The following is a 57,671-nucleotide window of genomic DNA, read 5'->3' on the forward strand; positions in this document are numbered from 1 at the left end:
GGCCTCGGCGGGGGTGATCCGGGCCCGGCGGGCGCGCAGGAAACGCCCCAGCTCGGTACCCCCGCTCTGCTGCTCACGTGTCATGTCTTCGAGTGTGCGAGCGCCGGTGACCTGGGCGGTAGGGGCGTGGGGGGCCCTGTCACGCCCCGGAACACGGCGCCCCGGCACAGCACGGTCTGCCACGCGGTGCGCCGGCGCGGCAGGCTGGTTCGTGCGCTCGCGTCCGACCGGATGTGCGCCGGTTCCGGCGGGGCGCGCCCGCCGCAGGCCGGCGGCCGCGCTGCTCAGCTTCTTCGTGATGTCTTCGTCATCGCCCCTTCGCCCCTCGCCTGAACCGGGCGGAGTACGCCGACCGCGTCGGACCCGACCACCACGCGACCCGCGTGCTCCCCTACCTACGCCTTCTCTGCCCACGCCCCGCTGCCCACGCCCCCTCAGTCGCCCAGGAGAACCCCTTGCTCGGACTCGAACTCGTCGTCGTCCTCGGCCTGGCGGTGCTCCTGGGCAACGCCGTGGGCGACCGCTTCCGCATCGCCCCGCCCGTCGTCCTGCTGGTCATCGGCGCGCTGCTCGGCTTCGTCCCCGCACTGCGCGAGGTCCACCTGCCGCCGGAAGCGGTCCTGCTGCTGTTCCTCCCCGTGCTCCTGTACTGGGAGAGCCTGACCACGTCCCTGCGGGAGATCCGCCAGAACCTGCGCGGCATCGTGCTGCTGAGCACCACGCTGGTCATCGCCACGGCCGGCGCGGTCGCGACCGTGGCACACGCGCTGGGCCTGGGCTGGGGCCCCGCGTGGGTCCTGGGCGCGGCCGTCGCACCCACCGACGCGACGGCGGTCGGGGTGCTGGCTAAGGCGTTGCCGCGCCGCAACGTGACCCTGCTGCGCGCCGAGAGCCTCGTCAACGACGGTACGGCGCTGGTGGTGTTCGGGCTGGCCGTGGGGATCACGGTCGGCGAGGAGCACCTGAGCGTCCCCCACGTCGGCGGCCTGTTCCTCCTCGCCTACGGCGGCGGGGCGGCGGCCGGAGCGCTGACGGCCTGGGTCGGCATCAAGGTCCGCCGCGTCTTCGACGACCCGCTCCTGGGCAACATCGCCACCCTCCTCACCCCCTTCACCGCCTATCTCCTGGCCGAACTGATCGAAGCCTCGGGCGTGCTGGCAGTGGTCGTGGCGGGCCTGATCATGAGCCAGGCGGGGCCCCGCCTGGTGCAGGCCGCCACCCGCCGCCAGGCGGAGGCGGTCTGGTCGCTGGCCACCTTCGTCCTCAACGGCGCCCTGTTCGTCCTCGTCGGCCTCCAGGCGCAGGCCGCCGGACGCAGCCTGTCCGGTACGGACCTCACCCACGCCCTGATCGCCGTGGCCGCCGTCTCCGGGGTGGTCGTCGCGGCCCGCTTCGCCTTCCTCTTCACCGTGCCGTACCTGATCCGGCTCCTCGACCGCCGCCCGCAGCAACGCCTGCGCCGCATGAACTACCGCCACCGCGTGGTCAGTGCGCTGTGCGGCTTCCGGGGCGCTGTCTCACTCGCCGTGGCCCTGTCGGTGCCGACCGCCCTCGACTCGGGCGCGCCCTTCCCCGACCGCGACACGATCATCTTCGTCACGTCCGGCGTCATCGTCATCACGCTGGTGGTGCAGGGCCTGCTCCTGCCCGGGGTGGTGCGCTGGGCCCGCCTGCCGCACGACACCTCGGTCGAGGAGGAGCGCTTCCTCGCCGAGACCTCCGCCACCGAGGAGGCCCTCAAGGCGCTCCCCGAACTCGCCGACGACCTCAAGACCGACCCTGAGGTCACCGAGCGCCTGCGGCAGGAGTACGAGACCCACCTCCTCGTGGTCCGCGCCGGCGAGGCCGATGCCTCCGACGAGGCGGCCGTCCTCCGCCACGACCGGCACTACACCGCCCTGCGCCTCGCCCTGCTCACCCACAAACGCGCCACGGTCCTCCGTCTCCGCGACGAGCACCGGATCGACGACACCGTCCTGCGCCAGGTCCAGCGACGGCTCGACATCGAAGAGGTACGACTGTCCCGGCGCGACACGGCCGAGTGACGAGCCCCTGACCGCTGCTAGGCGCTCTGGTCGGCCACCGGCAGCTGGGCCCGTGCCGTCGGCTGCGGCCGGTCCATGTCGAGGAGCACCAGCACGTCGTACGCGAGGGCGCCCGGTTCCGCGTAGTAGAAGATCACCCGGTGGCCGCCGGTGCCGTCGAGGTCCAGGGCCTGGAAGCCGAGCGTGAAGACGCCGAACTCCGGGTGGTGGAAGGTCTTGTCGCCGGTGGTGTGGCCCTGGATGTCGTACTGCTCCCACAGCCGGGCGAAGTCCGGGCTCCTGTCGCGCAGTTCGTCGATGAGCGGGGTGAGGCCCGGGGCGTCGGGGTCGGTGCCGGCCAGCGCGCGCAGCCGGGCGACGCAGCCACGGATCTGGTTCTCCCAGTCGTCCCGGTACAGGGCGCGGGCGGCGGGGTGCAGGGCCAGCCACCGTACGACGTTGCGCTGCGCGGGAGGGGTGTCGGCCATGCCGGGCAGGAGGCGCAGGCCGGCGGGGGTGGCGGCGAGCAGCTCGTAGGTACGGCTGACGACGTGGGCGGGGTTGGGGCGCAGAGACTGGAGGAGCAGTGCGACGCCCGGGTCCACGGCCGGACGCCGACCGGCGGGACCCGGCTCCCCGGCCGCGCCGCCGGTGCCGGTGCCTCGGGCCGCGAGGATGGCCAGGCCGCGCAGATACTCGCGCTCCGCCTCGTCCAGACGCAACGCGGAGGCGAGCGCCTCGACGACGGGTGCACTGGGTCGGCGCTCCTTGCCGCGTTCGAGCCGGGTGTAGTAGTCGATGCTCACCCCGGCCAGGGTGGCGATCTCCTCACGGCGCAACCCTGGCGTACGGCGCACTCCGGTGCCGACGGGCAGGCCGACGTCGGCGGGCGTCACCCGGGTGCGGCGGGCCCGCAGGAAGCTGCCCAGCTCACTGCTGTCACCCCTGCCGCCGGTCTGCTGCGTGTGCTCCATCTCCCCAGTGTCCCCCGGGCACCGCCCGCGGGGGTGTGCCACGCCCCGGAACGCCTCGCCGCGCTCCGACGCCCGCGACGCCCGAGCGGGGCCGCGACCGGCCGGCTACGAAGATTTTGCGCACTCGCGGGGAGCGCATGAACCGCCTCCCACGACCCGCGTGATGTCATGCACACGCCTACCATCCCCCCAGGTGGGCGTCAACTCGACCAGGAGTCACGCATGTTGTGGAACCCCCTCCGTCGTGCCGGTGTCACGCTGGCGGCCGGCGCCGCCGTGCTCACCGCCGCCGCCCCCGCGAACGCCGCGAGCTACTCCGCCTTCGCCTTCTCCCGGAGCGGCGGTCAGCCCGCCGTCTACGACTTCATCAACTCGGCCACCACGTCCCTCGACATGACGATGTACGAGCTGGAGGACACCACGGCCGTCGACGACCTCATAGCCCTGGAGAACAAGGGCGTCACCGTGCGGGTGGTCCTGGACCGCCAGCACCAGTCCGCCAACGGCTCGGCCTACAGCGCCCTGACGGGCGCGGGCGTGGGAGTGGTGTGGTCGTCGTCCGCCTTCGTCTACACGCACCAGAAGACCATCACGGTGGACGGCACCAAGTCGCTGATCCTCACCGGCAACCTGACCTCCCAGTACTACGCGACCGGCCGTGACTACGGCGTGTTCGACGACGACAGCCGCGATGTCGCCTCGATCGAGAAGGTGTTCGACGCCGACTACGCCGGCACCTCGATCACGCCCACCGACGGCGACCACCTCCTCTGGTCCCCGACCGACTCCCGCGACCGCCTGCTGTCCGTGATCAACAGCGCCACCAAGACACTCGACGTCGAGGAGCTGGAGTTCAGCGACAGCGCGGTGGTCGACGCCATCGCGGCGAGAGCGAAGGCGGGCGTGACCGTACGGGTGGTCCTGGAGAGCCCCTCCGGCTACGCCGACGAGGTGTCCGAGATCGAGGCGGCCGGCGGGACCGTCGTCGGATACTCCGACCCCGACGGCTTCTACATCCACGCCAAGGCCATGGTCGCCGACTACGGCCTGTCCACCCAGGAGGTGGAGGCGGGTTCCATGAACATCAGCAGCAACTCCCTCTCCAACAACCGGGAGTTGGGCATCGTTCTCACGGGCACCGGGGTGGCCCAGTCCGTGGCCACGACCATCGAGACCACCTTCGCCGGCGACTACACGGGCGGCACCGCCGCCTAGCCCGCCGCGGATCCGGCCGCTGCCGACCGTCCCGACCGGGACCTCATCAGCGGCTGGATCCGCGTGCCGAAGGCGTCGAGTCCTTCCAGGAAGTCGTCGAAGACCAGCATGATCCCCTTCGTGCCGGGAACACCGGCGATCTCGTCGAGCATCCTCGCGACGGTCTCGTAGGAGCCGACGAGCGTGCCCATGTTGAAGTTCACGGCGCCCTCGGGCAGCACGATGGTGCGAGCGGTGGAGGAGTCGTCGGCGGTCGTGTCCGTGGCCGACTCCCCCGCCATGTACGCCAGCGCCGAGAGGTCGGCGTTGTCGTGGTAGTCCTGCCACTTCGCGCGGGCGGCCTCGTCGGTCTCGTCCGCGATGACCATGAAGAGGGACAGGGCACCCACGTCACGGCCGGTCTCCCGGGCCGCGTCCACCAGCGTGGCCGTGGTGTCCGCGAAGGCCAGCGGGGTGTTCACGCCACTGCCCAGGATGAAGTTGTAGTCGGCGTGCTCGGCGGCGAACCGCATTCCGGTGCTGCTCTGCCCGGCGGCGACGATGTCGATGTGTCCGTTCGCCGGCCGCGGGGACAGCACGCAGTCGTCCATCTCGTAGAACTCGCCCTTGAAGTCGCTGACGCCCTCGCTCCACAGCTCCTTCATCACGGTGACGTACTCGACGGCACGCGCGTAGCGGTTGCCGAAGTGCGCGTCCCCGGGCCACACGCCCATCTGCGCGTACTCGCCGGGCGCCCAGCCGGTGACGATGTTGACGCCGAACCGGCCGGGGGCGATGGAGTCGACCGTGACCGCCATGCGCGCGACGATCGCGGGCGGCAGGGCGAGGATCGGGGTGGAGGCGTACAGCTTGATCCGCTCCGTCACGGCGGCCAGGCCGGCCATCAGCGTGAACGACTCCAGGCAGTGGTCCCAGAACTCCGTCTCGCCGCCGAAGCCCTTGAGCTTGATCATCGACAGGGCGAAGTCGAGTCCGTGCTCCTCGGCCTTCTGCACGACGGCCTTGTTCAGCTCGAAGGTCGGCATGTACTGCGGAGAGCTCTTCGATATCAGCCAGCCGTTGTTGCCGATGGGGATGAAGACACCGATGTCCATGCCGCTCCTCATGATCGAAAGCCTGCCCGTGCGACGGCACGGTACACGGACAAAATTTCAACAACTCGCCCTGTTTTCCGATCCGTTGACGCATGTGAGTGACGGGAAGCCGCTGGTGAGAATCCGTGAAACAGGTTTCGGACGAAAACGTGGACGATAGGTTCCCTGCATGAACGCACGGCTCGCCCTCCTCAGCTCGGTAGCCCCCGGTGCCACGGAGAGCGAGATCTTCCGGCTGGCACTCCAGCACGCGGTGGGAGAGCTGGGCGCATTCGGCGCAGCCATGCACCTGCGTGGCCCGATGTCCGCGTTGCGCCTGGTCTCGTCCGTCGGACTCCCGACCGCCCTCACCCGCTCCTGGGAGATCGTCGACCAGGAGGGACCACTGGCCCCGGCCCGCGCCCTCCATCGGGGCAGTGGCGTATGGACACCCCTGGGTTCCCCCGGGTCCGACGCCGATGCGGCATGGCCCGGCACGGGTCTCGCCGCCCTGCCGGTGTTCGGCGGGAAGCGCAGCATCGGCGCGCTGACCGTCCTGGCGGGCGAGCACGGTGAGCCCACCCCGGAGCAGTGGGGCTTCCTGCGAGCCGTCGTCACCTGGACCGAGGAGCGCATGGCCCAGGCACCGCCGCCGTCCGGTCCCTCCCAGACGGAGCCGAGCGGTGACCGTGACCGTCTGCGGCAGGCCCTGAAGGAGGTCAGCGTCGGCTCGTGGGACTGGAACATCCAGACCGGCGACCTGATCTGGGACGAGGCCGCCCTGGAGCTCTACGGCACCAGGCCGGAGGACTACACCGGCAAGATCGAGAACTGGATGAGGATCGTCCACCCCGACGACCTGGCCCCGACCCTGGACGCGGCGGGACAGGCGATCCGCGACCACGGCGTCTACGAGGCCGAGTACCGCGTACGGCGCCTGGACGGCACGTACGGCTGGACGCTGGCCCGCGGCAGGGCGACGTACGACGAGCACGGCGAACCCCTCAGGATGATCGGCGTGGGATGGGAGAGCAACGAGTCCCGTTCCGCCCGTGACGCGCTCAGCCGGGCCCTGCGCCACATGAGCGACGGTTTCCTGGCCGTGGACTACGAGTGGCGCATCACCTTCGCCAACCTGGAAGCGGAACGCACGCTGGGCTTCTCCGAGGAGGAGCTGTTCGGGCGCATCCTGTGGGAGCTGCCCTCCGCACGGCAGGTCCCCGGACTGGAGAGCCGCTGCCGCAACGCCGCGGCCGAGGCGAGGTCCGCCGGCTTCGACGTGCACATGCCGGACTCCGGGCGCCGCTACCACCTGCGGCTGGTCCCGGGGCCCGACGGCCACACCCTCTACCTGACCGACGTCACCGAGAAGCGGCGCCTCGCGGAGGAGCGCCAGGCGGCCGAGCGCGCCGCGTCCCAGCGCGCGGCCCGGATCGCGGAACTGACCACGGCGCTCGCCAAGGCGACGACCTCGCGGGACGTGGTGGACGCGGTCGCCCGACGGGTGCTGCCGCCGTTCGCCGCGGCCGGCCTCCTGGTGCAGGCCATCGAGGGCGACCGCCTCCACCACGTCGGAGCCGTCGGCTACCCGGACGACTTCCTCGAAGGCGTCGACCGTCACGCGTGGACGCCGCACAACCCGGCCTGGGAGGCGATCCAGGCCGACACGCCCCTGTTCCTGTCCTCCCCGCAGGAGTTCGCCGCGCGCTGGCCCGAGCTGGCCGGCCTGCTCGACGGCGACAAGCAGGCGTGGGCCTTCCTGCCGCTGACCGCATCCGGACACACGTTCGGGGTGTGCGTGATCTCCTTCGACCGCCCGCGCCGCCTCACCGACGAGGAACGCGCGCTGCTGACCACGATCAGCGCCCTGGTGGCACAGTCCCTGGAACGGGCCCGGCTCTACGACGCCGAGCACACCCGTTCCCGCGAACTCCAGCGCAGCCTGCTTCCCCGGGACCTGCCCGACCTGCCCGCGTGCACGGCCGCCGCGCGCTATCTCCCGGCCGGGCAGGGCGCGGACGTGGGCGGCGACTGGTACGACATCATCCCGTTGTCCAGCGGGCAGGTCGCCCTCGTCGTCGGTGACGTCATGGGCCACGGTCTGCCGGAGGCGGCCACCATGGGCCGGCTGCGCACCGCCGTGCACACCCTGGCCGACCTCGAGCTACCGCCCGGCGAGATCATGGGCCACCTCAACGACATCGTCGTCGGCATGGGCGAGGCGTCGTACGCCACCTGCCTGTACGCCCTCTACGACTCCACCACCCGGGTCTGTTCCCTCGCCCGGGCCGGACATCCACCGCCCGCCCTGGTCCACCCCGACGGCACCGTGCACTTCCCGGAGCCGGACGCGGATCCGCCCCTGGGCGCGGCGGAGCCGCCGTTCGAGACGGTCGAGCTGGAGGTGCCCGAGGGCAGTCTGCTCGTGCTGTACACCGACGGCCTGGTCGAGTCGTCGAAGCGGGAGATCGACGAGGGCATGGCGGAGCTGGCCCGGCTCCTGAGCACGGCGCACGAGGACGGGACCGCCGTAGACCTTGAACGCCTGTGCGACAGGCTGACGGCCGGGCTGCTGCCCACCGAGCAGCAGGCGGCCGACGACGCGGCCTTCCTCGTCGCCCGTCTGCACTCGCTGCCCGCCGACCGGATGGCCTCCTGGCCGCTGCCCGAGGACCCGAAAGCCGCGGGCCAGGCCCGCCGTCATGTCCGTGAGCAACTGGCCGCCTGGGGCCTGGACGACCTGACCCCCACCGCGGAGCTCCTGGTCAGCGAGCTCGTCGGCAACGTCGTACGCCATGCCAGGGGCCCTGTCCGCCTCCGTCTGCTGCACGGCGCCGAGTTGATCTGCGAGGTCTACGACGGCAGCCAGACGATGCCCCGCATCCGCCGCGCGACGGAAACCGACGAGGGAGGCCGCGGCCTCCAGCTGATCACGGCACTCTCCGGCCGCTGGGGCGCCCGCTACACCCCGGCGGGCAAGTGCATCTGGACCGAACAGCCCCTGCCCGGCCCCGGGGACCACACGGCCGACGCTTCGGAACTGGTGTTCCTGAACGCGCCCGACTTCGACGAGGACTGGGACGCGCTGCTCTGAGAGCAGCGCGTCCATTCGGCCCAGCAGCGCGGGCAGGGACGAGAGGGGCGTCCCTGGGGTCGCGGTGGCGGCCATACCGGCCGCCCCTCCCGAAAGGTCAGCACGCATGGGGATACGCACCACGCTCGTCGGCACAGCGGCGCTCGTCATGGCCACCGGACCGCTGACGGGCGTCGCACACGCTCAAACCGACCTGGACTGCCGCGACTTCGTCCATTAGGAAGACGCGCAGGCGGTGTACGACCGCGACATCAGCGACCCCAACCGGCTCGACGAGGACCAGGGACCCGACGACGGCATCGCCTGTGAGGTCCTGCCCCGCAGAGGAACCACCGGCCTGACGGCGGCCACACCGCTTCCGACACTCGGCGTCCAGGGCGGCGCCGGCGGCAGCACGGGACCGGCCGACCTCGAGCGGGCGCTGGGCGTGGCCCTGGCCCTCGGCGCGCTCGGTCTCACGGTGGGTTATGCGGTACGGCGGCGGCGCCGTGGCCTCCGTGGTTCGTGAAGGAGTCACGGCTGGGCGGTGTCCTCTGCTCCACCGGCCCGGCGGGACACGTGGGGCTCGTGATGCAATGAGCCACCACAGAGCCGATCGCGGGGTGGAGTAGGGCGTGTTGAGCAACGGTGGGCCCGGTGCGGGGAGTTTTGAGGCGCTGGAGGAGGGGGATCCGCAGGTCGTCGGCGGGTATCGGCTGGTGGCGCGGCTCGGGTCCGGTGGGATGGGGCGCGTCTATCTCTCGCACACGCCGGGCGGACGGGCCGTCGCGGTCAAGGTGATCCGCCCGGAGCTGGCCGAGAGCGCCGAGTTCCGCAAGCGGTTCCGGGCCGAGGTCGCCGCGGCGAGCCGGGTGCACGGGCTCTACACGGCACCCGTGGTGGACAGCGACACCGAGGGATCCGTGCCGTGGTGCGCGACGGCCTATGTGCCGGGACCGTCCCTCTCCGAAGCCGTGCGCGACCACGGACCGCTGCCCGTCGACACCGTGCTGCGGCTGATCGCCGGCGTCGCGGAGGCACTGCAGGCGGTGCACCGCGAGGGCATCGTGCACCGCGACCTCAAACCGTCGAACGTCCTGCTCGCCGCCGACGGCCCGCGCGTCATCGACTTCGGTGTCGCACGCGCCGCCGACACCACGTCGGTGACGCAGAGCGGCATGGCCATCGGCACGGTCGCCTACATGGCGCCGGAGCAGGCACTCGGCGGGGAGGCCGCCGCCTCGGCCGACGTGTTCGCCCTGGGGCAGATCGCCGTGTTCGCGGCAACGGGCGACGCCGCCTTCGGGAGCGGCGACTCTCACGCGGTGCTCTACCGGGTCGTCCACGAGGAGCCCGACCTCGGCCGAGTGCCGGAAGAGATACGGGACTTGGCGGCTCACTGTCTGCGCAAGCCCGCCGCCGAACGGCCCTCCGTCGAGGAGGTCATACGCTCCGTCCAGACGATCCAGGCACATCGCGGTGACACCGCACGGTTCAACTCCGGGGCATGGCTGCCGGGCGAACTGGCCGCGGGCATCGCGGCCAGGACCGAGGGCGCCGATCAGGCCCGGGCGGGGACCCCCACGGGCCCGCAGGCCTCCGGCGGCTTCGGCCCCGCCCCGGCCCACTCCCCCACCCCGCCGTCCCATGCCGCGCTGCCCGGACCGTTCGTGATGGGGCACGGGGCCACACCGGGTGCGTACGGTTCCCCGCCCTGGCCACAGCCGCAGCGGCCCGCCGCCGTCCAGACGTCCTCAGTGGACACGGACGGCAAGAGCCGCCGGGCCCGGCCCTGGATACTGTCGGCGGCCGCCGTCGTACTCGTCGCCGGTGGGGCGGGCACCGCGCTGCTGCTCGCCCCGGGGGACAGCGACGGGCGGACTCAGGACGTGGCGGCGTCGCAGTCGGCCAAGGCCACGGCCACGACCGCCGAGGCGTCGCCGTCGACGTCCGCCAGCGCCTCGAAGAAGGCGAAGCCCACCAAGTCCGCCGTGCCGCCCAGCCCTTCGGCTCCGGCGGCCTCCACACCGACCGCGACCTCGGCACCCCCGACCGCCGCGTCCAGCGCGCCCGCGTCCCCGACGGCCCCGGTCCCGGTGACCTACGCCGGAATCCGGATGACCAAGAGCCACGACCTGTATCTGGCGGACACCCCGGTGCGGGCCAAGGCCGACACCGGGACCTCCGACGAGGATCTGACGTACGCCGTCTACGACTCGGGCGCGGTCCTCGCCCCCGGCACCGAATCCGGCAGCTCCCTCGCCCTGCTGCCGGCGGGCCGGCAGGGGAGCCTCGACGCGTGCAAGGCGGCGACCGGCTACAAGACCTACGTCTGGGTCAAGGACCTGACCGTCGGTCAGCAGATGTGTGTCATCAGCGGGACGGGACACGTGGGGCTCGTGACGTATCGGGGCTCGTCCGGGACGACGTATGCCGACCTGGACGTGAAGGTGTGGCGCAACGCGGCCTGACCGCAAGGGACTTCGGAGACCTACGGGTCGATCAATCCCGCCCGGATCGCGTACCGGGTCAGTTCCAGGCGGTCCCGCATGCCCAGTTTGTGCAGCAGGTTCGCGCGATGGCGCTCGACCGTCTTGGCGCTGATGAAGAGGAGCTCGGCGATCTCCTTCGAGGTGTGGCCCTCGGCGACGAGCTTGAGGATCTCCTCCTCGCGCTCGGTGACGGCCCGCGCGGGCAGGCCGTCGCCGCGGTGGAGGCGGTCGAGGTAGGAGCGGACGAGGGCCCGTTCCGCGCCCGGGTAGACGAACGGCTCGTCGCGCATCGCCGCCCGGCAGGCCTCGACGAGGTCGCGGTCGGCGACGGACTTGAGGACGTAGCCGCTGGCCCCGGCCTTGAGGGCCTCGAAGAAGTACTGCTCGTTGTCGTACATCGTCAGGATCAGGATGCGCAGACCGGGCAGCCGGCGGGAGAGCTCGCGGGCCGCCTGGAGGCCGGTCATACGGGGCATGGCGATGTCCAGGACCGCCAGATCCACCTCACACGCGCGTGCCAGCTCGACCGCCTCCGCACCGTCGCCGGCCTCGGCCACGACCGTGAGGTCCGGCTCGCCCTCCAGGATGAGGCGGACTCCGCGCCGTACGAGTGTGTGGTCGTCGGCGAGCAGGACGCGGGCCGGATCCGGCATCAGCGGGCTCCTGCCGAGACCGGTATGCGCAGGCGTATGTCCGTACCCCGGTCGGGCCCTGGCCCCACCGAGAGCACCCCTCCGACCAGCAGCGCCCTTTCGTGCATGCCCTGCGTCCCGGCTCCCTCCGGGGCCCCGCCGAGCCCCTTGCCGTTGTCGCGTACGAGGAGTTCGACGCCGTCGCCGACCAGCCTCAGCCGGACCTCCGCCCGGTCCGCGCCGGCATGCCGTGCGGTGTTGGTGAGGCCCTCCTGGGCCACCCGGTAGACCACGAGTTCCGACTCCTCGGTCAGGGGCGGCAGCCCGCCGCGGACGTCGTGCCGCACGGTCAGTCCGTGCGTGCTGAACTCGGCCGCGAGGGACCGCAGCGCGCTGGGCAGCCCGAGCTCCTCCAGGACGCCGGGGCGCAGGCGGCGGGCGATACGGCGGATCTCGTCGAGGCCCGCGCGGGTGGCCTCCTGCGCCTGGCCCACCTCCTCGCGCAGCTCCTCCGGCGCCCGGTCGGCGACCCGCTTGAGCTGGAGCAGCACGGCGGTCAGGGTCTGGCCGACCTCGTCGTGGAGTTCGCGCGCGATGCGCCGGCGTTCGCGCTCCTGCGCGGAGAGGGCGCGGGCCGCGCCGGCGGCGCGCTCGGCCTCCAGCCGGTCGAGCATCGTGTTGTACGTCGTGATCAGCTCGGCGGTCTCCGTGGGGCCGGCGACGGGGGTACGCGCTCCGGGACGCAGCAGATCCGCGGTGGCCATGTCCCGGCCCAGCCGCTGCAGCGGGGCGAGCCCGATCCGCAGGACCACGGCGTTGGCGGCGAGCAGTAGCGCGAGGCCCACGACGACGACCAGCGCCTCGGCCGGCAGGACGGGGGTCGACACGGTGACCGGGCCCAGCAGCAGCGCGGCGGCGACGACCAGGCCGACGGCGTTGAGCGAGAAGATCCGCCAGAACAGCGACATGATTCTGTCTGCGCTCCTGTCGGTCCTCGTGTGCGTATGCGTCGGTGTGTGCGTACGCGTCGATACCACCTTCGCCGCCCGCCTCCGGCTCCGTATATCCGTCACGACACCCATGTCGCCACCGTACGGGCCGATGGCACGATCACCACGAGCCATCACCACGAGCCATCACCACGCGAACCCATCACCACACGAACAAGGGGAAGAAACGTGTCTGCTCCACGCCTGAGGGCGACGCCGCTGCCCGGCATCGGGGTCCAGTACGACCTCGTGACCCGGGAGGACCGCCATCTGTCCGTGGTGGCGCACCGCGACGGCGCCCGGACGGTCAGCGTGTACCAGGCCGACGACCCCGACTCCTGCGCCCAGTCGCTGCGCCTGACCGGCTCCGAGGCGGGCACCCTGATCGACGCGCTGAAGCCGTCCCACCACAGCCCGAGCCTGCTGTACACCACGGACCTGGGGCTGGTCGCCGAGCGCATCGAGGTGGCCGCGGCCTCGCGCTGGAACGGGCGGGTGCTGGGCGACACCCGGATGCGGACGGAGACGGGCGCGTCAGTGGTGGCCGTGCTGCGGCGGGCCGAGGCGATTCCGTCGCCGACGCCGGACTTCCGGCTGGCGGGCGGTGACACGCTCATCGTCGTCGGCACCCGTGAGGGCGTCGACGCGGCCGCGTCGATACTCGGACGGGAGTGAACCGGTGCACTCCGCGGTCCTGTTGATCGAGTTCGGTTCCATCATCCTCGGCCTCGGCCTGCTCGGGCGGTTCGCCGCCCGGTTCCGGCTGTCGCCCATCCCGCTGTACCTGCTGGCCGGTCTGGCCTTCGGCGAGGGCGGGTTGCTGCCGCTCGGCGCGAGCGGGGAGTTCGTCGCGACGGGTGCCGAGATCGGCGTCATCCTGCTGCTGTTGATGCTCGGCCTGGAGTACTCGGCCGGCGATCTGGTCACCAACCTCAAGGCCCACTACCCGTCCGGGCTGGTCGACTGCGCGCTGAACGCCGTGCCGGGTGCGGCGGCCGCGCTGCTGCTGGGCTGGGGCCCGGTGGCCGCGGTGGTCCTGGCCGGCGTCACCTGGATCTCGTCGTCCGGCGTCATCGCGAAGGTCCTCGGCGACCTCGGCCGGGTCGGCAACCGGGAGACCCCGGTGATCCTCAGCGTGCTCGTCCTGGAGGACCTGGCGATGGCGGTGTACCTGCCCATCGTCACCGCGCTGGTCGCCGGGGCCGGGCTGCTGGCCGGGAGCGTGACGCTGGCGATCGCGCTGGGGGCGGCGGGACTGGTGCTGTTCGTGGCGGTGCGCTACGGCCGGGTGATCTCCCGGTTCGTGTCGAGCGACGACCCCGAGAAGCTGCTCCTCGTCGTCCTGGGCCTGACGATCCTGGTCGCGGGCGTGGCACAGCAGCTCCAGGTGTCGGCGGCGGTGGGCGCGTTCCTGGTGGGCATCGCGCTGTCCGGAGAGGTGGCGGAGGGGGCCCACACGCTCCTGAGCCCGCTGCGGGACCTGTTCGCGGCGGTCTTCTTCGTCTTCTTCGGCCTGCACACCGACCCGGCGAGCATCCCGCCGGTCCTCCTCCCCGCCCTCGCCCTGGCCGTCGTCACCGCCGGGACGAAGATCGCCACGGGGTACTGGGCGGCACAGCGGGCCGGCGTCTCCGTCAAGGGCCGCTGGCGCGCGGGCGGCGCGCTGGTGGCCCGCGGCGAGTTCTCGATCGTCATCGCCGGTCTGGCGGTGAGCGCCGGCATCGAGCCCTCCCTCGGCCCCCTGGCCACGGCCTACGTCCTCATCCTGGTCGTCCTCGGCCCCCTCACCGCCCGCTACACGGAACCGCTGGCGTCCAGGTGGGCGGCCCGCCGCGCTCCCGCACGGACGGCGGAGCCGAGGGTGCCGGTGGGCGGCGACTGAGCCACCGGCTTCTCCTCGCCCCCGCCGCCCCTGGGGGCTGCGCCCCAGACCCCGCTGTCGGCCTGAACTGCCTCGTCCTCAAACGCCGGACGGGCTGAAGTGCACTGACCGGCGCTGAAAAGTCCGCCCCACCGAGCCGCCCACCTCTCGACCTACCGAGTCGGGTGGTGGGTGGGCAGAGGCCGGGTGGCCCACTCGTCACCCCTCACTCCCCGTACGGGCTCCACCCCTGCCGCCGCAGTACCCCCGACACGTCCGGCGCCTCGTAGTGCTCCCCCTTGAGGACCTTGCCGTCCTCGCGGCGGGCGACCCGGCCGTCGGGGCCCAGCTTGGTCATGTTGGAGCGGTGGATCTCGGCGATCACCGCGTCGAGGTCGATGCCGTGGACGAGGGCCGTGCCGTACGCCACGTACACGACATCGGCCAGTTCGTGTGCGAGTTGGTCGAGGGGGCCGCCGACGGAGACCTCGGCGACCTCCGCGGCCTCCTCCGCGAGCAACTTCCCCCGCTGGGCGGCGAGTTCCGGGGAGACCTCGGTGGGCGTGCTGCGGGCGTCCAGCCCGACAGCGAGATGGAAGGCACGGACGAGGTCGGCGGGCGAAGAGCTCATGGATCCGACCCTAGCGACGGCCACTGACACCCCACCCTGTGACCCCGGCCCTGGTCAGCACCGCGTCCCGCCTGGCAGGATCACGCGCATGTCCATGCTGTTCCCCCGTATCGGCAGGCGCCGGGCCCTGCAGGGCGCGGCCGCCGGCTTCGTCGTCTTCGGGCTGCTGCTGTGGTGGCTGCTGCCCCTGGGCGAGGAGCCACCGAGCGGGTCGATCACGTTCAGCACGGGAACGCGTGCCGGCGTCTACCAGAAGTACGGCGAGCTCCTGCGCAACGAGCTCGCGAAGGACATGCCGGACCTGAAGGTGAAGCTGCAGACCAGTGCCGGGTCGCAGGCGAACGTCGCGGGCGTGGCGACCGGGGAGGCCGACTTCACGATCGCCGCGGCGGACGCGGTGGAGACGTACCAGCACGACGACGGCCCCGGCGCCGGGCAGCTGCGCGGTGTCGCCCGCCTCTACGACGACTATGTGCAGCTCGTCGTCCCGACGGACTCGGACATCGAGTCCGTCAAGGACCTGAAGGGCAAGCGGGTCTCCATCGGGCTGCCCAACTCGGGAGTGCGGCTGATCGCCGACCGGGTGCTCACGGCGGAGGGCATCGACCCGGACAAGGACATCACGCCCCGGGCCGAGGGCATCGACACCGGACCCAAACTGCTGGGGCACGGCCTCGACGCGTTCTTCTGGTCGGGCGGAGTGCCGACGGACGGACTGAAGCAGCTCGCGGAGAGCTCCGGCTTCCGGTTCGTCCCGATCCCGGCGAGCCTCGTCGCCAAGCTGCACGCGGAGGGCGCCGCCACCGGCTACTACCGCGCCACCAACATGCCGGCGTCGGCCTACCCGACCGTCCAGAACGGGAAGACCGTCCCGACGATGGCCGTGTCCAACCTCCTGGTGACGCGCGAGGACATGGACCCCCGGCTCACGGAGTGGATCACCCGCACCGTGATCAAGAGCCGGGACGGCATCGGCCGCCACGTCCACTCCGCCCAGCTGGTCGACCTGCGCACCGCGATCTACACCGACCCCCTGACCCTGCACGCCGGCGCCCGGCGCTACTACCGCTCGGTCAAGCCGTAGGACGGGCAAGGCGAAAGACCGGGCAAGCCGAAGGACAGGTCAGGCCGAAGGACAGGTCAGACCGTAGACCGGCTACGGGGCACGGTCACCGTCACCTTCAACCCGTGCGGTTCGTGATGGCCGTACGAGATCGACCCACCGCCCGCCGCGAGGAGGGTCCGCGAGATGGACAGGCCGAGGCCGGAGCCCTTGATGTTCTGGTGGCGGCCGCTGCGCCAGAAGCGGTCGCCGATGCGGGCGAGTTCCTCGTCGGTCAGGCCGGGACCCCGGTCGGTGACCACGACGGTCGAGGTGGCGCCGTCGGGGGCGACCGTGACCTCGACGGTCTCGTCCCTCGGCGTGAACTTCACCGCGTTGTCGATCACCGCGTCCAGCGCGCTGGACAGGGTGACCGGGTCGGCCCAGGCGGTGGTGGGCGGGCAGTCGCCCACCAGCCGTACCCCCTTGGCCTCGGCGGTCGGCGTCCAGGCCGCGACGCGCTCGGCGGTCAGCGCGCCGATGTCGGTGATCCTCAGGTCGGCCTCGGTGTGCTCGGCCAGGGCTAGGTCGAGCAGGTCGTCGAGGACCTGGGCCAGGCGTTTGCCCTCGGTCTGCACCGAGGCGATCTCCTTGTTTCCCTCCGGGAGTTCGAAGCCGAGCAGTTCGATCCGCAGCAGCAGCGCCGCGAGCGGGTTGCGCAGCTGGTGCGAGGCGTCGGCGACGAAGGCGCGCTGCTGCTCCAGGACGTCTTCGACGTTGTCCGCCATCTCGTTGAACGACCGGGCCAGGCGCTGGAGTTCCGGCGGCCCGCCGGCGGCCGCGACCCGGGACTTGAGGGCTCCGCTCGCGATCGAGTGGGTGGTGGCGTCGAGGACGCGTACGGGCCTGAGCACCCAGCCGGTCAGCCGCAGCGCGGCGCCGACGGCCAGCAGCATGGCGGCCAGTTCGCCCGCGGCGATGACCAGCCAGCCGTGCAGGATCCGCGAACGCATCTGTCCCGTGGGCGAGTCGGTGACGACGACCGCGACCACGTCACCGTCCCGGATCACCGGTGAGGCGACGACCAGGCGGTTGCGCTGCCAGGGCCACACCTGCTTCGGGTCCTGACTGCGACGGCTGAGCAGCGCCTCGTCGAACGCGTCACGCACCTCCCCCTTCTGGGGGAGGAAGAAGGAGCGCGGTGCCTTGGCCATGTGGATATCACTGCCGTAGAAGACACCCACACGAATGCCGTAGACCTTGTAGTAGCTGGCGAGTTCGCTCTCCAGCGTCGCCAGGCGCTCGTTGTTCGACGAGTCGTCGGTGACGAACTGGGCGAGAGCCGCGAAGTGCGCCGTGTCGTCGATCCGGTCGACGACCACCTTCTGCTGCTGGGCCGAGGCCACGCCGACGGCCAGCGGGATGCCCAACGCGAGCAGGACGGCCGCCATCAGGACGATGAGCAGCGGGAGCAGACGTGTGCGCACCCGGCCCCGCTAGGCGGCCGGGGCGACGAGCCGGTAGCCCACGCCTCGTACGGTCTCGATGAGCGCCGGCATGCGCAGCTTGGCGCGCAGGGACGCGACGTGCACCTCCAGGGTCCGCCCGGTCCCCTCCCAACTGGTCCGCCACACCTCGCTGATGATCTGCTCCCGGCGGAAGACCACACCGGGACGCTGGGCCAGCAGGGCGAGGAGGTCGAACTCCTTGCGGGTCAGCTGGACGACCGCACCGTCCACGCTGACCTGACGGGTGGGCAGCTCGATGCGCACGGGGCCGAGGAGCAGCGCGGTGTCGCCGCCACCCGGGACGTCCTCGTGGGCGGTGCGCCGGCTGACGGCGTGGATGCGGGCGAGGAGCTCACCGGTGTCGTACGGCTTCACGACGTAGTCGTCGGCGCCGAGGTTGAGGCCGTGGATGCGCGAGCGGACGTCGGCGCGTGCGGTGACCATGATGACCGGGGTGCTGGTGCGCTTGCGGATCTTGCCGCAGACCTCGTAGCCGTCCTGGTCGGGCAGGCCGAGGTCGAGGAGCACCACCCCGAAGCCGTCGCCCTCGGGGACGAGCGCCTGGAGGGCCTCCTCGCCGCTGCGGGCGTGCGTGACGTCGAAACCGTGCCGGGCGAGGACCGCGGACAGGGCGGCGGCCACATGGTTGTCGTCCTCGACGAGGAGAAGTCTCATCCGGGCCCCCTTCGGTTCATCGGACGTACGATCAGGATGTGTAAACAAATCGCGTGCACGCGCGCGCGTGCACGAGTTGAAGTCACGCTGATGGAAGAGGACGGCGTCAAGAGGGTTCCGGTTGCGCGAGGCTACCGTTATCCGGCCGATACGCGCGCTGGTGACAACTGCTACGACACGTGTCCGATTGCTATCGGATCGTGATGCTCAGATTCCCCTCAGATGTAATGACGCTGGTCGCATGGGGTTACTAAGGTCCTCGCAACCGACGAGGACGGAGCCAGAGAGCGATGACCGAAGTATCGGTGACCAAGGAAGATGTGGTCCCAACCGGCGAGCTGGTCGTCCTGAAGAGCGTCAACAAGCACTTCGGCGCGTTGCACGTGCTCCAGGACATCGATCTGACGATCGCCCGCGGCGAGGTCGTCGTGGTCATCGGACCCTCCGGGTCCGGAAAGTCCACCCTGTGCCGCGCCATCAACCGCCTGGAGACGATCGACGACGGCGCGATCTCCATCGACGGCAAGCCGCTGCCCCAGGAGGGCAAGGAACTCGCCCGGCTGCGCGCCGACGTCGGCATGGTGTTCCAGTCCTTCAACCTGTTCGCGCACAAGACCGTGCTCGAGAACGTGATGCTGGGCCAGATCAAGGTCCGCAAGATCGACAAGAAGAAGGCCGAGGAGAACGCACGCGCTCTGCTCGACCGGGTCGGCGTCGCCACCCAGGCGGACAAGTACCCCGCGCAGCTGTCCGGCGGACAGCAGCAGCGTGTCGCCATCGCACGGGCGCTGGCCATGGACCCCAAGGTCATGCTGTTCGACGAGCCCACGTCGGCACTCGACCCGGAGATGATCAACGAGGTGCTGGAGGTCATGCAGCAGCTCGCCCGCGACGGCATGACCATGATCGTCGTCACCCATGAGATGGGTTTCGCACGATCGGCCGCAAACCGCGTGGTGTTCATGGCGGACGGCCGGATCGTCGAGGAGGCTGCGCCCGAACAGTTCTTCAGCAACCCGCGCAGCGACCGTGCCAAGGACTTCCTGTCGAAGATCCTGCACCACTGACGGCCCACCTCGCGCACCCGACGCCCTGCGTCACCCCGCTTTGACGGCTCGCATCTCTTCACCACACAAAGGATGTTCACCATGAAGCTCCGCAAGGTCACCGCCGCCTCGGCCGCTGTCCTCGCGCTCGCCCTGTCCGCGACCGCGTGCGGCGGCGACGACGGCAACGACTCCGACTCGGGCGCCAGCGGCGGCAGCAAGATCAAGATCGGCATCAAGTACGACCAGCCCGGTCTCGGCCTGAAGGAGCCCGACGGTTCCTTCTCCGGCTTCGACGTGGACGTGGCGACATACGTGGCCAAGCAGCTCGGCTACGACGCCAACCAGATCGAGTGGGTCGAGACCAAGAGCGCCGACCGTGAGAACGCGCTCGCCCGCGGCGACGTGAAGTTCATCGCGGCCACCTACTCGATCAACGACGAGCGCAAGGCGAAGGTCGACTTCGCCGGACCCTACCTGCTGGCCCACCAGGACCTGCTGGTCAAGTCGGACTCCGACATCACCAAGGCCACGGACCTCAACGGCAAGAAGCTGTGTTCCGTGACCGGCTCCACCTCGGCGCAGAACGTCAAGAACGACATCGCCCCGAAGGCCCAGCTGAAGGAACTGAGCGGCTACTCGGAGTGCGTCGCCGCCCTGCAGAGCGGTGCCGTCGACGCGCTGACCACGGACGACTCGATCCTCGCGGGCTTCGCCGCGCAGGACAAGTACAAGGGTCAGTTCAAGCTCGCCGGCCTCAAGCTGAGCAACGAGAACTACGGCGTCGGCGTGAAGAAGGGCGACACGGCGACCGTGAACAAGATCAACGACGCCCTCGAGAAGATGGTCAGCGACGGTGCCTGGCAGAAGGCGGTCGACGCGAACTTCGGTCCGGCGGACTACAAGAACGAGCCCGCCCCGAAGATCGGCGTCATCGTCAAGTAGCGCAGTGATCCACCGGCGTGCCGTCGCCCACAGCGATCGTGGCGGCGGCGCGTCGCGCTATCCACGTACGCCACCCACCCGGAAGCGCGGGAGATCGTGTTCGACTTTCTTTCAGACTATGACGACCCAAGCCTGTTGGGTGCCTTCTGGATGACGGTGAAGCTCACCGTCTTCTCCGGCGTCGGCTCCCTGGTCTGGGGCACCCTCCTGGCCGCGATGCGGGTCAGCCCGGTCCCGCTCATGCGCGGGTTCGGAGCGGCCTACGTGAACATCGTCCGGAACATCCCTCTGACCGTCATCATCGTCTTCAGCTCGCTCGGCCTCGCCGACATCTTCGGCATGACGATGGGCGCGCCCGACGACTTCGACCTCCAGGGCTTCCGCCTCGCGATTCTCGGCCTGGTCGGCTACACCGCGGCCTTCGTCTGCGAGGCGATCCGTTCCGGCATCAACACGGTGCCGCTCGGACAGGCCGAGGCGGCCCGCGCCATCGGGCTGAACTTCAGCCAGACCCTGCGGCTCATCGTCCTGCCACAGGCCTTCCGTTCGGTCATCGGCCCGCTGGCCAACGTACTGATCGCCCTGACCAAGAACACGACCGTGGCGGCGGCGATCGGCGTGGCCGAGGCCGCCACCCTGATGAAGACAATGATCGAGAACGAAGCCCAGACACTGCTCATCGGCGCGGTCTTCGCCTTCGGATTCGTGGTACTGACCCTGCCCACCGGCCTCATCCTCGGCTGGCTGAGCAAGCGACTGGCGGTGAAGCGATGAGCTCCGTTCTCTACGACACTCCGGGCCCCCGCGCCAAACGGCGCAACGTCCTCCTCTCGGTGGTCTTCTTCGTCCTGCTCGCCCTCTTCCTGTGGTGGATCTGGCGGACCATGGACGACAAGGGCCAGCTGAAGTGGGCCCTGTGGGAGCCGTTCACCACCGAGCAGGCCTGGACGACCTATCTGCTGCCGGGCCTCGGCGACACACTGAAGGCCGCGGCGATCGCCATGGTGATCGCCCTTCCGCTGGGCGCCGTCTTCGGCATCGCGCGCCTCTCGGACCACCGCTGGGTGCGGGGCGTGGCCGGCACGGTGGTCGAGTTCTTCCGGTCGATCCCGGTGCTGCTGCTGATGCTGTTCGCCAACGAGTTCTACGTCCGCTCCTCGGACATCTCCAGCGAGCAGCGACCCCTGTACGCCGTCGTCACCGGCCTGGTGCTCTACAACGCCTCGGTGCTGGCCGAGGTCGTGAAGGCGGGCATCCTGGCCCTGCCCAGGGGGCAGACGGAGGCGGCCTACGCGGTCGGCCTGCGCAAGGGCCAGACGATGTCCAGCATCCTGCTTCCGCAGGCGGTCACCGCGATGCTGCCGGCCATCGTCAGCCAGCTCGTCGTCATCGTGAAGGACACCGCCCTGGGCGGCGTGATGCTGAACTTCACCGAGCTGCTCAACTCGCGCAGCACACTGGCGGCCAACTACGCCAACGTCATCCCCAGCTTCATCGTGGTGGCGATCATCTACATCGTGCTCAACTTCATCCTCACCAGCTTCGCGAGCTGGCTGGAGGGCAGGCTGCGGCGCAGCAAGAAGAGCACGGGCGCGGTCCTCAGTGCCGAGGACATGGAGGAGCTCAACCCGGCGGCGGTGGGCGGCACCTTCGGGACGGGTGGCGAGGGCGGCGGCCCGAGCGGCTTCACCTTCACCGACAAGCCACCCCGATGATCTGATGCACAGTCAAGTGGCTTGAACGGCACGGAGGCAGTGGCATGATCGCCACTGCCTCCGTCACTTGACGCAAGCACCGGCAATGGGTTGCATACGTTCTGTGATCGTGCACCCTGCTCCAATCTCCTGTTCACCCACGTCCCTCGGGACGCCTCCGCGGGCAGGGGGCGCCGCGCCGTGGACCCGGTGATCATCGTCGGAGCGGGGCCCGTCGGGCTCACGCTCGCCCTCGCGCTGGCGCGTCAGGACGTGCCGTCCGTGGTCCTCGACGAGGGGCCGGGCAAGGACGATGCGCGCCTCGCCCGCACCGTGGTGCTGCGCGAGGACACCGCCGCTCTCGTAGGTCGGCTGACCGGGATGCCGCTCGCCGAGCTGGGTGTCCGCTGGGCCGGATGGCGGTCGTTGCGCCGCAAGCAGGTGATGCGTGAGGTCACGTTCGACGCCCCCGACACCGGCCCCGCCCCCCTTCACCTCGCCCAGCACGTACTGACCGGCGCCCTGCGCGCCGCCCTCACCGAGGAGCGGCTCGTCAAGATCGCCCCGGACAGCCGCCTGGACACCGTCGAGCAGGAGCCCGCCGGCGTCACCGCCCACACCCGCGGCCCCAAGGGCACGTGGTGGCGCGGCAGTTACCTGGTCGGCTGCGACGGCCCACGCTCGACGGTGCGCAAACTCCAGGACATCCGCTTCCCGGGCCGCACGGCGGTGGAACGCCACGCCGTCGCCGCCCTGCGCGCGGAACTTCCGTGGGAGGGCGAGGCGTTGCTCCATCGGATGCCGCCGTGGCGGACGTCCGGACCATCGGCCGGCGAGATCACCGGCCGCCCCCTGCCGGACGGCGTGTGGCGCCTCGACTGGCTGCTGCCCCCGGGCAAGGACCTGGTCACGCCCGAGCTGCTGGTGGCCCGCGTCCGGGAGACCCTCGCCGGCTGGAGCGGCGGCCCGACACCGCCGTACGAACTCCTCGACACCGGAGTCCACACGGTGCACCATCGGCTGGCCCGCCGCTGGCGTGCCGGTCGGGTCTTCCTCGCCGGGGACGCGGCGCACCTGCTCGGCGCGCTCGGCACCCAGGGGCTCGACGAGGGGCTCCGGGACGCCGACAACCTCGCCTGGAAGCTGGCGCTGGCCTGGCACCACGGTCCGCACGAGGCGCTGCTCGACAGCTATCAGGCGGAGCGGCGCGCGGTCGTCGCCGGGCGGCTGCGCGCCGCCGACCAGGCGCTGCCGCTGCTGCGCGGCGGCGCGGGCCTGCGCGCGGTCGTCCCCGGCTCGGCCCGCGGCCACGACGCACTGCTCACGGACGGTCACTTGGGGCGCGGGCCGCTCGGTGCGCCGGGGGCGTACGCCGACTCGCCGCTCGCACCCCGGCACCTCGAGGGAGAGGCCCCCGTCGACACCCCGCCCGGGACCTCGGTCGCCGATGTGCGGGTCACGGCGGAGGACGGCTCGTTCGTATGGCTGCGGGAGCGCCTCGGACGCGGCGCGCTGCTCGTCGTCCTGGTCGCGCCGGGCACGGGCGTGTGGGAGCGCAAGCACTGGGTGACCGCCGGGATCATGCCCCGGCTGGCGGCCGCGGTGACCGCGCTGCCGCACCCCGCCGAGCTGCTGGTCGCCGAGGAGTACCCGGGCGCGGCCCCGCACACGGTCCTTCTGGTACGGCCCGACGGTCACCTGGTGACGGCGCTGAGCGGGGTGCGCCCGGCCGACCTGTACTCGGCGGCCGAGTCGGTGCTGGGCGGCCCGCCGGCCAAGGCGGAGGCAGAGGCGGGAGCGGGGGCCGCCTCCCGATGATCTGTGCGCTCGCTGTCACTGTGCGTCCACATAGTGACAGCGAGTTGACCGGCCTGCCCGGCCGTGGTGTACTCCGCATCGTGACCGACACCTGTGTGCGCCTGTGGCGGAGGGTCCATCTGGACCTCGTCCGCTATCCAGGCTGCGTGTGTCGCAAGTCCTGCTGAATTCGCATCTTCCTCCACCCCGCGCGCGCCGCTTTCTGTGCCGCTGCGTGCTCCCACGCGAACACTCTTCAGGACGGTACCCGTGTCTGCTTCTCCCGCTGTCTCCCCGGCCGTCGCACCGCCCACCCAGGCGGACCTCCTCGACTTCGTACGACGGACAGCCGCCGACGCCGAGTTGATCGCCTCGCTCCCGCTCGACCCGGAGGGCCGCACCTGGGTGCGTCTGGAGGGGCCCGGCGGCAGCGAAGCCTGGCTGATCGGGTGGCCGCCCGGCACGGGCACCGGCTGGCACGACCACGCCGAGTCGGTCGGCGCCTTCCTCGCCGCGACCGGTGAGCTCAAGGAGAACTCGCTGGCCGCGCGGCTGCCCGCCGACGGCTGGAAGACGCTGGAACTGGAGGACGGCGTGGACCGGGAGCGCCGGCTGCCGGCCGGCAAGGGCCGCTCCTTCGGCCGCCACCACGTCCACGAGGTCCTCAACGAGTCCACCGAGCACCACGCGATCTCCGTCCACGCCTACTACCCGCCCCTGCCGCAGATCCGCCGCTACAGCCGCACCGGGCAGATCCTGCGCCTGGAGCAGGTGGAGCGGCCGGAGGACTGGCAGTGAGCGAGGCCACTGAACTGCCTCTCAGCATCGACGAGTTGCTGGAGCGGGTGCGCGGGGACTACGAGCGGATCGAGCCCCTGGAGGCGTACGACGCCGCCGGGGCCGGTGAGGCGCTGCTGGTCGACATCCGGTACTCGGCCCTGCGGGAGCGGGACGGGCTGATCCCCGGCGCCCTCGTCGTCGAACGCAACGAACTGGAGTGGCGCGTCGACCCGCAGGGCAGCCATCGCGTCCCCGAGGCCACGCACCACGACCTGCGCGTGGTGGTCATCTGCAACGAGGGCTACGCCTCCAGCCTGGCGGCGGCGTCCCTGCACCGGCTGGGGCTGCACCGGGCCACGGACCTGGTGGGCGGGTTCCAGGCGTGGAAGGCGGCGGGGCTGCCGGTCGCGGCATAGGAGCCGCGGGTCAGAATCTGTCCTGCGGGCAGTGGAGCGGGGCCACGTCCGCGCTGCCCTGGGTGACCAGACGTATCCGGGTGTTGGCGATCTTGTCGGTGTCCTCGTCGCGCAGCAGGGCGATGGTGTTGGTGACCGCCAACTTGCCGGTTTCCGCGGCGGAGTCGGAGACACATCGACGGCGCCGCCTCCGCCTCGGGACTGGTTCCGCCCCGTTCAGAACCCCTCGTCCCCGAGGAACTCCGTGTCCTCGCCCTCCTCCTCGAGGGCCTGCCGGACCACGCGCAGGGCCATGCCCTCGGGGTAGCCCTTGCGGGCGAGCATGCCCGCGAGGCGGCGCAGCCGTTTATCGCGGTCGAGGCCACGGGTCGAGCGCAGCTTGCGGGCGACGAGCTCACGAGCGGTCGCCTCCTCCTGTTCGGAGTCGAGCTGCGAGACGGCCTCGTCGATCAGTGTGGAGTCGACGCCCTTGGTCCGCAGCTCCCGGGCGAGTGCGCGCCGGGCCAGTCCCCGGCCGTGGTGGCGGGACTCCACCCAGGCGTCCGCGAACGCGCCGTCGTTGATCAGTCCGACCTCTTCGAACCGTGACAGCACCTCTTCGGCGGCCTCGTCCGGGATCTCCCGCTTGCGCAGCGCGTCCGCGAGCTGCTTCCGCGTGCGCGGGGTCCCGGTGAGCAGGCGCAGACAGATCGCCCGCGCCTGCTCGACCGGGTCCGCCGGGGACTCCCCCTTCTCGGCCCTCGACAAGGAGGGGGCGCCTCCGTCCTCACCGGGCGGCTCCCCGAAGCCGCGTCGACGGCGCCCACGTCCGCCCTGTGAGCCGCCCTCGCCACGTGCCCCGCGGCCGCCACGGCGCCGGCCGCCGCCGGACACACCCTCGCCGGGGTGTGTTCCGGCCGCGTCGTCACCGTGGTGCGAGCTGCCGTCCCGCCAACCGTCGCCGTCCTGGGCGAAGCCCCCGTCGCCTTGCCCGGGCTCACGCGGAGCGTCCGGGTAGGTGTGCTCGGCCCAGTCGGTTCGCCGTGTCATCGATCAGCTCTTGGCCGCCGCGGCCTTGGGCTTCGCCGCCTTGGCCGCCGCCGGCACCGTCTTCGCGGCGTCGTCCGCGGTGGCGGAGACCGCGGCGTCCGCGCCCGGCTCGGCGGTCGGCTCCTGCGGCCGTACGCCGACGCCCAGCTTCTCCAGGATCTTCTTCTCGATCTCGTTGGCCAGGTCGGGGTTGTCCTTCAGGAAGTTGCGCGCGTTCTCCTTGCCCTGGCCGAGCTGGTCGCCCTCGTACGTGTACCAGGCGCCGGCCTTGCGGACGAAGCCGTGCTCCACGCCCATGTCGATCAGGCCGCCCTCGCGGCTGATGCCGTGGCCGTAGAGGATGTCGAACTCGGCCTGCTTGAAGGGCGGCGCGACCTTGTTCTTGACGACCTTGACGCGGGTGCGGTTGCCGACCGCGTCGGTGCCGTCCTTCAGCGTCTCGATGCGACGGATGTCGAGCCGCACCGAGGCGTAGAACTTCAGCGCCCGGCCACCGGTCGTGGTCTCCGGGGAGCCGAACATCACGCCGATCTTCTCGCGGAGCTGGTTGATGAAGATCGCGGTGGTCTTGGACTGGTTGAGCGCGCTGGTGATCTTCCGCAGGGCCTGGCTCATCAGACGGGCCTGCAGACCGACGTGGCTGTCGCCCATCTCGCCCTCGATCTCCGCACGCGGGACGAGCGCGGCGACGGAGTCGATGACGATCAGGTCGAGGGCACCGGAACGGACCAGCATGTCCACGATCTCCAGGGCCTGCTCGCCGTTGTCCGGCTGGGACAGGATCAGGTTGTCGATGTCGACGCCGAGCTTCTTCGCGTACTCGGGGTCGAGGGCGTGCTCCGCGTCGACGAAGGCCACCTGGCCGCCCGCCTTCTGCGCGTTCGCCACCGCGTGCAGCGTCAGGGTCGTCTTGCCGGAGGACTCCGGGCCGTACACCTCCACCACGCGGCCGCGCGGCAGGCCGCCGACGCCGAGGGCGACGTCGAGTGCGGTCGACCCGGTGGGGATGACCTCGATGGGCTCGTTCGGCCGCTCGCCGAGGCGCATCACCGCGCCCTTGCCGAACTGCCGTTCAATCTGTGCGAGTGCGGCATCCAGTGCCTTCTCGCGGTCGGTTCCTGCCATGGGTTCCACCCGATTTGCTTGAGTCGATCGCTTCACGTCAAAGACGCTAACGCCTGCCACTGACAATGGGCCCCGACGCCCGTCCGACCTGTGGATAACTCGGGTACTTCTCCATCGAAACCGGGCCTAAATCCCCGTCGCCCGTCTTGCCGGAGCTCCCATAAGAATGGATGTTCGATTTTCGTGTCAAGCGCACCACGCGGCACCCCGGATACTTCACGCGGCGTACACCAGGTGTCTTCGGCGGGACGACGACCGGGCGGGGCGTTCTCAGGAGGCTTGAGCCATGGAGAACACGAAGAGCACCCGAGAAGCTGCAACGACGGCACGGCCTCCCGCCGTCACCGCGACCCTGTCCGCGCTGCTCCTGCTGGCCGTGTCCATCGTCGGCCAGATCGCGGCCGGAGCGGACTACCCCGCCGTACCGCCCGGCGTCGTCATCCCGCTCGTGGCGGGCGGCCTGCTGCTGTGGCGCACGAACCGCTGGACGGTCGGACTCGCCCTAGGCGTCGGCCTGTTCATCGGCGTGGGCGCGCTCCTGACGCCCAACACCGGTGACCATCTCTCGTCGGGGAACGGCGCGCTGATCGTCTCGACCGGCGCCGAGCTCGTCGCCCTCGCCGCCCTGGTCGTCGCCGGGGCCGCGGCCCAGCTGAGGAAGGGCGCATGGGCCTGACGAACGCGCCCACGGTGCGGACAGGGCCGTCGGCCCCGGCACCGTGGGCGCCCGGGATGCCTCGCGCCGAGCGGCTCTGCCACGCGACCGGCCTCCTCCTGGTCCTCTCCGGTCTCGCCCACCTGGTGGTGTTCGCCGTCGACGGCGGCCCCTGGGACGGTCCCGTCTCCTGGCGCAAGCCGGTGACGTTCGGGGTGTCCTTCGGGGTGACGCTGATCGCGGTCACCTGGGTCACGTCGTATCTGCGCGTCGGACCGCGGCTGCGCACCCTGCTGCTCGCCGTGTTCGCCGCCGACTGCGTCGTGGAGGTCGGCGGCATCACTCTCCAGGCGTGGCGCCGGGTGCCCTCGCACCTCGACATGGAGACGCCCTTCGACACGGGGGTGTCCATGACGCTCGCGGTGGGCGGCGGCGTCCTCGTGGTGCTGCTGACCGTGTTCGCGCTCGCGTCGTTCCGGCACCGGCCCTCGGGTCCCGCGGGGATGGCCCTCGCGGTGCGGTCCGGATTCGCGATCCTGCTCGTCGCGCTGGCCTCGGGCGCAGCGATGATCGCGCGCGGTGTAGTGCTCACCCGTACCGGCCACCAGGAGGCGGCCTACCACTCGACCGCCCCGCTCAAGCCCCTGCACGGGGTCAGCCTGCACGCCGTCCTGGTCCTGCCCGCGCTGGCCTGGCTGCTGGCCCGCACGCCCTGGAGCGAGGCCGTGCGGCGACGGGTGCTGGCCGCGGCGGTCGGCTGCTACGCGGCCGCCGTGATCGGTGCCGGGGTGTGGGCCGGGCTCACGTACTGACGGGACTCACGTACCGGCTGGCCCTCAGTACCGGCCGGCCTCACGCACGGGCTAGGAGGAGGAGTCGTCCGTGGAGTCCTGCTCTCCCGGCCGCCGCTCCCACAGGGCACGCACGCGCGTGAGCAGTCCGGATCCCTCTCCCCGTCCCCGGTGCCCGTGGACACGGGGATCGTCCGTGACGTCGTACCGCTTCACATACGCCCCCAGGAATGCCTGGAGCGTGGCGACCGCCGGGATGGCGATCAGGGCGCCGACGGCGCCGAGGAGGGCGGTGCCCGCGATGACCGAGCCGAAGGCGACGGCGGGGTGGATGTCGACGGTCTTGGCGGTCAGCTTGGGCTGCAGCACGTAGTTCTCGAACTGCTGGTAGATCACGACGAAGACCAGCACCCACAGCGCGTACCAGGGGTCGACCGTGAAGGCGATCAGCATGGGCAGGGCGCCCGCGAGATACGTGCCGATGGTGGGGATGAACTGGGAGACCAGACCCACCCACACGGCGAGCACGGGCGCGTACGGCACGTTCAGTGACTGCAGCAGGACGTAGTGCGCGACTCCGGAGATGAGTGCCATCAGGCCGCGCGAGTAGATGTAGCCGCCGGTCTTGTTCACGGCGATCTCCCACGCGCGCAGCACCTCGGCCTGCTTGGCGGGCGGCAGGACGGAACAGAGCGCGCGGCGCAGCCGGGGGCCGTCCGCGGCGAAGTAGAACGAGAACAGCGTGATCGTCAGCAACTGGAAGAGCCCGCCGAGGACCTGGGCGGACACGTCCAGGACGCCGGTGGCGCTGTTCTGCACGTAGTTGCGCAGCCAGTCGGAGCGGAGCAGGCCCTCCTGGACGTCCACCCGTTTCAGGTCGGTGTTGAAGTGGGCGTTGATCCAGTTGATGACGGAGTCGAGGTAGTTCGGGAAGTCCTCGACGATCTTGATGATCTGACCCGCGAGCATGGAACCGAGCAGCGTGACGAAGCCCGCGGACACGATCAGCACGGCGAAGAAGACGAAGAAGGTGGCCAGCCCCCTGCGCATGCCGCGCGAGGCCATCCAGCTCACCGCGGGCTCGATGGCGAGGGCCAGGAAGAACGCGATGAGTATGTTGATCAGCAGGCCGGTGAGCTCGTGAAAGGCCCAACTGCCCAGCTGGAACACGGCGAAGAGGGCGAGCGCGAGCGCCATGGCACGCGGCAGCCAGCGCGGCATGCGGGAGTTCGGGCCGGCGGCGCCGCCGGCCGGGGGCCCGGTGGGCGGCGTCGTGCCGAACGGGGATGCGTGCTGGGCGAGCTGCCCGGTCTCGTCAGTGGGTGCCACGGAGCAAGTCTCGCCCACGCGACTGACAATCGGCCGCCGCCCCTGGATCTTCGTGACCGATCAGTGCTTCTCTCCCGGAAAGTTCACGATCGATCGGTGCTTTCCTCCCGGAACGTTCACGAATGATCAGTGCTTCTCCCCCGGCACGTTCATGACGGTGCAGATCACGCGCCACACGTCCTTGGCGTCCCAGCCGGAGTCCAGCGCCTCGTGCACCGTGCGTCCGCCGAGCTCCGCCATCACGTGATCGCGCGCGAAGGTGTCGGCGTACCCCGAACCGAAGTGATCCGCCATCCGCTGCCAGAAGACCGTCAACCGCATGACACCAGTATCCCGCCCCTGAGAGTGGGCCTGAGCCGGGACCGCTTGCCGAGAACGCTTTCCGCCCTACGGTCTGTCGCATGGCCGAAACAGGAGCTTCCCCACTCCCCCCGACGTCCCCGGCGCACTCCCCGCTCTTCCGCGCCGAGCACTTCGTCTGGCTCACCGCGCGCGTGCTGGAACAGCGTCTCTTCGCGTACCACTTCCTGAACGGCGGCCCCGACCCGGTGGAGACGGCGCTGGACGCCTACCGCAACACGGACGGGGGATACGGTCACGCGCTGGAGCCCGATCTGCGCGGCCCGGTCAGCCAGCCGCTGCACGCCGGGCACGCCCTGCGGGTCCTGGACGCCATCGGACGGTGCGGCGGGCAGCGCGTCGAGCGTGTGTGCCGGTATCTCACTTCCGTGTCCACGCCGGACGGCGCCCTGCCGGCGATCCATCCCAGCCAGCGCGGCTATCCGACGGCGCCCTTCGTGCCGATCGTGGACGACCCGCCGAGCGAACTCCTCGCCACCGGGCCGGTGGTCGGCCTGCTGCACCGCAACGAGGTGTGGCACGCCTGGCTGTTCAGGGCCACGGACTTCTGCTGGCAGGCGGTGGAGGCTCTGCGGAAGTCCCACCCGTACGAGGTCCAGGCCGCCGTGGCCTTCCTGGACTCCGCCCCCGACCGCCCGCGCGCGGAGGCGGCCGCCGACCGTCTCGGCCGCCTGGTACGCGAGCACCGGCTCGCGGTACTGGACCCGGAGCACCTCGACGCGTACCCGGTCGCGCCGGGCTACGCCCCCGGCGAGCACCACTTCCCGCACGACTACGCGAAGACGCCGGACTCTCTCGCGCGCGCGTGGTTCACGGACGACGAGATGGCCCGTTCCCTGGACTTCCTCGCGAACGAGCAGGAGGAGGACGGCGGCTGGCCGGTCCGCTGGCGCCAGTGGGCTCCGGGCACCGCCCTGGAAGCGCGCCCCATGGTGACCGTCGAGGCCCTGCGCACACTGCGGGCGTACGGCCGCGGCGTGGGCTGAGGCGCCCGGGCCCTCGTCCGTCGCTGCTCGTCAGTACTCCGAGTCGCGCAACAAGAGGGCGGCGATCGCGAGCGCCGTCCCGCGCGGGGACGACAGGTCGATCCCCGTCTGTTCGTCGATCTTCGCGAGCCGGTTGTCGACGGTGTTCGGGTGCAGACCCAGGGCACTCGCGGTGGCCCTGCGGTCCTGCTGGTGGGCCAGGTGGGTCCGCAGTGTCTCGAGGAGTTCGGGCCGGTCGGCGACCGGGTCAAGGAGGGCCGCTATGCGGTGGCTGCTCTCGTCCCGTCGCGACAGGTGGTACTCCAGCAGCACGTCGTCGAGACGGTGCAGCCCCGGTGGCAGGCCGCACACGCGCGTGATGCGCAGGATCTCGGTGGCGGTGCGGGCGGCGTCCGTGATGTGCGCGGGTCCCTCGGCGGGCACTGCCGCCACGCGCACGTGCAGCCCGCTCAACCGGCTCAGCCGGTGCGGCAGGTCGTCGGGCGCGACAAGGTCCCCGGGGACGATGACGCGGCCCCCGTCGGCGTCCAGCAGCGCGTGCACGTCCACACCGAAGGTGCGGTCCAGGACGGTCTGCACCCGGCGCAGTCTGCGCCGCACCGCGACGGGCCCTTCGGCGGGCGGGGCCTCGAAGCCGAGGGCGAGCACCAGGGCGGGCCCGTCGAGGCGCAGCTCGCCCAGGAGCACATGTCCCGGCGGCACCATGCCGTCCAGCAGCCCGCGCACCAACGACCGCAGTTGGGCCCGCTGTTCGGTCTCCAGCGCGGCCCGCTCGTCCAGGTAGGTCTCGGCGACGGCGCCCACGACGCCCGGATGGCTCTCCAGCAGGGCGTCCACCAGCTCGACCAGCGCCGCCTCCTCCCCGGGGCGTGCCACGTCCCTCAGGGCGCGCCACAGGACGTACACGCCGACGGCGTGGGTGCGCAGCAGCAGGTGCAGCGGCATGCCCTCCTCGGCGCGCTGGGCGGCCCGCTCGCGGAAGACCCGGTTGTTGCTGCCGGGCGACACGGGGTCCGGGTCCTCGACACGGCGCAGGAACAGCCGTATGCCGTGCCGGACGGTCGCGGCGATCTCCAGGTCCTTCACGTCATCGGGCAGCTCCGCATACCCGGGAAGCTCCTCGAAGGACTCCCGGGTCATGCGGCGGGCCAGCTCGTTGACACGCGGCTCGCACCGCGCGGCGAGGGAGCGCGCGGCGGGTGACAGGGCCACGGCTCCTCCCCCAGACGGTCCCGGACGGTTGTGACGCGTCACATTACCCAGCCGACCTGGGAGGAGAAGGGGCTGATCACCGGCGGAGACGGGCGCTGATCACGCCCCCATCGCCCGCACCCCCGCGGTCACCACCACCGCCGCCGCGACGACGAGCAGGAACGGAGCGCGCAGCACCAGCGCGACGGCAGCCGCGGCGAGCCCCGCGGCCCGTGCGTCGAGCACCGGCACACGCCCGTCGGCGAAGGTCTGCTGGGCGGTGAGCGCGGCGAGGAGAGCCACAGGCAACAACGCGGCGAGACGCCTGACCAGCGGCCGGTCGAGGGCCCCCTCGGGCACGAGCAGTCCGGCCAGCTTGACGGCGTAGCAGCCGAGAGCGGTGACGCCGATCGCGATCCAGGTGTTCAACGGTCCTCCCCTTGCGCATGATCACGACGCGGACTCGTGCGGCCACGGCTACGACGCCCCTGTGCCCAGAGGACGACAGGCGCCGCGAGCGCGGCCACCAGGACCGGCAGTCCGGCGGGCAGCACAGGAAGCAGACCGAGGCCCAGCACGACCGCGAGCGCGGCCACGGCCCGCTCGACACCGGTCTTCACCATGGGCGCGAGCAGCGCCAGGAAGACGGCGGGCCCGGCCGCGTCGAGCCCCCACGCAGCGGTGTCCCCGATCGCGTCGGCCCCCAGCGCACCCAACAACGTGGTCAGGTTCCACAGCACGTACAGGCTGAGCCCCGTGACGGTGAACCCGATCCGCACACTGCGCCGCGTCGGCTGCGCGAGCGCGACGGCCGTCGTCTCGTCGATGACCCATTGGGCGGCGAACGGCCGCACCGCGCGCGGGAGCGCCAGCAACTGCGACAGCCGCAGCCCGTAGAAGGCATTGCGCACGCCCAGGAAGAAGGCACCGGCGGCGGCCGTCAGCGGGTTACCGCCGGCCGCGAGCGCCCCCACGAGCGCGAACTGGGACGCGCCGGTGAACACCAGGAGGCTGAGCGCACAGGTCTGCAGCAGCGTGAGCCCGCTGCCGGCCGAGGTCACCCCGAAGGCGAACCCGGACAGTCCTACGGCGACTCCGACTCCGAGTGCGTCCCGTACGACGGCGGCGTCCGGTTTCCCTCCGTCGTCGGCGCGTATGTCTGCGAGAGCTGTTTGTTCTGCCACGCGTCGGACGGTAGGCGCGGCCGCCGCCGCGCGTCTTGTACGTTCTTGCGCTCCCGCCGGTACGCGCCAGGGGGCACGCCGACGATCCGGGTGAAGTGCCGGTTGAGGTGCGGCTGGTCCGTGAACCCCACCGTGAGCGCCGCCTCGGCGAGAGTCGTCCCCGCGTCGAGCAGCCGCCGGGCCCGGCGTACCCGCGCATCCGTCAGCCAGGCGTGCGGCGGCATCCCGTAGACGTCCCGGAACGCCCGCAGCAGGGCGAACGGGCCGGTCCCGAGATCGGCGGCCAGCCGCTCCAGAGTCGGCGGTTCGGCCATCCGCTCCTCCAGCACGGCACGCGCGCGTGCCGCGATCCGGGCGCCCGCCGTCCGTACGTCCCGCTGCGGCAACGGGCCGCCGTTCAGCCGGAGCAGCCGGGTCACCGCGACCCGCAGCAAGGTGTCGGCGGCCAGCGCGTTGCCCTCGTCGGCGGCACGCAGTACCTGGTGCACCAGGCCGACGGTGTACGGGTCGTCGAGCACCGGACTCACGAATCCCGGCGTACCTCGAATCGTCGTGGTCTCGGCCGCGATCTCGGCGACCACCTGCGGCGACGGATAGACGGCTCCGTACCGCCACCCTTCCGGAACACCTGCCCGCCCCGTGTGCGCGGTATCGGGATTCACCAGCGCGAGCGCACCGGCCCCCGCGTACTGATCGGCCCCGCGATGGTGAAAGACCTCCACCCCGTCGGCGATGGCGGCGATCACGAAGTTCTCGTGCGTGTGCCGCACGAACGTCTTGCGGATGTACCGGGCCCGCAGCAGATCGACCCCGGGCAGCTCGGCGAACCGCCAGTGCCGCGCCGCCTCCTTGCCCGAACCCGTCATGCACTCATTGTCCGCCCTGGCGACGGACCGCAGCGTCCCGGCCCCGGATCGAAGCAGCGTCCTCGCAGGTCAGAGCCATTGTCAGTGCGCGGGTGCAGGATGGACGCATGGTCAGCTCCGCACACCGAGCCCTGGACGGCTTCTCCCCCGCGACCCGCGGCTGGTTCACGGGGGCCTTCTCCGCGCCCACCGCGGCCCAGGCGGGCGCGTGGCGGGCCATCGGAGCGGGTTCGGACGTGCTGGTGGTCGCCCCCACCGGTTCCGGCAAGACTCTCGCCGCCTTCCTCGCCGCCCTGGACCAGCTGGCCTCGACGCCCCCGCCCGCCGACCCGAAGAAGCGCTGCCGCGTCCTGTACGTCTCGCCGCTGAAGGCCCTGGCCGTAGACGTCGAGCGCAACCTCCGCAGCCCTCTGACCGGCATCCGTCAGGAGTCCGTGCGCCTGGGCCTGCCCGAGCCCGAGGTCAAGGTCGGCATCCGCTCCGGCGACACCCCCGCCGCCGAGCGCCGCGCCCTCGCCACCCGGCCACCGGACATCCTGATCACCACCCCGGAGTCGCTCTTCCTGATGCTGACGTCGGCCACGCGTGACGCGCTGACCGGCATCGAGACCGTGATCCTCGACGAGGTCCACGCCGTCGCCGGCACCAAGCGCGGCGCCCACCTCGCACTCTCCCTGGAGCGCCTGGACGAGCTCCTCCCGAAGCCGGCCCGCCGTATCGGCCTGTCGGCGACGGTCCGCCCGGTCGACGAGGTCGCCCGCTATCTCGCCCCGCGCGGCAAGGTGGAGATCGTCCAGCCCAAGTCCGGCAAGGAGTTCGACCTCTCGGTCGTCGTTCCGGTCGAGGACCTCGGCGAGTTGGGCGGCTCCCCGGTCGCCGACGGCACCGAGGGTGCGGAGCGGCCGTCGATCTGGCCGCACGTCGAGGAGCGCATCGCCGACCTCGTCCAGGCGCACCGCTCCACGATCGTGTTCGCCAACTCGCGCCGCCTCGCGGAGCGCCTGTGCAACCGGCTCAACGAAATCGCCTACGAACGAGCCACCGGCGAACCTCTCGACGAACACCACGCGCCCGCCGAGCTGATGGGCGGCTCGGGCGCGGCCCAGGGCGCCCCGCCCGTCATCGCCCGCGCCCACCACGGCTCGGTCTCCAAGGAGCAGCGCGCTCTCGTCGAGGAGGACCTCAAGGCGGGCCGCCTGCCCGCCGTGGTCGCCACCTCCAGCCTCGAACTGGGCATCGACATGGGCGCGGTGGACCTCGTCGTCCAGGTCGAGTCCCCGCCCTCCGTCGCCTCCGGCCTTCAGCGCGTCGGCCGCGCGGGACACCAGGTGGGCGCGGTCTCCACCGGCGTGGTCTTCCCGAAGTACCGCGGCGACCTCGTCCAGGCGGCCGTCGTCACCGAGCGCATGCGCACCGGCTCCATCGAGTCCCTGAAGGTCCCCGCCAACCCCCTGGACGTCCTCGCCCAGCAGCTCGTCGCGATGACGGCGATGGACACCTGGCAACTGGACGACCTGCTGGCCATGGTCCGCCGTGCCGCCCCCTTCGCCTCGCTCCCGGAGTCGGCGTTCACCGCGGTCCTCGACATGCTCGCCGGCCGCTACCCCTCCGACGCCTTCGCGGAGCTGCGCCCGCGTGTGGTCTGGGACCGCGTCGCCGGCACGATCACCGGCCGCCCCGGTGCCCAGCGCCTGGCCGTCACCTCCGGCGGCACGATCCCCGACCGAGGGCTCTTCGGCGTCTTCCTCGCCGGCGCCGACCCCAAGAAGGGCGGCGGCCGGGTCGGCGAGCTGGACGAGGAGATGGTCTACGAGTCCCGGGTCGGCGACGTCTTCACGCTCGGCACCAGCTCCTGGCGCATCGAGGACATCACCCGCGACCGCGTCCTCGTCTCCCCCGCCCCGGGCGTCCCGGGCCGGCTCCCCTTCTGGAAGGGCGACCAACTGGGCCGCCCGCTCGAACTCGGCCGCGCGGTGGGCGCGTTCCTCCGCGAGGTCGGCTCACTGCCCAAGGAGGACGCCCGCCTCCGCCTCCTCGCCGCGGGCCTGGACGCCTGGGCCGCGGACAACGTGCTGTCCTACCTCGACGAGCAACGCGAGGCCTGCGGCCACATCCCGGACGACCGCACGATCGTCGTGGAGCGCTTCCGCGACGAACTCGGCGACTGGCGCGTAGTCGTCCACTCCCCCTTCGGCGCCCAGGTGCACGCCCCTTGGGCCCTCGCCCTCGGCGCCAAGCTCTCCGAGCGGTACGGCATGGACGCCCAGGTCATGCACGCCGACGACGGCATCGTTCTACGGCTGCCCGACGCCGATCTCATGGGCCTGGACCTGCTCGACCAGGAGCCGACGAAGATCGGTACGGAGTACGACGCGGACCAGGCCCCTGTCGGCGCCGCGGATGTCGTCTTCGACAAGGGCGAGGTCGACCAGGTCGTCACCGACCAGGTCGGCGGCTCCGCCCTGTTCGCGTCCCGCTTCCGCGAGTGCGCCGCCCGCGCGCTGCTGCTCCCGCGCCGCAATCCCGGCAAGCGCACCCCGCTGTGGCAGCAGCGCCAGCGCGCCTCCCAACTGCTCCAGGTGGCGAGCGAGTTCGGCTCGTTCCCGATCGTTCTGGAAGCGGTCCGCGAGTGCCTCCAGGACGTCTTCGACGTCCCCGGCCTGGTCGAGCTGATGGGCGACCTGGAGAACCGCAAGGTCCGCCTCGTCGAGGTCACCACCCCGGAGCCCTCCCCCTTCGCGCGCTCACTCCTCTTCGGCTACGTCGCACAGTTCCTCTACGAGGGAGACTCGCCCCTCGCCGAGCGCCGCGCCGCCGCCCTCTCCCTGGACTCGCGCCTGCTGGCCGAACTCCTCGGCCAGGCGGAACTGCGCGAGCTGCTCGACCCCGAGGTGCTCACCGAGCTGGAGCGGGAGCTCCAGTGGCGCACCGAGGACCGCCGCGTCAAGGACGCCGAAGGCGTCGCCGACCTGCTGCGCATGCTCGGCCCGCTCACGGACGCCGAGTTGGCCGAGCGGGGCGCCGACCCTCAGTGGGCCCAGGACCTGGCCTCCGCCCGTCGCAGCATCCGGGTCCGCATCGCCGGCGCCGACCACTGGGCGGCGATCGAGGACGCGGGCCGCCTGCGCGACGCGCTCGGCACCGCACTGCCGGTCGGCGTCCCGGAGGCGTTCACCGAACCGGTCAAGGATCCGCTCGGCGACCTCCTCGCACGCCATGCCCGCACCCACGGCCCGTTCACCTCGGCCACGGCCGCGGCCCGCTTCGGCCTGGGCGTGGCGGTCACGGAAGGTGCGTTGCAGCGTCTCGCCGCGAGCGGCCGTGTCGTACAGGGCGAGTTCCACCCGTCGGGCATCGGCCAGGAGTGGTGCGACGCGACCGTCCTGCGCCGTCTCCGCCGCCGCTCCCTGGCCGCCCTGCGCCACGAACTGGAGCCGGTGTCGCCGCCCGCGCTCGCCCAGTTCCTCCCGCAGTGGCAGCACATCGGCAAGGGCCACTCGCTGCGCGGCATCGACGGACTGGTGCGCGCCGTCGAGCAGTTGCAGGGCGCGTCCGTGCCCGCGTCCGCCCTGGAGAAGCTCGTCCTGCCGTCCCGCGTCGCGAACTACAACCCGGCGATGCTCGACGAACTCACCTCCGCCGGAGAGATCGTCTGGGCCGGAGCGGGTGCCCTCCCCGGCAAGGACGGATGGGTCTCTCTGTACCTGGCGGACGCGGCCCCGCTGCTCCTGCCCCCGCCCCACCCCCTGGAGCCGACGGCACTCCACCAGTCCGTCCTGGACACCCTCTCCGGGGGCTACGGCCTGTTCTTCCGCCAGATCTCCGACCAGGTCCGCGCCACCACCCACCCCGACGCGACCGACCCCCAACTGGCCGACGCCGTATGGGACCTGGCCTGGTCCGGACGGCTCACGAACGACACCCTCGCCCCCATGCGCTCCCTGCTGGGCTCCGGCCGCACCGCGGGCTCCACCGCCCATCGAGCCAAGCGCACCGTCCCGCGCGGGCGTTACGGCTCCCTGACCGCCGCCGCCCGCACCGCCTCCCGCACCGGCCCACCGACCGTCGCCGGCCGCTGGTCCCTGCTCCCGCAGCGCGAGGACGACCCGACCGTGCGCGCCCACGCCCTGGCCCGCATCCTCCTCGACCGGCACGGAGTGGTCACCCGGGGAGCCGTCTCGGCGGAGGGAGTCGAGGGCGGCTTCTCGGCGACGTACCGCATCCTGTCCGCCTTCGAGGACAGCGGTCAGGCCCGGCGCGGCTATGTGGTGGAGGGACTCGGCGCCGCCCAGTTCGCCATGGACGGCGCCGTGGACCGCCTGCGCGCCGTGGCCAACGCCCGCGACCGGGGCGAGACCCTGCCGGACGGGCCGCTCGGGAACGACTCTCCGAACGGATCCCCCGAGAGCTACGGATTCGGCGGCTCCGCATCCCAGGGCCTCGACTGGACCGACGGTTTCGACCCCGACTTCAGCCCCCTCGACACGCCCACGAACACCCCCACTTCACGCGACGAGTACGTCTCACCGCGCGACTTCGCCCCACCCAGCCCCCAGGGCCCGCACGGCAGCCACCCATACAGTTTCAGCGCCCGCCGCACCCCCACCTCCGACGCCATCCGGGCCGTCGTCCTCGCCGCCGCCGACCCCGCCAACGCGTACGGCGCCGCCCTCCCCTGGCCCGATCCCCCGACCGAGGCCGGGCACAAACCGGGCCGCAAGGCAGGCTCCCTGGTGGTCCTCGTCGACGGCGAGCTGACGCTCTACATGGAGCGGGGCGGCAAGACCCTGCTGGCCTGGCCCTCCGACCCCGACGCCGCAGCCACCGACGACCCCCGCCTGCGCACAGCGGCGGAAGCCCTCGCCGCAGCCGCCCGCGCGGGCTCCCTCGGCACGGTCACGGTGGAACGCGTCAACGGCACCTCGGCCCTGACGTCCCCCATCGGCACCCTCCTGGAAGGAGCGGGCTTCATCGCCACACCCCGCGGTCTGCGGCTACGAGCATGACCGCAGCCACCACACCGCCCCCACCCCCACCGTGCCACCCTTGACCCATGCCCGAAGGAGACACGGTCTGGCAGTCCGCGACGCGTCTGCACGACGCCCTCGCGGGCAAGGTGCTGACCCGCAGCGATCTCCGGGTGCCGAAGTACGCCACAGCTGATCTCACGGGCCGTACGGTCCTGGACGTCACCCCGCGCGGCAAACACCTCCTCACCCGCATCGAGGGCGGCCTGACCCTCCACTCGCACCTGCGAATGGACGGCTCCTGGAAGGTGTACGCGGCCGGCCGGCGCTGGACCGGCGGCCCCACCCACCAGATCCGCGCGATCCTCGGCACCGCCGACCGTACGGCCGTCGGCTACCGCCTCCCCGTCCTGGAACTCCTCCGCACCACCGACGAACACCGCGCCGTCGGCCACCTCGGCCCCGACCTGCTCGGCCCTGACTGGGACCCCGAGCGGGCCCTCACCAACCTCCTGAAGGACCCCGCCCGCCCCCTCGGCGAGGCTCTGCTCGACCAGCGCAACCTCGCCGGCATCGGCAACATCTACAAGAGCGAACTCTGCTTCCTGCTCGGCGCCACCCCGTGGCTCCCCGTCGGCGCGCTCCCCGCCGACCGCGCCGCACACCTCCCGGCGCTCGCCAAGAAGCTCCTGGAGGCCAACCGCGACCGCCCGGTCCGCAGCACGACGGGCCGCCGCGGCCAGGACCTGTTCGTCTACGGCCGCGCACCCCGCCCCTGCCTCCGCTGCCACACCCCCGTCCGCGCCGCCGACCAGGGCGACGGCTCCCGCGAGCGCCCCACGTACTGGTGCCCACACTGCCAACGAGGCCCGGCCCCGACAGCACGCAAGGTCCAACCCCGTACGACCAATTGACGCACCGTCAGAAACCCTCGTACCGTCCCTTCATGGCCGTCAGGGCGTACGACCTCATCGGACGCACCGCATTCGTCACCGGCGCCGCGAGCGGCATCGGCCGCGCCTCCGCCGTCCTGCTCGCCGAGGCGGGGGCCACCGTGCACTGCGCCGACCGCGACGCGGCGGGCCTGCACGAGACGGCGACCCTGATCAAGGACGTCGGCGGCACCGCCCGCACCCACCCCCTCGACGTCACCGATCGCGACCAGCTCCATCAGGCCATCACCAGCTGCGAGCGCCTGGACGTACTGGCCGCGGTCGCCGGCATCATGCACAGCAGCCCAGTCCTGGAGACGAGGGACGAGGATCTCGACCGGGTGCTGGGCGTCAACTTCAAGGGCGTGCTGTACGCCTGCCAGGAGGCGGCCCGGCTGATGATCGACCGGAAGACCAAGGGCAGCATCGTCACCATGGCCTCAGGCGCCGTGGACACCGGCGGCCCCGGCCTGCTCTGCTACGGCGCGGCCAAGGCGGCCGTCGTCCAGCTCACGAAGACGCTGGCGACCGAGATCGGCCGGCACGGCATCCGGGTCAACGCGGTCGCACCCGGCTGGATCCGCACACCGATGACCGACCGCCACGACGGCGAGGCGCAGGCGCACACCGAGGCGCTCATGGCCCGGATGTCACCGCTGGGCCGGGTCGGCGAACCGGAGGACATCGCCCACGCCGTGCTCTACCTGGCGTCGGACGCCTCGTCCTTCACGACGGGCCAGATCCTGCGTCCGAACGGTGGGGTGGCGATGCCGTGGTAGTCGCGGTCGACCGCCAGGCCGCCCGCCACCGCCCCGCACCGAGGGCTCCCGCGGCCCGCGCCCTGGGCACACAGTGCACCGGCAGCAGGCTCAGTCCCCATCCCCCGGCCGCAACGGCCCCTTCCAGCACTCCGGCGTCCGGCACCAGCACGAGCCGCACCACGGCCCACCACCAGAGCACTCCGAGCCCGAGAACCGCCCCCCGGCGCACTATCGGCCCCGCCATGCAGCCACCTCCAGCCCCGACGCTAGTCCGCCGTCCTCACCCGCAGGGAGGGCGCACCGGCGGCACACGGTCGCACTGACACGTCCACGCGGTGCCCACGACACCGCCGAACGGAAGACGCCGCCGAACAAAAGGCGCCGAACGCAAAGACGCGGTCCCGCCGCTCCAAGATGCACGAAAACCCCGACCGGCGCCTCTCCAGACCAGCTGGAGAAACCCGTCCGGGGCCTCGCACACTTCCTCGGCGCATCGTCAGCTCATGCGCACGTCCGCGTAAGCGTTACGCGGCGACCACGTCCACGGCCTCGCTGGGCGCCTTGATCGTCACGCGTTCCGGTGGCACACCGGTCACCGAGACGGAACCCAGCATCGGGCGAACCGGCGTCGGCACAGGCTCGCTGGGAGTGGCCGCAGCAGACTGGGCCAGCTCGGCGAGGGCGAGCTCGTCGCTCACTTCCCGCATGAGCTCGGACATCCGTACGTCCAGCGCGTCGCAGATGGCGGACAGCAGCTCGGAGGAAGCCTCCTTCTGCCCCCGCTCCACCTCGGAGAGATAGCCGAGTGAGACTCGGGCGGACGAGGAGACTTCGCGCAGAGTACGGCCCTGGCGCTGGCGCTGCCGACGCAGCACGTCACCCAACAGGCGACGGAGCAGAATCATCGGTGGCTCCCTCCTCGGACCGCGTAGCCGCATCCTTCACGCCCCACCGTACCGCCTTGCGCCGCGGCCGTGCGGGGAGCGATGTCGTGTTCACTCAGAGCTGCAAACATCAAAACCCCCCGTTCCGTTCCGTATCCTGTGCCCGCTCGTTCCCGGTGTGTACGCCCGCAAGCTCCTGAAGAAGCAGTGCGAGTACGCTCCGTACACTCTCCATACGAATTTCCGCACGGTCGCCGTTCAACCGCAGTGCGGTCACTTTCCCGCCACCGAAGGCGCCGGAAGCCCCCGCGAAGGGGCCGTCGACGGCCACGAAAACCGTCCCGACGGGCTTTCCGTCCTGCGGTTCCGGACCCGCGACTCCGGTGGTCGCGATGCCCCAGTCGGCGCCGAGCGCCTTGCGCACTCCGACCGCCATCTGGGCCGCGACCTGCGGATCCACCGCTCCCCGCTGCGCCAGCAGGGTGGCGTCGACACCCAGCAGCTGATGCTTGAGTTCGGTGGCGTAGGCGGTCACCGAACCCCGGAAGGCCTTGGAGGCCCCGGGGACCGTTGTGATTTCCGCCGCAACCAGACCTCCGGTGAGCGACTCGGCGACCGCGAGCGTCTCGCCGTTCACGGTCAGTAGTCGCACCACTTGGGCGGCCGGGGAATTCACGCTTCCGTCTCCTCCAACGCCGCCTTGCGCTCGGCGATTCCCTGCCGGCGCAGCACAATGGCCTGTCTCACATAGTCGAGCCCGGTCACCACGGTCAGGACGACCGCCGCGGCCATCACCCAGAACCTCAGGGTGGCCAGCCACCCCGTCAGCGCCAGGACGTACATGCCGACCGCGATGCCCTGCGTGAGGGTCTTGAGCTTGCCGCCGCGGCTCGCCGGGATGACGCCGTACCGGATGACGATGAAACGCAGGAGCGTGATCCCGAGTTCCCGGCCGAGGATGACGCTCGTCACCCACCACGGCAGGTCGCCCAGCGCGGAGAGACAGATCAGCGCCGCTCCCATGATCGCCTTGTCGGCGATCGGGTCGGCGATCTTCCCGAAGTCCGTGACGAGGTTGTACGTGCGCGCCAGATGACCGTCGAACAGGTCAGTGATCATGGCGACGGCGAAGGCCGCCCAGGCGAACGAACGCCATGCCGGGTCGTAGCCACCGTCGGCCAGCATCAGCGCGACGAAGCCGGGCACGAGGAGCAGCCGGAGCATGGTCAGCAGATTGGCGATGTTCCAGACACTGGCCTGGTTGACCGCCGCGGTCACGATTTTCGCGCCGCGCGGCGACTTCTCACCTGAACCGGAACCGACGTCGGAGGCCGTACCGGAAGCCCTACCGGAGACAGCGCCCGAAGGACCACCGGATGCCGCACCGGCCGCGGCGGACGGAACCCCGCTCGCAGCCCCGCCCTTCGCAGCGGAGGAGCCACCCGCGGCGGACGCCGGAACTCCGGTCATCTGCCCGCCTCCTCACTACACGCGAGCGAGCCCTGCAGAGGCTCGGCCACCAGGTCGACACCTTCCGTACCGACCACCTTCGCCTCGACCATACGACCGACGCTCAGACCTTCGCCGCTCGTGAGCAGCACCTGGCCGTCGGTCTCGGGGGCCTGGTGCTCCCCTCGGCCGTACGCGCCCTCGGCGGAGTCCACCGACTCCACGAGCACCTGCACGGTCTCGCCCACGCGCTCCTCGGCCCGCTGCGAGACCAGTTCCTCGGCGAGCCGGGAGACCCGGGCCAGCCGCTCGGCGACGACGTCCTCGTCGAGCTTGTTCTCGTACGTCGCCGCCTCGGTGCCGTCCTCGTCGGAGTACCCGAAGACCCCGATGGCGTCCAGCCTCGCGCCGTTCAGGAAGCGCTCCAGCTCGGCGAGGTCGGCCTCGGTCTCACCGGGGAAGCCCACGATGAAGTTCGAGCGCACGCCCGCCTGGGGGGCCTTGCTCCGGATGGTGTCGAGCAGCTCCAGGAAGCGGTCGGTGTCGCCGAAGCGGCGCATCGCGCGCAGCACGGCGGGCGCGGAGTGCTGGAAGGACAGGTCGAAGTAGGGCATCACCTTGGGCGTGGACGTGAGCACGTCGATGAGCCCGGGCCGCATCTCGGCCGGCTGGAGGTAGCTCACGCGCACGCGCTCGAGGCCGTCGACCTCGGCGAGCTCGGGCAGCAGGGACTCCAGGAGGCGGATGTCGCCCAGGTCCTTGCCGTACGACGTGTTGTTCTCGGAGACCAGCATGACCTCCTTGACACCCTGCTCGGCCAGCCACCGCGTCTCGTTCAGGACGTCCGAGGGCCGGCGCGAGATGAAGGAGCCGCGGAAGGACGGGATGGCGCAGAAGGAGCAGCGCCGGTCACAGCCGGAGGCGAGCTTCACCGAGGCGACGGGGGAGCCGTCCAGGCGGCGGCGCAGGGGCGCACGGGGGCCGGAGGCCGGAGCGAGCCCTTCCGGAAGGTCGACGGGGGCGGCCTCGACCGCCGGTCCGTGGCCCGGCAGCGCGACGGACGCCGCCGACTCCTGCCGCTCGGCCGGGCTGATCGGCAGCAGCTTGCGGCGGTCGCGCGGGGTGTGCGAGGCGTGGATGCCGCCGTTCAGGATGGTCTGCAGGCGGTCGGAGATGTCGGCGTAGTCGTCGAAGCCGAGCACGCCGTCGGCCTCCGGGAGGGCCTCGGCGAGGTCCTTGCCGTACCGCTCGGCCATGCAGCCCACCGCCACGACGGCCTGGGTTCTGCCATGCCCCTTGAGGTCGTTCGCCTCCAGGAGGGCGTCGACGGAGTCCTTCTTGGCGGCGTCGACGAAGCCGCACGTGTTGACGACGGCCACGTCCGCGTCCGAGGCGTCCTCCACGAGGTCCCAGCCGTCCGCCTCCAAGCGGCCTGCGAGCTCCTCCGAGTCCACCTCGTTACGGGCGCAGCCAAGAGTGACGAGTGCGACGGTACGGCGTTCAGGCATGGGCTCAAGACTACTTCGTCCCACTGACACCCCACGTCGACGGGGTTGGCCGATCTTGGCCAACCCCGTACTCACTGCCACCCTTCGGAGGGACTTATCCGACCTGCGGGTCGCCCTTCGTATACGTGAGCCGTTCCACGGCACCGGGCGCCCAGTCGTCGTCGATCTTCTTGCCGTTCACGTACAGCTGGATCGCGCCGGCGTCACCGAGGACCAGGTTGATCTTCTCGTTGTCCTGGAAGGTCTTGGACTCGCCCTGCTGGAGCAGCCCGTCGAAGAGGAGCCGGCCGTTGTGGTCCTTGGCGGAGATCCAGCTCTTGCCGTCGTCGGCGCTGACCTGGACGGTCACCTTGTCCTGGGGCGCGGCCGCGATGGCGCTGTCGGACGGCGCAGGCGTCGTTTCCTTGGGCTTGTCGGCCTTGGGCGTGGGCGAGGAGGTCTTGCCGGTCGTGGGCGTGGACCCCTCGGCGACCTGCGTCTTGCCGCCGTCGTCGCCCTTGAACGCGGTGAACCCGACGAAGCCGACCACCGCGACGATCGCGGCGACCATGGCCGCGGTCCAGTTCGGCCCGCGCCGCTCGGGACGGATGCGTTCCGCCTCGAAGAGGGGGGCCGCCGGGGTCGGGGCCGGGCGCCCGCCGTGATCGGCGTCGTACTGGGCCAGAAGCGGGGCCGGATCGAGGTGGACGGCCTTCGCCAGGGTCCGGATGTGGCCCCGGGCGTAGACATCCCCGCCGCAGGGGGTGAAGTCGTCCGCCTCGATGGCGTGCACGATGGCGATACGGACCCGGGTGGCGTTGCTGACGTCGTCTACGGTCAGCCCGGCCGCGATACGTGCCTGCTGGAGGGCACGGCCGATCGAAGGGCGGACTTCCTCACGATCATCTTCGAACGGACGCTCGTCTTCAGGGGAGTTGCCGATGGACACGGGGGCGCCTTTCGAGCGTTTTAGCCGCCTGTGCTGGAGGTTCAGTCTAGGGGGGGTACGAAAGGGTGGGGCAACCGGACGGTGGGACTTTGTACGCCATCGGTATGGCCCGGCACACCGATGGTGGGGCTGGAGCTTGTCGCTTCCCTCAACTTGACGTACGCCGAAGGGAAACGGTTGCCCAATGATCCCTTACGGGTGAGTCACGATCGAACACCCGCCAGCCGGACCCGGCCCACGAGACACGCCCGCCGCACCCGCAAGTCGATCACTGTGCCCCGTTTCCCTCCTTGACGCTCCCTTTAAGACTCCCCGCGGATCACCGAGAGCACGCCATCCAGCTCATCAGCCTTCACAAGAACGTCACGAGCCTTCGATCCCTCGCTCGGCCCGACGATGCCGCGGGACTCCATGAGGTCCATGAGCCGCCCGGCCTTGGCGAAGCCGACACGCAGCTTGCGCTGCAGCATCGAGGTCGATCCGAACTGCGTGGAGACGACCAGCTCGGCCGCCTGGCACAGCAGGTCGAGGTCGTCGCCGATCTCCTCGTCGATCTCCTTCTTCTGCTTGGTGCCCACGACGACGTCGTCCCGGAAGACCGGTGCCATCTGGTCCTTGCAGTGCTGGACGATCACCGCGACCTCTTCCTCGGTCACGAAGGCGCCCTGCATGCGGGTGGGCTTGTTGGCGCCCATCGGCAGGAAGAGCCCGTCGCCCTTGCCGATCAGCTTCTCGGCGCCGGGCTGGTCGAGGATGACCCGCGAGTCCGCGAGCGAGGAGGTCGCGAAGGCGAGCCGCGAGGGCACGTTCGCCTTGATCAGACCGGTGACGACATCCACGGACGGCCGCTGCGTGGCGAGCACGAGGTGAATACCGGCCGCGCGCGCGAGCTGCGTGATGCGCACGATCGAGTCCTCGACGTCCCGTGGCGCGACCATCATCAGGTCGGCGAGCTCATCGACGATCACCAGCAGATACGGATAGGTCCTGAGCTCCCGCTCGCTGCCTTCCGGCGTCTTGAGCTTGCCGTCGCGGATGGCCTGGTTGAAGTCGTCGATGTGCCGGTACCCGAACGCCGCCAGATCGTCGTACCGCAGATCCATCTCCCGTACGACCCACTGCAGCGCCTCGGCGGCCCGCTTGGGGTTGGTGATGATCGGCGTGATCAGGTGCGGAATGCCCTCGTACGCCGTCAGCTCGACACGCTTGGGGTCGACGAGGACCATCCGCACGTCCTCGGGGGTCGCGCGGACCATGACGGAAGTGATCAAGCAGTTAATGCACGACGATTTACCGGAACCGGTGGCTCCGGCCACCAGCACGTGCGGCATCTTCGCGAGGTTGGCCATCACATAGCCGCCCTCCACGTCCTTGCCCAGCGCGACCAGCATCGGGTGGTCGTCCTCGGCGGCCGCCGCGAGGCGCAGCACGTCGCCGAGGTTGACCATCTCGCGGTCGGTGTTCGGGATCTCGATGCCGACTGCGGACTTGCCGGGGATCGGCGAGATGATCCGTACGTCGGGACTGGCGACGGCGTACGCGATGTTCTTGGTCAGTGCGGTGATCCGCTCGACCTTCACGGCGGGGCCGAGCTCGACCTCGTAGCGCGTGACCGTCGGCCCGCGCGTGAAGCCGGTGACGGCGGCGTCGACCTTGAACTCCATGAAGACGTTCTGCAGCGAGGCGACCACGGCGTCGTTGGCGGCGCTGCGCGTCTTGCCCGGGCCGCCGCGCTCCAGGAGGTCGAGGGACGGCAGCGAGTAGGTGATGTCGCCGGACAGCTGGAGCTGCTCGGCGCGCGGCGGCAGCTCGCCGGGGGCCTCGGGCGGGGGCTTGGTGAGGTCCGCGACCTCGACCTTCAGTTTTTCCTGCTTGGGCCGCGAGGCCGGAGCAGGCACCGGGGTCGGCGTCGGGGTGGTCTCCTCGCGGTCCCCGACGCTCACTCCCTGGGTGAGGTCGGCGACGATCGGCGACGGCGGCATCCCGTGCAGGACGGCACCGTCGAGCGCGGCAGCGGCGGCCGCGGCGACGTCCACGGCGTCCATGGGCCGGTCCATGTCGGGCTGCGGCACGGCGGAGCGCCGGGGGCGGCCACGGCGCTTGGAGAGGGCCTCCTGCTCCGCGCTGTCGGGGTCGTACGCCTCGGGCGCCGCCCCGCGCCTGCGGGTGCGCGCGGGCAGCGCCTCGCGCCACTGGTCGTCGTAGCGCTCGTCGTCCTCGCCGAGGTCGTCCTCGGCCGGGTCGTGGACGATGCCGAGCTTCACGCCGAGCAGCCGCAGCCGCTGCGGGATGGCGTTGACGGGCGTGGCCGTGACGACCAGCAACCCGAAGACCGTGAGCAGCGCGAGCAGCGGTACGGCGAGGACCTCGCCCATGGTGTACGTCAGCGGGGTCGCCGCGCCCCAGCCGATGAGGCCGCCGGCGTCCCTTATGGCCTGCATGCCGTCGCTGCGCGCGGGCGAGCCGCACGCGATGTGGACCTGGCCGAGCACACCGATGACAAGTGCGGACAGACCGATCACGATCCGGCCGTTGGCCTCGGGCTGCTCGGGATGCCGGATGAAACGCACGGCGATGACCGCGAGCAGTATCGGCACGAGCAGGTCGAGCCGGCCGAAGGCGCCGGTCACCAGCATCTCGACGAGGTCGCCGACCGGCCCACGCAGGTTCGACCACGTTCCGGCGGCGACGACCAGCCCGAAACCGAGCAGCAGCAGCGCGATGCCGTCCTTGCGGTGCGCGGGGTCGAGGTTCTTCGCGCCCTGCCCTATGCCGCGGAACACCGCGCCGACGGCGTGCGCGAGGCCGAGCCAGAGGGCACGCACGAGCCGGTAGATGCCGCCGGTGGGGCTCGGCGCCGGCTTGGGGGCCGGCGCGGACTTCTTCGCCGCGGCTTTCCTGGCGGGCGCCTTCTTTGCCGGGGCTTTTTTCGCAGCGGCCTTCTTCGCCGGAGCCGCCGCCTTCTTCGCGGGCTGCTTCTTGGCAGCGGAGGGACGTGAGGCCATAGGTGTGAGGTTACCGGTGGAGACGACAACGGACACGTGTGCCCAGTGCTTCACCCGTTCGTGTCGCCCTTGGAAAGGAGCTGAACTGACGCACGTTCAGCCTCAACGAAGTGTGCGCCAGGCGTCAGTTCTGCGACGGCACCGAGGGAGGACAACCCGTCCCCGGCTCCAGCGCGTCCAGCGCCCGCCGCAACCCGGTGAGTTTGCGTTCGAGATGGGCCGCTGTGGCTACGGCCGCCGCGTCCGCGGAGTCGTCGTCGAGCTGTTTGGACAGCGCCTCGGCCTGTTCCTCGACCGCCGCGAGGCGCGCCGACAGCTCGGCGAGCAGTCCGGCCGGCTCCTTCGAGTCGCCGATCGCGGCCTTGCCGCCGCCACCGCCCTCCAACTGGAGCCGCAGCAGCGCCGCCTGCTCCCGCAGCTGGCAGTTCTTCATGTACAGCTCGACGAAGACAGAGACCTTCGCACGCAGCACCCACGGGTCGAACGGCTTGGAGATGTAGTCGACCGCACCCGCCGCATATCCGCGGAAAGTGTGGTGCGGCCCGTGGTTGATCGCGGTGAGGAAGATGATCGGGATGTCCCGGGTCCGCTCTCGCCGCTTGATGTGTGCGGCCGTTTCGAAGCCGTCCATGCCCGGCATCTGGACGTCCAGCAGAATGACCGCGAAGTCGTCCGTCAGCAGTGCTTTGAGCGCTTCCTCCCCGGACGATGCCCGCACCAGCGTCTGATCGAGCGCAGAGAGGATGGCCTCCAGCGCCAGCAGATTCTCCGGCCGGTCATCGACCAGGAGGATCTTGGCCTTCTGCACCATGGCCCGCCCTCCTCGCCCCGGAAGTGCACCGGGCGCCGCCCCAGGGGACGACTCCGTTGCGCCGCCCGTCCTTGTGCCGGTCATCGTAGCCGCACCCCGCCTGTCGCCACACCCTGTCACCGCGATGTCACTGTGCACGTAGCAGAAACGTAGCGGGAGACCAGAAGGTTCCCCGAATCCCGTACTTCTACACGACGTCGACCACCCTGAGTCAGCAACTCCGCGTGCCCACCGAAGGTTCTCGCGACATCCGCACGAAGCCCGAACGATCCCGTCACTCCTCCCGCATCCACTGCGCCATCACCGCCAACAGGTGATCGGGATCGACCGGCTTGGTCACGTAGTCGGAGGCGCCCGACTCGATCGCCTTCTCCCGGTCGCCCTTCATCGCCTTGGCGGTCAGCGCGATGATCGGGAGTCCGGCGAACTGCGGCATCCTGCGGATCGCCGTGGTCGTCGCGTACCCGTCCATCTCCGGCATCATGATGTCCATCAGGACGACCGCCACGTCGTCGTGCTGTTCCAGGACCTCGATGCCCTCGCGGCCGTTCTCGGCGTACAGCACCGACAGCCCGTGCTGTTCGAGGACGCTCGTGAGCGCGAACACGTTGCGGATGTCGTCGTCGACGATCAGCACCTTCTCGCCGCCGAACCGGATACCCGGATGCGCCTGCGGCGCCGCGTTCTGCTCCACCGTCGACCACTGCTCCCGGTCCGCGAGCCGATGCTCGGAGGCGGGCGGCAGGACCCGGCGGCGACGCCGGAAGAGCGCGGCGGCGCCGTTCTGGGTCTCCCGGTACGACTTCACCTCGGCCGGCGTCTCGATCTCCACCTCGGGCCGTCCGTTCTCCGAGGCGGACGCCACCAGGTCGCCGGCCTCCAGGACGGGTGCGAGCTGCTGGTAGCCCTGCGGCGGCAGTTCGCTCGGGTGCAGCGGCAAATACAGCGTGAACGTCGAACCGCGCCCCGGCTCACTCTGCGCGTGGATCTCACCGCCGAGCAGCTGCGCGATCTCCCGCGAGATGGACAGCCCGAGGCCCGTACCGCCGTACTTGCGACTGGTCGTACCGTCCGCCTGCTTGAACGCCTCGAAGATCACCCGCATCTTGCCGCCCGCGATCCCGATGCCGGTGTCGGTCACGGAGAACGCGATCAGGTCGGCGCCCGGATCCCGCAGCGATCCGGCCTCCAGCAACTGCTCCCGGATCGCCACCGGTACATCCCGCCCGGCTGGCCGGATGACCAGCTCCACGGCCCCGGAGTCGGTGAACTTCACCGCGTTGGACAGCAGGTTGCGCAGGACCTGCAGCAGCCGCTGCTCGTCCGTGTGCAGCGTGGCCGGCAGCTCCGGCGACACCCGCACGGACAGGTCCAGGCCCTTCTCCGCGGTCAGCGGGCGGAAGGTGGCCTCGACGTAGTCGACCAGCTGGACCAGCGCGATGCGCGTCGGGGAGACGTCCATCTTGCCCGCCTCGACCTTCGACAGGTCGAGGATGTCGTTGATCAGCTGGAGCAGGTCGGAACCGGCCCCGTGGATCGTCTCGGCGAACTCGACCTGCTTCGGCGAGAGGTTGCCCTCCGCGTTGTCGGCGAGCAGCTTGGCCAGGATCAACAGCGAGTTGAGCGGCGTACGCAGCTCGTGCGACATGTTGGCGAGGAACTCGCTCTTGTAGCGCATCGACACGGCGAGCTGCTCGGCACGCTCCTCCAGGACCTGGCGCGCCTCCTCGATCTCGGTGTTCTTCACCTCGATGTCGCGGTTCTGCTGGGCCAGCAGCTCGGCCTTCTCCTCCAGTTCGGCGTTGGACGCCTGGAGGGCCTTCTGCCGGTTCTCCAACTCCTCCGACCGTTCGCGGAGTTGCTCGGTGAGCTCCTGCGACTGCTTCAGCAGTACCTCGGTCTTGGTGTTGACGGAGATGGTGTTGACGCTCGTCGCGATCATCTCGGCGATCTGGTTGAGGAAGTCCTTCTGGATATGTGTGAAGGGGGTGAAGGAGGCCAGTTCGATGACACCGAGCACCTTGCCCTCGAACAGCACCGGGAGCACGATCACCTGCGCGGGCGGTGCCTCGCCGAGCCCGGAGGAGATCTTCAGATAGCCGCTTGGCGCGTTCTCCACCAGGATCGTGCGCTTCTCCTCTGCGGCCGTCCCGATGAGCGCCTCGCCGGGCCGGAACGACGTGGGCATGGAACCCATCGAGTAGCCGTACGACCCCAGCATCCGCAGCTCGTACTGGTCCTCGCTGTCGGCGGCGAGGTCCTTGCCGTCGAGGAGCGGCATGGCGACGAAGAACGCGCCGTGCTGCGCGGACACCACCGGTGTCAGCTCGCTCATGATCAGCGAGGCCACGTCCGCCAGGTCGCGGCGGCCCTGCATCAGCGCGGAGATACGGGCCAGGTTGCCCTTGAGCCAGTCCTGCTCCTTGTTGGCGATCGTGGTGTCGCGCAGGTTGGCGATCATCTTGTTGATGTAGTCCTGGAGTTCCTGGATCTCCCCGGACGCGTCCACGTCGATCTTCAGGTTCAGGTCGCCGCGGGTCACCGCGGTCGCCACGCGCGCGATGGCACGCACCTGCCGGGTCAGGTTCCCGGCCATCTCGTTCACGGACTCGGTGAGGTCGCGCCAGGTGCCGTCGACGTCACGCACGCGTGCCTGGCCGCCGAGCGCTCCTTCCGTGCCCACCTCGCGGGCGACCCGGGTGACCTCCTCGGCGAAGGACGAGAGCTGGTCGACCATCGTGTTGATGGTGGTCTTGAGCTCCAGGATCTCGCCGCGCGCGTCGATGTCGATCTTCTTGGTCAGGTCACCCTTGGCGATGGCCGTCGTCACCATGGCGATGTTGCGCACCTGACCGGTCAGGTTGGACGCCATCTGGTTCACCGACTCGGTGAGGTCCTTCCACGTACCGGAAACGCCCGGTACGCGCGCCTGGCCGCCGAGGATGCCGTCCGTGCCCACCTCGCGGGCCACCCGCGTCACCTGGTCGGCGAACGAACTCAGTGTCTTCACCATCGTGTTGACGGTGTCGGCGAGCTGGGCGACCTCGCCGCTCGCCTCGACGGTGACCTTCTTGGTGAGGTCACCGTTGGCGACCGCCGTGGCGACCTGGGAGATGTTGCGCACCTGGCCGGTCAGGTTGTTGGCCATCACGTTGACGTTGTCCGTGAGGTCCTTCCAGATGCCCGAGACACCGGGCACCCGGGCCTGGCCGCCCAGCTGGCCCTCGGTGCCCACCTCGCGGGCCACCCGGGTCACCTGCTCGGCAAAGTTGGACAGCTGGTCCACCATCGTGTTGACGGTCGTGACGAGTTCGAGGATCTCGCCCTTCGCGTCGACCGTGATCTTCTTCGACAGGTCGCCGTTGGCCACCGCCGTCGTGACCTCGGCGATGTTGCGCACCTGCATGGTCAGGTTGTTGGCCATGCCGTTCACGGACTGCGTGAGGTCCTTCCAGGTGCCGGAGACTCCCTGCACCTCGGCCTGACCGCCCAGCATGCCCTCGGTGCCCACCTCACGGGCCACCCGCGTCACCTGGTCGGCGAAGCTGGAGAGCTGGTCCACCATCGTGTTGAGGGTGTTCTTCAGCTCCAGGATCTCGCCGCGCGCGTCCACGTCGATCTTCTGCGACAGGTCACCCCGGGCCACCGCCGTCGCCACCTGGGCGATGTTGCGCACCTGGGCGGTGAGGTTGCCGGCCATGCCGTTCACGGAGTCGGTCAGGTCGCGCCACACACCGGCGACGCCGGGCACCTGCGCCTGGCCACCGAGACGGCCTTCCGTGCCCACCTCGCGGGCGACCCGGGTCACCTGGTCGGCGAAGGCGGAGAGCTGGTCGACCATCGTGTTGATGGTGTTCTTCAGCTCCAGGATCTCCCCGCGCGCGTCCACGTCGATCTTCTGCGACAGGTCACCCCGGGCCACCGCCGTCGTCACCTGGGCGATCTGCCGCACCTGCGAGGTGAGGTTGCCACCCATGAAGTTGACGGAGTCGGTGAGCTCCTTCCACGTACCGGACACCCCCGGCACCACGGCCTGACCGCCCAGCCGGCCCTCGGTGCCCACGTCCCGGGCCATCCGGGTCACCTGGTCGGCGAAGGCGGACAGCTGGTCCACCATCGTGTTCACGGTGTTCTTCAGCTGGAGCATCTCGCCGGAGACGTCCACGGTGACCTTCTGCGACAGGTCGCCGTTGGCCACGGCCGTCGTGACCTGTGCGATGTTCCTCACCTGTCCGGTGAGATTCCGGAACGCCGTGTTGACGGAGTCGGTCAGGTCCTTCCAGGTACCGGCGGCCCCCGACACCTGTGCCTGGCCGCCCAGCTCACCCTCGACACCGACCTCGCGCGCCACGCGCGTGACCTCGGCGCCGAACGCGGACAGCTGGTCCACCATCCCGTTGACGGTGTTCTTCAGCTCCAGCATCTCGCCGGCCACGTCGACGGTGACCTTCTGCGACAGGTCACCACTGGCCACGGCCGTCGTCACGGCGGCGATGTCCCGCACCTGGATGGTGAGGTTCCGGAAAACCGTGTTCACCGAATCGGTGAGGTCCTTCCACGTCCCCGCCGCACCCGGCACGTTCGCCTGCCCGCCGAGCCGCCCCTCGGCACCGACCTCGTTGGCCACACGCGTGACCTCGTCCGCGAAGGTCCGCAGCGTCTCGGTCATCTGGTTGATCGTGTCGGCGAGTTGCGCGACCTCACCGCGCGCCGACACCGTCACCTTCTGCGACAGGTCACCGCTCGCGACCGCCGTCGTCACCTGGGCGATTCCGCGCACCTGGGCCGTCAGATTGCCGGCCATGAGGTTCACCGAATCGGTGAGGTCCTTCCACACGCCGGCCACACCGGGCACCTGCGCCTGACCGCCCAGCTCCCCCTCGACGCCCACCTCGCGCGCGACGCGGGTCACTTCGGAGGAGAAGGAGGACAGCTGGTCGACCATCGTGTTGACGGTGTTCTTCAGTTCCAGCATCTCGCCGGCCACGTGAACCGTGACCTTCCGGGACAAGTCACCCTTGGCGACCGCCGTGGTCACGAGCGCGATGTCCCGCACCTGAGCCGTCAGCCGGTACGCCATGGTGTTGACGGACTCGGTCAGGTCCTTCCATGAACCCGACATACCGCGCACCCGTGCCTGTCCGCCCAGTTTGCCCTCGGTGCCCACCTCACTGGCCACGCGCGTGACCTCGTCGGTGAACGTCGACAGCTGGTCGACCAGGTTGTTGACGGTCCGCCCGACCTTCAGGAACTCCCCGCGCAGCGGGTGCCCGGTCCCGTCCGGCGCCTGCGTCCGCAGCTCCATACGCGGCGACAGATCGCCCTCGGCGACCGCCGACAGCACCCGGCCGACCTCGGAGACGGGCCGTACGAGGTCGTCCACAAGCGCGTTCGAGTTGTCGATCGCGGTCGCCCACGACCCCTCGCAGGCGCCCGTTTCCAGCCGTTCCGTGAGTTTTCCCTCACGGCCCACCATGCGGCGCACCCGTGACAACTCACCCGTCAATTGCAGATTGCGGTCGGCCACCTCGTTGAAAACCGCAGCAATCTCCGACATCACGCCGTCCCCGGACACCGTGAGCCGCTTTCGGAAGTTCCCGTCCCGCATCGACACGAGTGCCGCCAGCAGCCTGTCCAAGGCAGCCGTGTCCACCGCGGTGGTCCCACCGCGCGGTTTGCGCTGGTTGCTCAGGGACTGTCCGCCTTTCGCGCGCGTTTTAGTGCCCCGCGTCGCTGCGCCAGACTCCACTGTGTCCCTCCCGCAGGGGTCGACCGTTACTGCTGTGCTCGGTTTCTACTGCTCGGCATGCCAGTTACTGCTGCATATTCCTGCCCGCTTCATCAGGCCGCACCCGGGGCTGCTGCCCACCCTGGGCAAACCACACTCGGCCTGCCAGTACCTTCACGAGAAGCTTGCCCAGTGTTTCACCCTGCCTGAACCAGGCCATAACAGTTCGGCAGCTTCGCACATCGTCCGCACACCCTCCGGACGGAAACACTGCAGACCGGCATCCGCATGGACGGGGAAGGTAAGTAACCTTGCATGCGGCTGTCCAGCCGCACCGGTCCGTCCGGCCCTGGGCGGTGGCACGAGCACGAGCGGGCATCGGAGGGCGGCCGCACACATGACCACCGGACTGATCCCCGGGGGACAGCCCCCGGACCCCCGGCCGACGGGTGGCCTGCCGCAGCAGCGGCGCGAGCCGGTCGGCCACGCAGCCCTGCACTCCGACAACCGGACGAGGAGTTCTGTGATCACCGCTCGCGCGGCCGCCAGCTTCGAGCCCGTCGGGCGATCGGTAGCGACCGCCCGCTCCTTCGTCCGCGACACCCTCCAGGGCTGGGGTTTCGCCGACATCATCGACGACGCCGTGGTCCTCACCAGCGAACTGGTGACCAACGCCGTGGTGCACGCGGGCACCTCCGCGGACGTCCTGTGTCTACGAAGCGACGAAGGCGCACGGATCGAGGTGGCCGACCGCTACCCCGAGCGCGAGATCCCCCTCCAGGGCCAGGCCTCCACCATGGGCAACCCCGACCGCGAGGGAGGCCGCGGCCTCCAGCTCTGCGCGGCCCTGGCCAGCCGCTGGGGCGTGGAGTACACACCCACCTTCAAGCAGGTCTGGTTCCAACTCGACCTGCCGGAACGCCCGGTGGGCACCCGCGCCGCCGGCCCCTCCCTCCCGGCCGACCTGCTCCCCCTCGCCGACGGCCGCGTCCGTGTCGCCGTCATCCAGATCGACCGCACCGGCGCCATCACCTCATGGAACGAAGACGGCGAGGAACTCTTCGGATACGCCGCCGAACTGGTCATCGGCAAACCCCTCACAGACCTCGCGGCCTGGCCGCACACCCCGGGCACGAGCACCGGCATCGCCGAGGCCCTCCAGCTCTCCCGCTGGGAGGGCAGCTACGGCATAAGGGGCGCCAACGGCCGCGTCACCTCCGTGTACGCCTCCCATCTCCGCGTCCGCGACACCGGCGGCGAGCCCTCCACCGTCTGCCTCCTGGTCCGCGACCACGAACGCGCCGTACTGCAGACGCCGTTGCGTGTTCCGGCCTCCGACACGAGCTCCGGCTCCGACGGCCAGGGTGCCGACCCCTTCGAGGTGTTCATCGGCTCCCCGGCCCCGGACGACCTCGACGGCCTCCTCCAGCGCACGGTGGAACGCGCCCGCGACATGCTCGACGGCGACTCCGCCTTCCTGCTCCTCGCGACCGACGACGAAACGGAGTTGGAGGTCCGCGCCTCCACCGGCCTGCCCTCCGCCCGCCAGCGTTTCGCCCGCGTCCCGGTCGACGCGGGCCCCGGCCGGTACGGCTCGGCCCGCATGCCGGCCGTCCACGAGGACCTCACGGCGGTACCAGGCGCCGTACCGCTGCTGAGCGGCACCGGCATGCGCTCGGTCGTCACGGTCCCCCTGAAGGTCGAGGGCCGCCTCACCGGCTCCCTCGGCGTGGCCGCGGAGGCCCCCGGCAGATACTCGAACGAAGAGGCCCTGCGCCTCCAGTTCGCCGCGGACCGCATCGCGTTGGCCGTGGAGTCGGCCCGCCTCGGCGAACTGGAGCGCCTGCGCCGCGGCTCCCTGAGCTTCCTCGTCGAGGCCTCCGACCTTCTGGCCGGCACCCTGGACCGCGACCAGACCCTGGCCCTCATGGCCCAGATGACGGTCCCGACCCTCGCCACCTGGTGCGCGGTCTACACAATCGCCGACCAGGCCTCCGAGCCGTACCTCTCGTACGTCCTGCACGAGGACGAGGAACTCATCGACGGCATCAAGTCCCTGCTCTCGAAGATCTCCCCGCCGGACCCCGTACCCACCCCCGGCGCTCGCGTGTGGTCCGCCCCGGGCGCCGCGGCCCACCAAGCGGCCCTGCGCAGCTCCATGCGCAGCCTCGGCCTCACCGGCGGCCCGACCCGCCAACTCGCCTCAGGCATCGGCCCGACGCTGGCCACGGCCTCTGCGGTCGGCGGCGAGACCGTCGTACTCCCGTTGGTGGCCCGCAACCGCGTCATCGGCATGCTGACGCTCGGCAAGCCCA

At 70.9% G+C, this 57,671-nt stretch carries 48 protein-coding genes (1 of these 48 running past the window's edge); 22 read left to right on the forward strand and 26 right to left on the reverse strand.

Going from position 1 to position 57,671, the window contains the following annotated elements; translation table 11 throughout:
* Positions 1–183, reverse strand: a 183-nt coding sequence (locus tag IG08_RS61820) for a hypothetical protein (RefSeq protein ID WP_234343118.1), incomplete at its 3' end; no start/stop codon positions are given.
* Between the two features lie 272 nt (positions 184–455).
* On the opposite strand from IG08_RS61820, the gene IG08_RS0142980 reads away from it, so the two are divergent.
* Positions 456–2,045: a Na+/H+ antiporter gene (locus IG08_RS0142980; protein ID WP_030616568.1), complete on the forward strand. Its 1,590-nt coding sequence runs from the start codon at positions 456–458 to the stop codon at positions 2,043–2,045.
* A gap of 17 nt (positions 2,046–2,062) precedes the next feature.
* Here the strand turns inward: IG08_RS0142980 and IG08_RS0142985 are convergent, their stop codons facing one another.
* A complete protein-coding gene (locus IG08_RS0142985; protein ID WP_030616571.1) occupies positions 2,063–2,998 on the reverse strand; it encodes a helix-turn-helix transcriptional regulator in 936 nt (311 codons plus the stop codon).
* Between the two features lie 222 nt (positions 2,999–3,220).
* Between IG08_RS0142985 and IG08_RS0142990 the strand changes: the two genes are divergently transcribed.
* Complete coding sequence (locus IG08_RS0142990) at positions 3,221–4,213, forward strand: phospholipase D-like domain-containing protein (RefSeq protein ID WP_030616573.1); 993 nt, start codon at positions 3,221–3,223, stop codon at positions 4,211–4,213.
* Here the strand turns inward: IG08_RS0142990 and rutA are convergent.
* Entirely contained in the window at positions 4,210–5,307 is a 1,098-nt protein-coding gene (gene rutA / locus IG08_RS0142995) for a pyrimidine utilization protein A (RefSeq protein WP_030616576.1), read from the reverse strand. The genes IG08_RS0142990 and rutA overlap by 4 nt on opposite strands.
* A gap of 169 nt (positions 5,308–5,476) precedes the next feature.
* Between rutA and IG08_RS0143000 the strand changes: the two genes are divergently transcribed.
* The 3 genes from IG08_RS0143000 to IG08_RS0143010 all read left to right on the forward strand — a co-directional run bounded on the left by IG08_RS0143000 (position 5,477) and on the right by IG08_RS0143010 (position 10,830).
* Entirely contained in the window at positions 5,477–8,380 is a 2,904-nt protein-coding gene (locus IG08_RS0143000; RefSeq protein WP_030616579.1) for a SpoIIE family protein phosphatase, read from the forward strand.
* A 235-nt stretch (positions 8,381–8,615) separates the two neighbouring features.
* Positions 8,616–8,888: a hypothetical protein gene (locus tag IG08_RS54960; protein ID WP_338060183.1), complete on the forward strand. Its 273-nt coding sequence runs from the start codon at positions 8,616–8,618 to the stop codon at positions 8,886–8,888.
* Positions 8,889–8,994: 106 nt separating this feature from the next.
* Positions 8,995–10,830: a serine/threonine protein kinase gene (locus IG08_RS0143010; protein WP_043456599.1), complete on the forward strand. Its 1,836-nt coding sequence runs from the start codon at positions 8,995–8,997 to the stop codon at positions 10,828–10,830.
* Between the two features lie 20 nt (positions 10,831–10,850).
* Here the strand turns inward: IG08_RS0143010 and IG08_RS0143015 are convergent, their stop codons facing one another.
* Positions 10,851–11,504, reverse strand: a complete 654-nt coding sequence (locus IG08_RS0143015) for a response regulator (protein WP_030616585.1) — start codon at positions 11,502–11,504, stop codon at positions 10,851–10,853.
* Positions 11,504–12,451 (reverse strand): sensor histidine kinase, encoded by a 948-nt coding sequence (locus tag IG08_RS0143020; RefSeq protein WP_030616587.1) that lies wholly within the window; start codon positions 12,449–12,451, stop codon positions 11,504–11,506. The genes IG08_RS0143015 and IG08_RS0143020 overlap by 1 nt, the downstream gene beginning before the upstream one ends.
* 210 nt (positions 12,452–12,661) lie before the next feature.
* On the opposite strand from IG08_RS0143020, the gene IG08_RS0143025 reads away from it, so the two are divergent.
* The gene (locus IG08_RS0143025; RefSeq protein WP_030616590.1) at positions 12,662–13,147 is read left to right on the forward strand and encodes a cation:proton antiporter regulatory subunit; all 486 of its coding nucleotides are present in this window, start codon (positions 12,662–12,664) and stop codon (positions 13,145–13,147) included.
* Positions 13,148–13,151: 4 nt separating this feature from the next.
* The gene (locus IG08_RS0143030) at positions 13,152–14,354 is read left to right on the forward strand and encodes a cation:proton antiporter (RefSeq protein WP_030616592.1); all 1,203 of its coding nucleotides are present in this window, start codon (positions 13,152–13,154) and stop codon (positions 14,352–14,354) included.
* A gap of 205 nt (positions 14,355–14,559) precedes the next feature.
* Here IG08_RS0143030 and IG08_RS0143035 read toward each other — a convergent pair whose 3' ends face one another.
* A complete protein-coding gene (locus IG08_RS0143035; protein WP_030616595.1) occupies positions 14,560–14,964 on the reverse strand; it encodes a pyrophosphohydrolase domain-containing protein in 405 nt (134 codons plus the stop codon).
* 88 nt (positions 14,965–15,052) lie between these two features.
* On the opposite strand from IG08_RS0143035, the gene IG08_RS0143040 reads away from it, so the two are divergent.
* Complete coding sequence (locus tag IG08_RS0143040; protein ID WP_030616598.1) at positions 15,053–16,048, forward strand: TAXI family TRAP transporter solute-binding subunit; 996 nt, start codon at positions 15,053–15,055, stop codon at positions 16,046–16,048.
* Positions 16,049–16,104: 56 nt separating this feature from the next.
* Here the strand turns inward: IG08_RS0143040 and IG08_RS0143045 are convergent, their stop codons facing one another.
* Together IG08_RS0143045 and IG08_RS0143050 are read right to left on the reverse strand one after the other, a co-directional pair.
* Positions 16,105–17,493, reverse strand: a complete 1,389-nt coding sequence (locus tag IG08_RS0143045) for a sensor histidine kinase (protein WP_030616601.1) — start codon at positions 17,491–17,493, stop codon at positions 16,105–16,107.
* Between the two features lie 9 nt (positions 17,494–17,502).
* Positions 17,503–18,189 (reverse strand): response regulator transcription factor, encoded by a 687-nt coding sequence (locus tag IG08_RS0143050; RefSeq protein WP_030616604.1) that lies wholly within the window; start codon positions 18,187–18,189, stop codon positions 17,503–17,505.
* Positions 18,190–18,479: 290 nt separating this feature from the next.
* On the opposite strand from IG08_RS0143050, the gene IG08_RS0143055 reads away from it, so the two are divergent.
* The 7 genes from IG08_RS0143055 (at position 18,480) to IG08_RS0143085 (ending at position 24,867) form a co-directional block, all read left to right on the forward strand.
* Positions 18,480–19,256, forward strand: a complete 777-nt coding sequence (locus tag IG08_RS0143055; RefSeq protein WP_030616608.1) for an amino acid ABC transporter ATP-binding protein — start codon at positions 18,480–18,482, stop codon at positions 19,254–19,256.
* A gap of 81 nt (positions 19,257–19,337) precedes the next feature.
* Positions 19,338–20,180, forward strand: coding sequence for a glutamate ABC transporter substrate-binding protein (locus IG08_RS0143060; protein ID WP_030616611.1), 843 nt, complete (start codon positions 19,338–19,340; stop codon positions 20,178–20,180).
* Positions 20,181–20,276: 96 nt separating this feature from the next.
* A complete protein-coding gene (locus tag IG08_RS0143065; protein ID WP_030616613.1) occupies positions 20,277–20,954 on the forward strand; it encodes an amino acid ABC transporter permease in 678 nt (225 codons plus the stop codon).
* Positions 20,951–21,895: an amino acid ABC transporter permease gene (locus IG08_RS0143070; RefSeq protein WP_030616616.1), complete on the forward strand. Its 945-nt coding sequence runs from the start codon at positions 20,951–20,953 to the stop codon at positions 21,893–21,895. The genes IG08_RS0143065 and IG08_RS0143070 overlap by 4 nt, the downstream gene beginning before the upstream one ends.
* Before the next feature lie 180 nt (positions 21,896–22,075).
* On the forward strand, positions 22,076–23,692 hold the full coding sequence (locus IG08_RS0143075) for an FAD-dependent monooxygenase (protein ID WP_030616619.1): 1,617 nt from the start codon (positions 22,076–22,078) through the stop codon (positions 23,690–23,692).
* Positions 23,693–23,941: 249 nt separating this feature from the next.
* Complete coding sequence (locus tag IG08_RS0143080) at positions 23,942–24,469, forward strand: cupin domain-containing protein (RefSeq protein ID WP_030616624.1); 528 nt, start codon at positions 23,942–23,944, stop codon at positions 24,467–24,469.
* Positions 24,466–24,867 carry a rhodanese-like domain-containing protein gene (locus IG08_RS0143085; protein ID WP_030616627.1) on the forward strand — a complete coding sequence of 134 codons (402 nt, stop codon included), beginning with the start codon at positions 24,466–24,468 and terminating at the stop codon, positions 24,865–24,867. Before IG08_RS0143080 ends, IG08_RS0143085 begins: the two co-directional genes overlap by 4 nt.
* A 10-nt stretch (positions 24,868–24,877) precedes the next feature.
* Here IG08_RS0143085 and IG08_RS62615 read toward each other — a convergent pair whose 3' ends face one another.
* From IG08_RS62615 to recA, 3 genes are all read right to left on the reverse strand, one after another.
* Entirely contained in the window at positions 24,878–25,009 is a 132-nt protein-coding gene (locus tag IG08_RS62615) for a hypothetical protein (protein ID WP_267965006.1), read from the reverse strand.
* Positions 25,010–25,083: 74 nt separating this feature from the next.
* Positions 25,084–25,896, reverse strand: coding sequence for a recombination regulator RecX (gene recX / locus IG08_RS0143095; RefSeq protein ID WP_030616631.1), 813 nt, complete (start codon positions 25,894–25,896; stop codon positions 25,084–25,086).
* Positions 25,897–25,899: 3 nt separating this feature from the next.
* Positions 25,900–27,021, reverse strand: coding sequence for a recombinase RecA (gene recA, locus IG08_RS0143100; protein ID WP_030616634.1), 1,122 nt, complete (start codon positions 27,019–27,021; stop codon positions 25,900–25,902).
* A gap of 286 nt (positions 27,022–27,307) precedes the next feature.
* Here recA and IG08_RS0143105 point away from each other — a divergent pair, with 286 nt between their 5' ends.
* Both IG08_RS0143105 and IG08_RS0143110 read left to right on the forward strand, forming a co-directional pair.
* On the forward strand, positions 27,308–27,697 hold the full coding sequence (locus IG08_RS0143105) for a hypothetical protein (protein ID WP_030616635.1): 390 nt from the start codon (positions 27,308–27,310) through the stop codon (positions 27,695–27,697).
* Positions 27,698–27,753: 56 nt separating this feature from the next.
* Positions 27,754–28,488: a hypothetical protein gene (locus tag IG08_RS0143110; protein ID WP_030616637.1), complete on the forward strand. Its 735-nt coding sequence runs from the start codon at positions 27,754–27,756 to the stop codon at positions 28,486–28,488.
* 51 nt (positions 28,489–28,539) lie between these two features.
* Here IG08_RS0143110 and IG08_RS0143115 read toward each other — a convergent pair whose 3' ends face one another.
* Complete coding sequence (locus tag IG08_RS0143115; protein WP_078655965.1) at positions 28,540–29,796, reverse strand: AI-2E family transporter; 1,257 nt, start codon at positions 29,794–29,796, stop codon at positions 28,540–28,542.
* A gap of 126 nt (positions 29,797–29,922) precedes the next feature.
* Entirely contained in the window at positions 29,923–30,117 is a 195-nt protein-coding gene (locus IG08_RS0143120; RefSeq protein WP_030616642.1) for a DUF3046 domain-containing protein, read from the reverse strand.
* An 80-nt stretch (positions 30,118–30,197) separates the two neighbouring features.
* On the opposite strand from IG08_RS0143120, the gene IG08_RS0143125 reads away from it, so the two are divergent.
* Positions 30,198–31,142: a hypothetical protein gene (locus IG08_RS0143125; protein WP_030616644.1), complete on the forward strand. Its 945-nt coding sequence runs from the start codon at positions 30,198–30,200 to the stop codon at positions 31,140–31,142.
* A gap of 30 nt (positions 31,143–31,172) precedes the next feature.
* On the opposite strand, the gene IG08_RS0143130 is transcribed toward IG08_RS0143125, so the two are convergent.
* The 4 genes from IG08_RS0143130 to IG08_RS0143145 form a co-directional block, all read right to left on the reverse strand.
* The gene (locus tag IG08_RS0143130; RefSeq protein ID WP_030616648.1) at positions 31,173–32,354 is read right to left on the reverse strand and encodes a PucR family transcriptional regulator; all 1,182 of its coding nucleotides are present in this window, start codon (positions 32,352–32,354) and stop codon (positions 31,173–31,175) included.
* A 99-nt stretch (positions 32,355–32,453) separates the two neighbouring features.
* Positions 32,454–32,762: an AzlD domain-containing protein gene (locus tag IG08_RS0143135; protein ID WP_030616652.1), complete on the reverse strand. Its 309-nt coding sequence runs from the start codon at positions 32,760–32,762 to the stop codon at positions 32,454–32,456.
* A complete protein-coding gene (locus tag IG08_RS0143140; RefSeq protein ID WP_030616655.1) occupies positions 32,759–33,517 on the reverse strand; it encodes an AzlC family ABC transporter permease in 759 nt (252 codons plus the stop codon). Before IG08_RS0143140 ends, IG08_RS0143135 begins: the two co-directional genes overlap by 4 nt.
* Positions 33,418–34,383 carry an AraC family transcriptional regulator gene (locus IG08_RS0143145; RefSeq protein ID WP_030616659.1) on the reverse strand — a complete coding sequence of 322 codons (966 nt, stop codon included), beginning with the start codon at positions 34,381–34,383 and terminating at the stop codon, positions 33,418–33,420. Before IG08_RS0143145 ends, IG08_RS0143140 begins: the two co-directional genes overlap by 100 nt.
* A gap of 107 nt (positions 34,384–34,490) precedes the next feature.
* Between IG08_RS0143145 and IG08_RS0143150 the strand changes: the two genes are divergently transcribed.
* Genes IG08_RS0143150 through IG08_RS0143160 form a run of 3 tightly spaced genes read left to right on the forward strand, consistent with a single transcriptional unit; the run spans position 34,491 to position 41,061 of the window.
* A complete protein-coding gene (locus IG08_RS0143150; RefSeq protein ID WP_030616662.1) occupies positions 34,491–39,389 on the forward strand; it encodes an ATP-dependent helicase in 4,899 nt (1,632 codons plus the stop codon).
* Positions 39,390–39,436: 47 nt separating this feature from the next.
* Positions 39,437–40,264, forward strand: a complete 828-nt coding sequence (locus tag IG08_RS0143155; RefSeq protein ID WP_030616665.1) for a DNA-formamidopyrimidine glycosylase family protein — start codon at positions 39,437–39,439, stop codon at positions 40,262–40,264.
* Positions 40,265–40,296: 32 nt separating this feature from the next.
* Complete coding sequence (locus IG08_RS0143160; RefSeq protein ID WP_030616671.1) at positions 40,297–41,061, forward strand: SDR family NAD(P)-dependent oxidoreductase; 765 nt, start codon at positions 40,297–40,299, stop codon at positions 41,059–41,061.
* Here the strand turns inward: IG08_RS0143160 and IG08_RS61825 are convergent.
* From IG08_RS61825 to IG08_RS0143200, 9 genes are all read right to left on the reverse strand, one after another.
* On the reverse strand, positions 41,009–41,287 hold the full coding sequence (locus tag IG08_RS61825) for a hypothetical protein (RefSeq protein ID WP_078655966.1): 279 nt from the start codon (positions 41,285–41,287) through the stop codon (positions 41,009–41,011). The genes IG08_RS0143160 and IG08_RS61825 overlap by 53 nt on opposite strands.
* 280 nt (positions 41,288–41,567) lie before the next feature.
* Positions 41,568–41,948 (reverse strand): helix-turn-helix domain-containing protein, encoded by a 381-nt coding sequence (locus IG08_RS0143165; protein ID WP_030616674.1) that lies wholly within the window; start codon positions 41,946–41,948, stop codon positions 41,568–41,570.
* Between the two features lie 109 nt (positions 41,949–42,057).
* Positions 42,058–42,603, reverse strand: a complete 546-nt coding sequence (locus IG08_RS0143170; protein ID WP_030616676.1) for a CinA family protein — start codon at positions 42,601–42,603, stop codon at positions 42,058–42,060.
* A complete protein-coding gene (pgsA, locus tag IG08_RS0143175; protein WP_030616680.1) occupies positions 42,600–43,397 on the reverse strand; it encodes a CDP-diacylglycerol--glycerol-3-phosphate 3-phosphatidyltransferase in 798 nt (265 codons plus the stop codon). Before pgsA ends, IG08_RS0143170 begins: the two co-directional genes overlap by 4 nt.
* A complete protein-coding gene (gene rimO / locus IG08_RS0143180; protein WP_030616683.1) occupies positions 43,394–44,884 on the reverse strand; it encodes a 30S ribosomal protein S12 methylthiotransferase RimO in 1,491 nt (496 codons plus the stop codon). Before rimO ends, pgsA begins: the two co-directional genes overlap by 4 nt.
* A 94-nt stretch (positions 44,885–44,978) precedes the next feature.
* Positions 44,979–45,812 (reverse strand): helix-turn-helix domain-containing protein, encoded by an 834-nt coding sequence (locus IG08_RS0143185; RefSeq protein ID WP_030616686.1) that lies wholly within the window; start codon positions 45,810–45,812, stop codon positions 44,979–44,981.
* Positions 45,813–46,114: 302 nt separating this feature from the next.
* Positions 46,115–48,817 carry a DNA translocase FtsK gene (locus tag IG08_RS0143190; protein ID WP_052425111.1) on the reverse strand — a complete coding sequence of 901 codons (2,703 nt, stop codon included), beginning with the start codon at positions 48,815–48,817 and terminating at the stop codon, positions 46,115–46,117.
* Positions 48,818–48,941: 124 nt separating this feature from the next.
* On the reverse strand, positions 48,942–49,628 hold the full coding sequence (locus tag IG08_RS0143195) for a response regulator (RefSeq protein ID WP_030616692.1): 687 nt from the start codon (positions 49,626–49,628) through the stop codon (positions 48,942–48,944).
* Positions 49,629–49,902: 274 nt separating this feature from the next.
* Positions 49,903–55,377 carry a HAMP domain-containing protein gene (locus tag IG08_RS0143200; protein WP_106981128.1) on the reverse strand — a complete coding sequence of 1,825 codons (5,475 nt, stop codon included), beginning with the start codon at positions 55,375–55,377 and terminating at the stop codon, positions 49,903–49,905.
* 376 nt (positions 55,378–55,753) lie between these two features.
* On the opposite strand from IG08_RS0143200, the gene IG08_RS0143205 reads away from it, so the two are divergent.
* Positions 55,754–57,671, forward strand: the 5' portion of a protein-coding gene (locus tag IG08_RS0143205) for a SpoIIE family protein phosphatase (protein WP_030616700.1). Its footprint extends 836 nt past the window's final position; 1,918 of the gene's 2,754 nt are visible here — the first part of the coding sequence; its start codon is at positions 55,754–55,756; its stop codon lies off the right edge, out of view.

Source organism: Streptomyces fulvoviolaceus (genome assembly GCF_000718165.1).
Classification (GTDB): domain Bacteria; phylum Actinomycetota; class Actinomycetes; order Streptomycetales; family Streptomycetaceae; genus Streptomyces; species Streptomyces fulvoviolaceus.

Coding starts and splice junctions, on each gene's coding strand:
- IG08_RS0143165 (WP_030616674.1), bottom strand. CDS start 41,948: ATGATTCTGCTCCGTCGCCTGTTGGGTGACGTGCTGCGTCGGCAGCGC.
- IG08_RS0143120 (WP_030616642.1), bottom strand. CDS start 30,117: ATGCGGTTGACGGTCTTCTGGCAGCGGATGGCGGATCACTTCGGTTCG.
- IG08_RS0143155 (WP_030616665.1), top strand. CDS start 39,437: ATGCCCGAAGGAGACACGGTCTGGCAGTCCGCGACGCGTCTGCACGAC.
- IG08_RS0143020 (WP_030616587.1), bottom strand. CDS start 12,451: ATGTCGCTGTTCTGGCGGATCTTCTCGCTCAACGCCGTCGGCCTGGTC.
- IG08_RS0143160 (WP_030616671.1), top strand. CDS start 40,297: ATGGCCGTCAGGGCGTACGACCTCATCGGACGCACCGCATTCGTCACC.
- IG08_RS0143055 (WP_030616608.1), top strand. CDS start 18,480: ATGACCGAAGTATCGGTGACCAAGGAAGATGTGGTCCCAACCGGCGAG.
- IG08_RS0143110 (WP_030616637.1), top strand. CDS start 27,754: ATGCCTCGCGCCGAGCGGCTCTGCCACGCGACCGGCCTCCTCCTGGTC.
- IG08_RS0143035 (WP_030616595.1), bottom strand. CDS start 14,964: ATGAGCTCTTCGCCCGCCGACCTCGTCCGTGCCTTCCATCTCGCTGTC.
- IG08_RS0143105 (WP_030616635.1), top strand. CDS start 27,308: ATGGAGAACACGAAGAGCACCCGAGAAGCTGCAACGACGGCACGGCCT.
- IG08_RS0143040 (WP_030616598.1), top strand. CDS start 15,053: ATGTCCATGCTGTTCCCCCGTATCGGCAGGCGCCGGGCCCTGCAGGGC.
- IG08_RS0142985 (WP_030616571.1), bottom strand. CDS start 2,998: ATGGAGCACACGCAGCAGACCGGCGGCAGGGGTGACAGCAGTGAGCTG.
- IG08_RS0143145 (WP_030616659.1), bottom strand. CDS start 34,383: ATGACGGGTTCGGGCAAGGAGGCGGCGCGGCACTGGCGGTTCGCCGAG.
- rimO (WP_030616683.1), bottom strand. CDS start 44,884: ATGCCTGAACGCCGTACCGTCGCACTCGTCACTCTTGGCTGCGCCCGT.
- IG08_RS0143150 (WP_030616662.1), top strand. CDS start 34,491: ATGGTCAGCTCCGCACACCGAGCCCTGGACGGCTTCTCCCCCGCGACC.
- pgsA (WP_030616680.1), bottom strand. CDS start 43,397: ATGACCGGAGTTCCGGCGTCCGCCGCGGGTGGCTCCTCCGCTGCGAAG.
- IG08_RS0143195 (WP_030616692.1), bottom strand. CDS start 49,628: ATGGTGCAGAAGGCCAAGATCCTCCTGGTCGATGACCGGCCGGAGAAT.
- IG08_RS0143000 (WP_030616579.1), top strand. CDS start 5,477: ATGAACGCACGGCTCGCCCTCCTCAGCTCGGTAGCCCCCGGTGCCACG.
- IG08_RS0143070 (WP_030616616.1), top strand. CDS start 20,951: ATGAGCTCCGTTCTCTACGACACTCCGGGCCCCCGCGCCAAACGGCGC.
- IG08_RS0143125 (WP_030616644.1), top strand. CDS start 30,198: ATGGCCGAAACAGGAGCTTCCCCACTCCCCCCGACGTCCCCGGCGCAC.
- IG08_RS0143050 (WP_030616604.1), bottom strand. CDS start 18,189: ATGAGACTTCTCCTCGTCGAGGACGACAACCATGTGGCCGCCGCCCTG.
- IG08_RS0143190 (WP_052425111.1), bottom strand. CDS start 48,817: ATGGCCTCACGTCCCTCCGCTGCCAAGAAGCAGCCCGCGAAGAAGGCG.
- IG08_RS61825 (WP_078655966.1), bottom strand. CDS start 41,287: ATGGCGGGGCCGATAGTGCGCCGGGGGGCGGTTCTCGGGCTCGGAGTG.
- recA (WP_030616634.1), bottom strand. CDS start 27,021: ATGGCAGGAACCGACCGCGAGAAGGCACTGGATGCCGCACTCGCACAG.
- IG08_RS0143060 (WP_030616611.1), top strand. CDS start 19,338: ATGAAGCTCCGCAAGGTCACCGCCGCCTCGGCCGCTGTCCTCGCGCTC.
- IG08_RS0142990 (WP_030616573.1), top strand. CDS start 3,221: ATGTTGTGGAACCCCCTCCGTCGTGCCGGTGTCACGCTGGCGGCCGGC.
- IG08_RS0143015 (WP_030616585.1), bottom strand. CDS start 11,504: ATGCCGGATCCGGCCCGCGTCCTGCTCGCCGACGACCACACACTCGTA.
- rutA (WP_030616576.1), bottom strand. CDS start 5,307: ATGGACATCGGTGTCTTCATCCCCATCGGCAACAACGGCTGGCTGATA.
- recX (WP_030616631.1), bottom strand. CDS start 25,896: ATGACACGGCGAACCGACTGGGCCGAGCACACCTACCCGGACGCTCCG.